Origin of the sequence: Streptomyces sp. NPDC057287, assembly GCF_042667905.1 — a bacterium.
In the GTDB taxonomy this organism is placed as follows: domain Bacteria; phylum Actinomycetota; class Actinomycetes; order Streptomycetales; family Streptomycetaceae; genus Streptomyces.
The window spans coordinates 27,384-82,344 of record NZ_JBHUYV010000014.1 but is presented as its reverse complement, the minus strand read 5'-3'; the positions used below and the strand labels follow the sequence as shown (position 1 = coordinate 82,344).

Below are 54,961 nucleotides of genomic sequence, written 5' to 3'. Positions count from 1 at the left end.
GTCAGCTCGGGACGCGCCGCGAGCGCGGCGGGGGAGTCGTCGAACCCGCCGACCGCGATGTCCTGCGGCACGCGGCGCCCCGCACGCTCCAGCGTGCTCAGCACCCCCTGCGCCATCAGGTCCGACGCGACGAAGACCGCGTCCACATCGGGCGCCCGTTCCAGCAGCAGCGAGGCCGCGGCCTCACCGCCGGCCCGGCTGTAGTCGCCCGGCACGATCAGGGACTCGTCGACGGGCAGCCCGCACTCGGTGAGCGTCTCGCGGTAGCCCGCCAGCCGGTCCACACCGCCCGGGGTGTCGAGCGGCCCGGTGACCGTGGCGATCCTGCGGCGCCCCGACTCGTGCAGGAAGCGCACCATGTCGCGGGCCCCGTTGCGGTCGTCCGCCGCCACGTAGCTGACCCGCGACCCCTGCCCGAGCGGCTTCCCGCAGGCCACCAGTGGTACGCCGGCCTCGTGCAGCTGGGCGGCGACCGGGTCGCCGGAGTGGCTGGAGACCAGCAGCACCCCGTCGACGTGCCCGGCGATGTAGCGCATGTTGCGGCGGCGCTCCGCCTCCGTGCCCGCGATCATCAGCAGCAGCGGGATGTCGTGCGCGGCGAGCGCGGTGGTGCAGCCGCGCAGCAGCACGTTGAAGTTCGGGTCCTCGAAGAAGCGCTCCTGCGGTTCGGTCAGCAGGAACGCCACCGAGTCGGAGCGTCCGGTGATCAGGGAGCGGGCGTGCCGGTTCACGGTGTAGCCGGTCCGGCGGATGGCGGACTGAACCGCTTCGGACGCGGCCGGGCTGACGTTGTGACCGCCGTTGAGCACCCGGGAGACGGTGCCCCGGGAGACGCCGGCCTCCCGGGCGACGTCGTGGATCGTCGGCGGCCGGGGGCGTCCCGTGCCGTTCTGTTCTGTGCGGCTCATGGTGCTGATCTTTCATGAAGAGGTGCCCTGTTGAGGAGCTGTCAGGACTTTACGGCGCCGGAGAGCAGGTCGAGGCTCCAGAACCGCTGGATCACCAGGAACAGGGCGATCAGCGGGATGATCGCCAGCAGGGCGCCGGTGATGACCAGCGTGTAGAGCGCCGGAGTGGTCGCACCCTGCTGCAGCAGCGTGTAGAGCCCCAGGGTGACCGGGAACTTCTCGTCGTCGCCGAGCATGATGTAGGGCAGCAGGAAGTTGTTCCAGACCGCCACGAACTGGAACAGGAAGACCGTCACCAGCCCCGGCAGCATCATCGGCAGCGCGATGGTCCGGAAGATCCGCCACTCGCCGCCACCGTCCATCCGCCCGGCCTCGATCACATCGGCCGGCACGGCGGCCGCCGCGTAGATCCGGGCGAGGTAGACGCCGTACGGGGACAGGATCAGCGGCAGCAGCACCGAGAGGTAGGAGTCGGTCATGTCCGCCTCGGCCAGCAGCAGGTACTGCGGCACGGCGAGGATCACCGGGGGCATCAGCACCCCGGCGAGCAGGATGTTGAAGACCGTCTCCTTCCCGCGGAAGCGGTAGACGGCCAGCGCGTACCCCGAGACGGCCGACACAGCGGTGGACAGCAGGGCGCCGACCCCCGCGTAGAAGGCCGAGTTGGCCATCCACTTCCAGTAGACCCCGTCGCGGTACTCCGTGAGGTCGGCGACGTTGTCGGTGAATCCGGAGCCCGGCAGGAAGGTGAAGGTGGAGAACAGCTCGCTGCCGGACTTCGTCGAGGCGACCAGGACCCAGGCCACGGGCAGCAGGCAGTACAGGGCGCCGAGCAGCAGCGCGGCGGTCGGGACGAGCGGGAAGCGCCGGCGGCCGGCGGCGGGGGGCTGGGTGCTCATCGGGAGTCTCCCTGCTTCGTACGGGAGTTGGCCGCCTTGAGGAAGCCGAAGGACAGGGCGAGGGTGGCCAGGGCGATGATGACCGCCTGGGCGGCCGCCGCGTGGATGTCGTTGTTGACGAAGGCGTCCTGGTAGACCTTCATCAGCGGACTCCAGGTGGTGGAGAGGGAGTTCGTCAGCGGCTTCAGGGTGGTGGGCTCGCTGAAGACCTGGAGCGTCGCGATGATCGAGAAGAAGAAGGTCAGGATCAGGGAGGGCGCCACCATCGGGATCTTGATCCGCAGCGCGATCTGGAACTGCGAGCAGCCGTCCAGCCGTGCGGCCTCGAAGATCTCGGCGGGTATCGCCCGCAGCGACGTGTAGATCACGATCATGTTGAAGCCGGTGCCGCCCCACACCGCGATGTTCGCCAGCGACAGGTAGAGCGGCCCCCCGTCCAGCAGGTCGGGCCGGGGAAGCCCCGTCGCGTCGAGCAGGTAGAGGAAGGGGCTGACGTCCGGCAGGTACAGGAAGCCCCACATCAGCGCGGCGATGACTCCGGGGATCGCGTACGGCAGGAAGATCGCCAGCCGGGTGAAACCACGGACCCGGAGCCGGTCGGTGTCCAGGAGCAGGGCGAAGAGCAGGGCGAGACCGAGCATCACCGGGACGACGATCGCGCCGTAGCCGAGGATGCGCAGCGCTCCCTGGAGCAGCTCCGAGTCGGAGAGCGCGTCGGTGTAGTTGGCCGGGCCGGCCCAGATCTCCTCCCGGGCGCCCTTGCCGAGGCCGAGCCCTCTGACCTCGGTCCTGCGGAAGCTGAGGTACACGGCGTAGCCGATGGGCAGGGCGAAGAAGAGCAGGAACAGGAGGGCGGCGGGGACCAGGAAGACGTACGGGGCGCTCCTTGCCCCGTACGCCTTCCCGCGGGGTGCGCGTGTCACTCGGAGACTCCGAAGCCCTGCTTCTTCAGGTCCGCGACGGTGGCGTCCTGCATGGCGGTCAGCGCGGTACCGAAGTCCGACCTGTTCTTGGCGGCCGCGGCGAAGTTGTCCTTGAAGGCGCTGTACGCGACGTTGACGTTCGGGCCCCAGGCCGCGGGGGCGGTGCCCCGGGCGATCTTGGCGGCCTCGGTGTAGAAGGCCGGCTGGTCGGAGAAGTAGTCCGGAGCCTCGGAGAGCGCGCCACCGGTCTGGGCGGCGGTCGCGGCGGGGTAGATGCCGCTCTCCTTCACCAGCGCGGCGAGCGCCGCCGGGTCCGTGTTCAGCCACTTCGCGAAGGTCGCGGCGGCCTTCTTGTTCTTGGAGTCGTTGGTGACGGCCGTGGAGGAGCCGCCCCAGCTGCCGGTGACGTTCTCACCCGCGTTCCACTGGGGGAGCGGGGCCATCGCCCACTTGCCCTTCGTGTCGGGCGCGGCGGTGGTCAGGGTCCCGGGGGCCCAGACTGCACTGACCCAGGCGACCTGCTTGCCGGTGTTGAGGGCCTTGTTCCAGGCGGGGGTGTACATCGGCTGGTTGTCGATGACGCCCTCCTTCACCAGGCCGCCCCAGAAGTCCGCGACCTTCTGCGTGGCCGGGTCGTCGATCGCGACCTTCCACTTGTCGCCGCCCGTGGTCCACCACTGCGCGCCCGCCTGCTGGGCGAGGCCGGCGAAGAGACCCGAGTCGTTGGACGAGAAGGTGGTCAGGTCCTTGTCCGGCGCCTTCTTCTTCAGCGCGCGGGCGGTCCCGGCGAACTCGTCCCAGGTGGTGGGCACCTTCAGGCCGTACTGCTCGAAGAGGTCCTGGCGGTAGTAGAACATCAGCGGGCCGGAGTCCTGCGGCAGCGCGTACAGGGCGTCCGAACCGAGCGTGGCCTGCTGCCAGATCCCGTCGGCGAAGTCGCCCTTCGCGTCTCCCGCCTCCTCGGATATGTCGGCGAGGACGTCGTTGGAGACGAGGGTGGGGAGCGCCTGGTACTCGGCCTGGACCAGGTCGGGGGCCTTGTGGGCCTTCGCCGCCGTGATGATCTTGGTGACCAGGTCGTCGCCCGACGCCTGCTTCTTGACCGTGACGGTGATGCCGGCCTCCTTGCCCGGCCCCTTGTTCCAGATATCCGCGACCTTGTCCAGGCCGGGCGCCCAGGCCCAGTAGGTGAGCGACGCGGGCCCGGAGGAGGCCGGCTCGTCCTCGCCGTCGTCCGAGCCGCACCCGGAGAGCAGGGCGGTGGCGGCGAGAGCGGCGGCGGTGGTCACCGCGACGGTGCGGTATTTCATGGTTTCTCCCCTGACGAGACCGGCGAGCGCATCGGCGAGGTGGCCGAGAGAGGCGCTGTGAGCGTTCACAGTAGAGAAACCAATCCGACACTTGTCAATGGTTGTTGCTGTGCGGTTATGTTGGCCCTGCGCCGCCGAGAGTGTGTGTGCACGTTCCCAGAAGTTGTCCCAAAGAGCCAGGAGCTGTCCATGCCGCACTCAGAATCCGCTCCGTATCCGGTCGGCCTGCACAAGCTGGCGTTCGGCGGCGACTACAACCCCGAGCAGTGGCCCGAAGAGGTCTGGCACGAGGACGTGCGCCTGATGCGGGAAGCGGGCGTGACCATGGTCAGCGTCGGGATCTTCTCCTGGGCGCTGCTGGAACCGGAGCCGGGCACCTACGACTTCGGCTGGCTCGACCGCCTCCTGGACCTGCTGCACGTCAACGGCGTCCGCGCCGACCTCGGCACCCCCACCGTCGCCCCGCCCGCCTGGTTCTACCGCGCCCACCCCGAGGCCCTGCCCCTCAGCAGGGACGGGGTCCGGTACGCCTTCGGAGCACGCGGCGCCATCTGCCACAGCTCGGCCCCCTACCGCGCGGCGGCGGCGAACATCACCGAGCAGCTCGCCCGCCGCTACGGGAGCCATCCCGCCCTCGCGATGTGGCACGTCCACAACGAGTACGGAGTCCCGGTCAGCGCCTGCTACTGCGACAACTGCGGCGCCCACTTCCGCCGCTGGCTCACCGCCCGGCACGGCTCGGTCGACGCGGTCAACGAGGCCTGGGGCACCGCCTTCTGGGGCCAGCGCTACCGCGGCCTCGACGACATCGACCCGCCCCGGACCACCCCGACCGTCGGCAACCCCGCCCAGCAGCTGGACTACGCCCGCTTCGCGGACGCCACCATGCGGGAGAACTTCACCGCCGAACGCGACATCCTGCACCGCCTCGCCCCCGGCGTCCCCGTCACCACCAACTTCATGACGGCCCTCAGCCAGTGCGAGTCCGTCGACTACTGGGCCTGGGGCCGCGAGGTCGACCTCGTCACCAACGACCACTACCTGATCACCGACGGCCGCCGCACCCACGTCAACCTCGCCATGGCCGCCGACCTCACCCGCTCGGTCGCGGGCGGCGCCCCCTGGCTGCTGCTGGAGCACTCCACCAGCGGCGTCAACTGGCAGCCCCGCAACCCCGCCAAGCGCCCCGGTGAGATGGCCCGCAACAGCCTCGCCCACGTCGCCCGGGGATCGGAGGGTGCGATGTTCTTCCAGTGGCGGCAGTCCCGGCGCGGCGCCGAGAAGTTCCACTCGGCGATGGTCCCGCACGCCGGCACCGACTCCCGGATCTGGCGCGAGGTGAGCGCGCTCGGCGCCGGCCTCGGTCTGCTGGAGGGCATCCGGTCCACCCGGACCGTTCCGGACGTGGCGATGGTCTGGGACTGGGAGTCCTGGTGGGCACAGCGCCTGGAGTGGCGCCCGAGCGAGGAGCACGACGCCCGCGAGCGCGCCGACACCTTCTACGCCTCGCTCTGGGACCGCCACCTCACCGTCGACTTCGCCCACCCCGACGCCGACCTCTCCGGCTACCCTCTGGTCGTCGTCCCCGCCCTCTACCTGGCGACCGAGGAGACCGGCCGCAACCTGCGCCGGTACGTCGAGGAGGGCGGCACCCTCGTCGTCTCGTACTTCTCCGGAATCGTCGACACCGACGACGCCGTGCACCCCGGTGCCTACCCCGGCGCCCTGAGGGACGTACTCGGCCTGACGGTCGAGGAGTTCGCCCCGCTCGGCGAGGGCGGCACCGTCCGCCTGACCACCCCCGAGGGCGCCCCCGAAGGCCCCGAGCTGACCGGTGACGTCTGGTCGGACGTGGTGGTCCCGCGCGGCGCCGAGACCGTCTGGTCGTACGCCGACGGCATTCCGGCCGGGCGGTCCGCCGTCACCCGCAACCGGCTCGGCGAGGGCACCGCCTGGTACATCTCCACCCGGCTCTCCGGCGCCGGCCTGGACGCCGTCCTGGACCGCGCCGCCGCGGACGCGGGCATCGCCCCCCGCACCGGCCTCCCGCACGACGTCGAGGTCGTACGCCGCACCGGGGAGACCGGCAGCTACCTCTTCGTCATCAACCACACCGATGGAGACGCCGGAGTGGCACTGGACAGCCCCGGCACCGAACTCCTCACCGGCGAGCCCGCCGTGGACAAGCTCGCCGTTCCGGCGGGCGCGGTCCGCGTCGTACGGCTCGACGGCTGAGGCGCACACCCACAGGGAATCCCGCACAACTGTCGAAGGGACATCGACGATGTACGGAACGACGCACACCCGCGTGAAGGCGGCCGGGGCGGTGGCCGCACTCTCCGGCCTCGTGTTCGCCGCCCTCCCCGCGCAGGCCGCCCACGCGGCCACCACCCCCGCCGACACGGGCTTCGAGTCGGGGGCCACCGGCTGGTCGACGTACTCGGCCGGGGGCCAGAACACCGCCTCCTTCACCGAGTCGGGCGGCCACGGCGGCAGCACCCGGCTCAGCCACTGGTCGGCCTCGGCGTACAAGGTCGAGACCTACCAGCACTTGAGCGGCCTCACCGACGGCACGTACACCCTCAGCGCCTGGGTGCGCTCCGGCGGCGGCCAGAACTCCGCATACATCGCCCTGCGCAACTGCGGCTCCGCCGAGCAGCGCACCGACCTGCCCCCGACTGCGGACGGCGCGTGGATCCGGCTCGTCACCTCGGTCAGGGTGACCGGCGGCGCCTGCACGATCAGCCTCAACTCCGACGCGCACGCGGGGGAGTGGGCGAACTTCGACGACATCACCTTCACTCCCGGATCCACCGGGCTGAGCGTCCGTGGCGGCGACCTCTCCACCCTCCCGAAGAACGAAGCGCACGGCGCCGCGTACAGCAACGCGAGCGGCGTGGCCGGGGACGCGATGAGCATCCTCAAGGGCTCCGGGATGAACTACGTGCGCCTGAAGGTGTGGGTGAACCCCGCCGACGGCTACAACAGCAAGACCCGCGTCCTGGCCATGGCCAAGCGGGCCAAGGCCCTCGGCATGAAGACCCTCGTCGACTTCCACTACTCCGACGCGTGGGCCGACCCCGGCAAGCAGAACAAGCCCGCGGCCTGGGCGGGCCACAGCTACACCCAGCTCCGCACGGACGTCTACAACCACACCTACGACGTGCTGAACGCGCTCAAGGCCCAGGGCACCACGGCGGACATGGTCCAGATCGGCAACGAGATCAACGGCGGGATGCTCTGGCCCGAGGGCTCCACCGGCAACTGGTCCCAGCTGGCGGGCCTGATCACCTCAGGGGCCAACGCCGCCAAGGCGGTGTCCTCCGGTACGAAGGTGGCGCTGCACCTCGCCGAGGGCGGTGACAACGCGGGCACCCGCTGGTGGTTCGACAACGCCGTGGCACAGAAGGTGCCGTTCGACGTCATCGCCCTCTCGTACTACGGCTACTGGCACGGCTCGCTGTCGGAGCTCCAGACCAACCTCGACGACGCCGCCTCCCGCTACGGGAAGCCGGTGATGGTCGCCGAGACCGCCTACGCCCACACCCTCGCGAACGACGACGGCCTGGAGAACAACGTCGCCACCGCGAGCCAGCTGGTCAGCGGCTACCCGGCCACCCCGGCCGGCCAGGCGGCGAATCTCCGGGACGTCATGAACGTCGTCGAGGCGGTCCCGAACGGCAGGGGCCTCGGCGCCGTGTACTGGGAGCCGGCCTGGACGGCCGTCACCGGCAGCGGCTGGGACCCGGCCGACCCGGCGTCGGGCAACGCGTGGGAGAACCAGGCGGTGTTCGACCACAACGGCAGACTGCTGCCGGCGGCCGCCTGGTTCTCGCACCGGTAGCCGCTACAGCGGCGCCCCGTGCCACCTCCACGAGGTGACACGGTCGCGGCCCGGCAGATCGGCGCGGCCGGTGGACCAGAGCAGCACGGTCCACCGGTCCTCGTCGTCCGGGGCGTCGGGGAAGAGCCGGGCCAGCACCCGGTCGCAGAGGTCCCGGGGCGGGGCCCAGGCGAGGGACAGCCCCGAGGCCACGTCGTAGGCGTGCACGAGGGTCTCCACGATGCCCATCGCGGCGAAGCCCTCCGGGTCGGAGAGCCCGAACACGTGGTGGGCGCGCACGTCCGAAGGGGTCGTCCGCACCATCGCGGTCAGGAGGGCGCCGCTCGCCTCCAGCGTCTGGAGCAGCCCGGACGTCCCCGCCTCCGGGTTCGCGAAGATCGAGTTTCCGGGGCCGCCCTCGCGGTCGGACCCGTACCGGTACGGCACCTCGCGGTCCTGCGGGGGCCTGCGCCCGCCCAGCTGGACGGCGTACGCGAAGAGGTCGTCGCTGAGGTGCTCGACGGTCTCCCAGCAGTCCCACGTCAGCCCTCCGGCAGGCACCCGCCAGTCCTGGGCGGGGGACTGCGCGAGGGTGTCGACCGCCAGCCGGACCGCCAGCGTGACGTCGTCGGCGGTGACGGGCAGCCGGGCGCCGGTCAGCGCGGCCCGTTCGCGCGCACCGCACTCCACGCAGAACTCGTTGCCCTCGGGGTCGGCGAGCGTCGCCCAGCCCCGCCCGTCCGGCTTGCGGCGGTCGGCGACCAGGGTGGCGCCGAGGGCCAGCAGCCGTTCGACCTCCTCGTCACGGGTGCGGTCCTCCGGCCGGACGTCCAGGTGTATCCGGTTCTTGGTGCTCTTGGACTCCGGCACCGTGACGAAGAGCAGCGCGGCCCCCGGCGCCTCCACGAGCGCCTCGGGATCACCGGGCTCGTCGTCGTCGGACAGGGGGGAGCTGAGCACCTCTGCCCAGAAGCCGGCGAGCTTGTAGGCGTCGGCGCAGTCGATGGTGATGTGCTGTACGAGCGAAGTCATGGCGACACTGTCGCCGCTGATCGGGCTTCAGGTCCAGCGGGTTGAACGGCCGGGCAGGGCTCAGCCTGCGGCGCGCACCACGGCTCGCGCCAGGGCGGTGGTGTCCGCAAGGGTGTCCAGCGGGAGCGGCTGTGTGGCGAGAGCGCCCTCGTGCAGCACGAGGAGCTGGGTGGCGAGGGTGGCGGGGCGTGCACGGCCTGCCCCGGTGGCGAGTTCCTCGAACAGGTTCCGCAGCCAGAGCTTCTGGCCCGCGGCGATGGCGTACGCGGGATGCGCGCGGTCCGGGAGCTCGGCCAGGGCGTTGGTGAACGCGCATCCGCGGGTGTTGGCCCCGCTCCAGGTCCGCAGCGCGTCGAAGGGCGCGGTGACGGCCTCGACGGGGTCGTCGCAGGCGTCGACCGCGGCGCGGACCAGCGACCGCCAGCGCCGGTCACGCTCCACGAGGTAGGCCGCCACGAGGTGGTCCTTGGAACCGAACCTGTTGTACAGGGTCCGCTTGGTAACGCCTGAGTGCTCGGCGATCAGGTCGACACCCACCGCCGTGATCCCGCGGTCGTAGAACAGCTCCTCGGCGGCCGCCACGATGCGCCGGCCTGCCGGCGTCATGGGCCGGGCTTCCTGCATGAGAGGTCCTTCACCGATCGGTGTACCGTGGAGAGTGTTCACAGATCAGTATACCTACGAGGAGGTCGAGCGATGGGTGTGCCCGAGGTGATGCGCGCGGTGCGGATCGCGGAGCACGGAGGGCCGGAGGTCCTGGAGACGGCGGAGGTGCCCGTGCCCGCCCCGAAGGCGGGAGAGGTGCTGGTCCGGGTGAGTGCGGTGGCTCTGAACAACACCGACCTGTGGACCCGGGAAGGCGCCTACGGCCGGCCCGGAGACCCGGAGGCGCTGTCGGGCTGGCGGGGCCCGCTGGACTTCCCGCGCATCCAGGGCGCCGACGTGGCCGGACGGGTCGTGGCGGCCGGCTCCGGCGCGGACGAGGGCCTCGTCGGTCGCCGGGTCGTCGTCGACCCGGCGATCTACGACGCCGAGGGGCCGGACGCGAACCCGGTGGGCCTGATGGGGAGCGAACGCGACGGCGGTTACGCCGAGTACGTGACCGCGCCCTCGGAGCGTGTGCACGACGTGACGGAGTCCCCGCTCACGGACGACCAGCTCGCGACGCTGCCGACCGCCTACGGCACGGCGCTGGGCATGATCGAGCGGGGCCGGCTGAAGGCGGGGGAGACCGTCCTGGTCTCGGGGGCGTCCGGCGGCGTCGGCATCGCGCTGATCCAGATCGCCCGGGCCCGCGGGGCCAGAGTGCTCGCCATCAGCAGCGGATCCAAGATCGACGCGGTCCGCGAGGCGGGCGCGCACGACATCCTCGACCGTGCACGCGACATCGCCGGGCAGATCCGCGACGCCGCCCCGGAGGGCATCGACGTCGCACTCGACGTCGTCGCGGGGGACCTGGTGGCCGAGGGCCTGCCGTCACTGCGCGAAGGGGGCCGGTGGGTCGTCGCAGGCGCGCTCGGCGGCTACGGCGTGACCTTCGACGTGCGCCGTCTCTACCTGCACAACGCGCAGGTGATCGGCTCCGCGATGCACACCCCCGCGCACTTCGGCCTCCTGATGGACCTGGCCCGCCGGGCGGAGATCCAGCCCGTCGTCGCCGCGGCGTTCCCGCTGGATCAGGCCGCCCGGGCGCAGGAGGAACTCGCCCGCCGGCTCCACGTGGGGAAGATCGTCCTGCGTCCCCGGGAGAGGAGCGCGTCCGGCGCGGGGAGCTGACCCGCGCGGAGAACGCGGAAAGGGGCGGGACGCGTCACGCGTCCCGCCCCTTCCTTACGCCGCTACTTCACCGGCGTGAAGTCACGCGCCCCGATGAACTCGGGCCGGCGGATCGGAGCCGCGAAGGGCTCCTGCGCCGTGTTGTCCACGCTGTTGAACACGATGAAGACGTTGCTGCGCGCGTAGGGGGTGATGTTGTCCCCCGACCCGTGCATCGCGTTGCAGTCGAACCAGGTCGCCGCACCGGCCTTGCCCGTGAAGAGCTTGATGCCGTGCCGGTCGGCCAGCTTCGTCAGTACTTCGTCCGACGGGATGCCGGCGTCCTGCATCTGCAGGGAGCGCTTGTAGTTGTCCTTCGGCGTCTCGCCCGCGCAGCCGACGAACGACTTGTGCGAGCCGGGCATGATCATCAGCCCGCCGTTGGTGTCGTAGTTCTCGGTCAGCGCGATCGAGACGGACACGGTCCGCATGTTCGGCAGACCGTCCTCGGCGTGCCAGGTCTCGAAGTCCGAGTGCCAGTAGAAGCCCGAGGCACCGAAGCCCGGCTTGACGTTGATCCTTGACTGGTGGACGTACACGTCGGATCCGAGGATCTGGCGGGCCCGGCCCACCACGCGCTCGTCGCTGACGAGCTTGGCGAAGACCTCGCTGAGCTTGTGCACCTCGAACACGGACCGCACGCTCTGCGACTGCGGCTCGATGATCGAGCGCTCGTCGGCGCGAACGCCGGGGTCCGAGATGAGGCGCTCCAGCTCCGCCTGGTAGACGGCCAGTTCGCCGGGGGTGACGATCTGGTCGACGGTGAGGAAGCCGTTCTCCTCGAAGCCCTGGAGATCCTTGGCGGTCACAGGCCCCGGCGCGCCCGGCGCGGACCAGATGACCGGGTCCTGGCGGGGAGTGGTCATCTCGGCGGCGCCGCGCGAGGGGTACAGATCGGCGCGTACATCGGTGGTCATGGGCTCAGCCCTCCTCTGTCAGCAGCGGGTATACACCGTTCTCGTCATGGTCCTCCCGTCCGGTGACAGGGGGATTGAAGACGCACACGCAGCGGAAGTCGGTCTTGGGCCGCAGCGTGTGGTGCTCGTGCCCGTTCAACAGGTACATCGTGCCGGGGGAGATCCAGTGCTTCTCGCCGGTCTCGTCGTTGGTGAGCTCGGCCTCGCCCTCGGTGCACAGAACGGCCTCGATGTGGTTCGCGTACCACATCGACGTCTCCGTGCCCGCGTACAGCACGGTCTCGTGGAGCGAGAAGCCCACCTTCTCCTTGGCGAGCACGATGCGCTTGCTCTCCCAGGTACCTGAAGCGGACTTGATGTGCCGGTCGGTGTTCTCGATGTCACTGAAAGATCGGACGATCACGGTGGGATGGTGCCTTTCTCTTCTGTCCTGCTCAGTTGTGCCTGCGCGGGGGAGTGCCCCGCTCAGGCGGTCTCGCGGACGGAACGGGCCAGCGTGCGCAGGCCCTCGTCCAGCTCTTCGGGGGTGACGGTCAGCGGCGGGAGCAGCTTCACGACCTCGGACTGCGGGCCGGAGGTCTCCAGCAGCAGCCCCAGCTCGAAGGCACGCTTGCAGACGGCGGACGCCCGCGCGGGGTCGGTGAACTCCAGGCCCCAGACCAGGCCGCGGCCGCGGAACTGCGCGGTGTCGTCCTCGCCGCAGATCGCCAGCAGCGTCTGCTCGACCTGCTCGCCGCGGGCCAGGGTCTGCTTCTCCATCTGGCCGTCCGCCCAGTAGGCGTCCAGCGTGGCGGCGGCGGTCACGAAGGCCGGGTTGTTGCCGCGGAAGGTGCCGTTGTGCTCGCCCGGCTCCCAGATGTCCAGCTCGCCCTTGAAGAGGCAGAGCGACATCGGCAGACCGTAGCCGCTGATGGACTTGGACAGCGTCACGATGTCCGGGACGATGCCGGCCTCCTCGAAGGAGAAGAAGCCGCCGGTACGGCCGCAGCCCATCTGGATGTCGTCGACGATCAGGAGCATGTCCTGGCGGTGGCACAGGTCCTGGAGCGCGCGGAGCCACTCGGCGCGGGCGACGTTGATGCCGCCCTCACCCTGCACGGTCTCCACGATCACGGCGGCGGGCTTGTTCAGCCCGGAGCCCTGGTCCTCCAGGAGCCGCTCGAACCAGAGGAAGTCGGGCACCTGGCCGTCGAAGTAGTTGTCGAACGGCATCGGGGTGCCGTGCACCAGCGGGATGCCGGCGCCGGCGCGCTTGAAGGCGTTGCCGGTCACGGCGAGCGAACCGAGCGACATGCCGTGGAAGGCGTTGGTGAACGAGACGACGGACTCGCGGCCCTTGACCTTGCGGGCGAGCTTCAGCGCCGACTCGACGGCGTTGGTGCCCGTCGGGCCGGGGAACATCACCTTGTAGGGCAGGTCGCGGGGGCGCAGGATCACGTTCTCGAAGGTCTCGAGGAACGCCCGCTTGGCCGTCGTGGCCATGTCCAGGCCGTGGGTGATGCCGTCGCGCTCGATGTAGTCGATCAGCGCGCGTTTCAGCACCGGGTTGTTGTGGCCGTAGTTGAGGGATCCGGCACCGGCGAAGAAGTCCAGGTACGAGTGGCCGTCCTCGTCCGTGAGCCGGGCACCCTGCGCACGGTCGAACACCGCGGGCCAGCTACGGCAGTAGCTGCGGACCTCCGACTCAAGGCTTTCGAAGACACTCAGGGCGGGCGGGGTGATGGTCACAGCGAATCTCCTGCTCGAGGGGGGTGGTGTGACGGGCGGCGGGTCAGGCATGCCCCGGGGAACCGCGCCCGGGCGGGGCGCGGAGGGGCGTGGGGGGCCCTAGAACGGACCGATGCGGTACAGCACCTCCGGCAGGTGCGTTCCCTCGGGGAACAGCGACCCGTCGAAGAGCACCTCGCGCTCCAGCGGCACGTCGTGCCGCTGGGCGAAGCTGGTGAACAGCCGGTCGGAGGCGGTGTTGTCCGGGGTGACGGTCGTCTCGACCGATGCCAGTCCCTGGTCGGCGGCGACGCGGGTGGTCAGCGCGTCCAGCAGCGTGGCCGCCAGTCCCTTGCCACGGTGGGCCTGGTCCACGGCCACCTGCCAGACGACGAGCGTCTCGGGGCGGTCGGGGCGGATGTACCCGGTCACGAAGGCGACCGGGTCGCCGTTCTCGTCGCGGGCGACCACGGAGGTCGCTGCGAAGTCACGGCACCACAGCAGGTAGCTGTACGAGGAGTTGAGGTCCAGGACCTCGGAGTCGCGGGCAATGCGCCAGATCGCAGCTCCGTCCTCCACTCGCGGGGCGTCGATCCTGATGAATTCGCTTCGGGCACTTGCAAAATCTGCTGGTGCGGCGGTCATGTGAATTGAATTTACCCAGCAAAAATCAAAATTGCATCGTCAGAAGGGGTTGGGTGAAGGGGGCCCCTGTGCTATCACGCGGGCGCGGGCCGACCGCTACGGGGTGCAAGTTTCAACCTTTTTGTCCCGAATTTTTCGCCCAAATGGGTGACGATGTGGAGTCGGTCACAGCCCCGTAACTCTCGTGACACCTGTTTGGATTGCCTGGGAACGCCGCCTTGGAACCGCTGCGTTTAGGAAGTGGGAGAGCGGGAAGAAGAATGCGGGGAGCTGCTCCCGGAAAAGCAGCTCCCCTTTTTTTGTCCTTGGAATTGACTCCTGGTGCGGCCGAAATTAATTCAGCTCTTCGGCCAGGTTTCCTCAACGGCTTCGCGGGCAGCATCGACATCGGCCGCCCGGCCCGCGCCGGCCAGCGCGGCGCCCAGGGCCGTCAGGGACGACAGCACCGCGTCCCGCGTCGCGTCCGCGCCGTAGTGATTGACCCGGACCATCTCCTTGGAGAGCGCCCCGCCGCCCGCGACCAGCGGCAGCGAGGGGTCGGCCGCGAGCGCCCGCCCGACGAGCGCCGCGGCGTCCACACCCGCGGGCGTGCGCAGGGTCGTGGCGACGGGTGCCGCGTCCCGGGCGTCGTGGACGTAGGGCTCCAGCCCGCCGCCGAGTGCCGTGGCACCCGCCCGGGTCGCCGCCGCCGCCGACGCGTGCCGCGCCATGACGGTGTCCGGGCCGTCCGCCTCGATCCGTTCCAGGCACGCGTCGAGCGCCAGCATCTCCAGCTGCGCGGGAGCGTGCGGCAGCGCCTTGCGGCCCCCGTCGATCCAGCGCGCCTTCCAGTCGAGCAGTGAGAGGTACGACTGGCGCGGGGCCTGCGGGTTGGCGGCCATCCGCTCCCACGCCCGCGCGCTCACCGACACCGCGGACACCCCGGCCGGGCCGCCCATGGCCTTCTGTGCCCCGATGACGCACAGGTCCACGCCCCAGGCGTCCACCAGCAGCGGCTCCGCACCCACGGAGGCGACGGCGTCCACCATGAACAGCGCGCCGTGCGCCCGGACCACTTCGCCGATCTCCGCGACCGGATTGGTGTTGCCGGTCGCCGCCTCGGCGTGCACCAGTGACACGAAGTCGATCTCCGGGTGCTCGGCGAGCGCCCGCCCGACCTGCTCAGCGGTGACCGCGGAGTGGAAGGGGACCGTGAGGTCCACCACCTCGGCGCCGCAGTCGCGCAGCCAGTTGCCGAAGGTCTGGCCGTACGGCCCGGTGACGACGTTCAGCGCGGTCGATCCGGGCCGGGCGCCGCCCCGGATGCAGCCTTCGAGGGGCAGCAGCGCCTCGCCCTGCATGATGACGACGTCCTGCTCGGTGGCGAGGAGGTCGGCCACCCGCCGCTCGATCGCTGCGAAACGCGCGGCGGTGAGCGGGGCGAGGTCGAGGAATGGGTGCGTCACGGTGGTGCTCTCTTCGGGTCGGCCGGTGCGCGTCAGCGCCTGCTCCGAGGGTACCCAGCACCCCTCCGGCCCTTGGGCGGCCCGCCTCGTACAGTGCTGTCCATGAGTGATCACGAGGTGGCGCCGGTGCTGAGGATCAAGGGGCGGGTGCTCGTCGGACCCGACGAGGTGGAGGACGGGCTCTGGGCGGTGGACGGGCGGATCACCTACGAGAGGCCCCCGGGCGCGGACGGTGCCGTGACGCTCACCGGATGGGCGCTGCCCGGACTCGTCGACGCGCACTGCCACGTCGGCCTCGGCCACCAGGGCCCCGTCGACGCGGCGACCAGCGAGAAGCAGGCCCTCGCCGACCGGGCGGCCGGCACCCTGCTCATCCGGGACGCCGGGTCGCCCTCCGACACCCGCTGGGTGGACGACCGTGAGGACCTCCCGAAGATCATCAGGGCGGGGCGGCACATCGCCAGGACCCGCCGCTACATTCGTGGCTTCGCCCATGAGATCGAGCCCGGCGACCTCGTCGCCTACGTCGCGCGGGAAGCGCGCCGCGGCGACGGCTGGGTGAAGCTGGTGGGCGACTGGATCGACCGGGACGCCGGCGACCTGACGGCCTGCTGGCCCCGCGGCGAGGTCGAGGCCGCGATCGCCGAGGCGCACCGGCTCGGGGCCCGGGTCACCGCCCACTGCTTCGCCGAGGCGGCGCTGCGGGATCTGGTGGAGGCCGGGATCGACTGCATCGAGCACGCGACGGGGCTGACCGAGGACACCGTCCCGCTCTTCGCGGAGCGCGGCGTGGCGATCGTGCCGACGCTCGTCAACATCGCCACCTTCCCGGGGCTCGCCGAAGCCGGCGAGGCCAGGTACCCCCGCTGGTCGGCCCACATGCGGCGGCTCCACGAGCGCCGCTACGAGACCGTGCGCGCGGCGTACGACGCCGGGATCCCGGTCTTCACGGGCACGGACGCCGGCGGATCGCTGGCCCACGGCCTGATCGCGGACGAGGTCGCCGAGCTGGTGAAGGCCGGCATCCCGGCGCTCGACGCGCTCTCCGCGACGGCCTGGGGCGCGCGCCGCTGGCTCGGCCGGCCGGGGCTCGAGGAGGGGGCTCCGGCGGACCTGGTGATCTACGACGAGGATCCGAGGGCGGACGTACGGGCGCTGGCGTCCCCGCGGAGGGTGGTGCTCGACGGGCGGGTGATGGGGTGATCGCCGGTTGACCCCGGAACGGGCGCCGTGTTGACCGGCGGTGACCCCGCGCCCCCGCTCTCGTTGAAGTACCTCGGCGTGTGGCCGTCGTGCCCGGTGGATGCGTCCCGGGTGCGGTGAAACGGGTGATTGCGGGGAACTCCTGTGCCGGTCGATTCGAATGTGCACGCGGAAACCCCTCTTTGGAGTGAACTGGCGGAAGGTATCCGCCAGTTCACTCTCTGTGCGTAAAGATTCACGGAGTCGAGGCCACCGGTGCCCGCGATGTCCCCCATTGGACGGCGCCGGGTGGCTCCATGTCTCTTGTGGGGGTTCCACCATCTTGAACAGCAACACCTTCCGTCTCGCCGCCCTGGCGTTCGCCGCCGCTCCCGTCGCCCTGCTCGTCGCCGTCCCCGCGCACGCAGCCACCGCGACGAGCCCGGCCACCCCGGGCGGCGGCCACGGAAAGGCCGGTGCGGTCGTCCTCCGCGCCGGGCTCGACATCTCGCTCCTGAACAAGTCGGTCCAGGTGCCGCTCAAGGCCACGCTCAACGAGGTGCACGCGCCGGAGAGCGCGGAGGAGACCGCGCTCAGCGTGGAGCTCGACGGAGCCGAGAAGGGCCGTCCCATCCATGTGCTGAAGGCCGACGTCGCCTCGGCGAAGGCGACGGTGGACGCCCGCAGGGCGGAGGGGTACACGAACCTCGTCGCCGCGCGGGTGCACGTGCCGGGGCTTCCGCTGCTCTCGCTGATCGAGATCCAGGAGGTCACCTCGAAGGCGGTGTGCGAGAAGGGGCGCAAGCCGGTCGCGGAGTCGAACGTGCTGGGGCACGTGTCGGTGCTCGGCAAGAGGATCCGGCTGACGTCGGGCGGCACGACGAAGGTCGAGGTGCCGGGCGTCGGTGACGTGACGCTCGACCTGTCGAAGACCGTGACGACCTCGCGGACGGCCGCCGCGACGGCTCTGCGACTGCGTGTGTCGCTGAATCCGCTGAAGCTGAACGTGGCCGAGGTGGAGGGCGAGGTCACGCTGGCCGAGGCCACCTGTGAGACGCCCGGTCGCGGCAGCGGTTCCGGGGGCGGTGGCTCGCACGGCGGCGGCTCGCACGGCGGCGGTTCGGACGACGGTGGTTCGGACGACGGCGGGTCCGAGAACGGCGGTTCGGGCAGTGCCGGTTCGGACAACGGGGGCACGGGTGACGGCGGCGACTCCGACGGGGGATCGACGGGCGGCGACGACGGTTCCGGTTCCGCCGGCATCTCCGGAGGCGGCGGCGAGGAGAAGCCCGTGGACGTGAAGCCGCAGACCGGCACCGACCCGGTCCAGGCCTCCGGCACGGGCGACCTCGCCGAGACCGGAGCCGGCTCGTCCACCCCGTACATCGCGGGTGGCGCCGCCGTGCTGCTGGCCGTCGGGGCCGGTGCCACGGTCGTCGCCCGCAGGCGCGCCCGAGGCTGATCGCGCCCCTCGGAGAGCGGTGCCCGCCCGGCGGAGCACCGCTCTTCCGGTGAGCGGTGCCCGTGTCGCGGAGCACCGCTCACCACGCCCGCCCGGGAACCCGTCAGCCGGCGGTTCTCCTGGGCAGGCACTGCAGGGCCAGGTCGAGGGCCTGAAGGAACCGGTTGGTCGTCACGCGGTCGCGTACGGCGATCCGCAGCCAGTCGTTGCCCAGCCCGGGAAACGTGTCGCCGCGCCGCGCCGCGAACCCGCGCGAGCGCAGAAGGTGGCGCACCTCGTCCGCCCGGTCCAGCCGCAGCAGCACGAACGGCCCGGCGGCCGGCTCCACCACCCGTATCTCGCTGAACTCCGCGAGCCCGGCAAGCAGATGCGCCCGGTCCACGCCGATCCGGTCCGCCGCGTCCGCCGCCTCGACCAGTGCACGCGGCTCCATGCACGCCTCCGCCGCCGCCAGGGCGGGGGAGGAGACCGGCCAGAGCGGCTGCGCCTCCTGCAGCAGCGCGACCGTCGCCGGATCGGCCAGCACGTAGCCGATCCGCAGACCCGCGAGTCCCCAGGTCTTCGTCAGGCTCCGCAGTACGACGAGCCCGGGGAGGTCCTGCCGGTCGCACAGCGCCTCGCGCTCGCCCGGGACGGCGTCCATGAACGCCTCGTCGACCACCAGCGTCCTGCCGGGCCGCGCCAGTTGCTCCAGCACTCCAGCGGGATGGAGGACGGACGTCGGGTTGGTCGGATTGCCGACCACGACCAGGTCCGCGTCCTCGGGCACGGCCGCCGGATCCAGCCGGAAGCCGTCCTCCGGGCGCAGGACGACCCGTCCCACCTCGTGGCCCGCCGCGCGCAGGGCCGCCTCCGGTTCCGTGAACTGCGGGTGCACGACGACCGGCCTCCGGGCGGGCAGCGCCCGCGCGATCAGTACGAACGCCTCGGCCGCACCCGCGGTGAGCAGCACCCGCTCCTCGGGCAGTCCGTGCCGCCCGGCGACCGCCGTCCGTGCGGGCCGCCCGTCCGGATAGGCGGCCAGCGAGCCCAGCGACGCGGCTATCCGCTGCCGCAGCCAGTCCGGGGGCGTGCCGGTCCGTACGTTCACGGCGAGATCGGTCAGGTCCAGGCCGCGTACTTCCTCGTCGCCGTGGTGCCGCAGATCGGGCCCGGCGCTCTCGATGTGCTTCGTGGGGGGCAGCATGGCAGCCATGGTGGACGGCTCGGCGCCATTCGTCGATGCCGAGATTTCGGCCGGTCGTGTCCGGCGGGCCACGGCGCAGGTCGCCGAAGCCGACTTCCGCTTGGGAACCAGCAGTTCACCGGCGTCCACGAGCGCTGCGGCCTCCGCCACGGACCCGGTGGCCACTGCCGTACGGGAAACCGCGGAGGGGTGGGGCACGGGGACCTCCGCCAGCACCCCCGCCGTGTACGCCCGCACCGGCACCCCCAGGCGCGCGGCGGCGCCGACGATCCCCGGCTCGTCCGCCCGGGTGTCGAGCGTCGCCAGCTCGACCACGTCGTCGGCCGCCTGCCCGGCCTCCTCCAGCGCCCGGTGGATCAGCGCGAGCACCTCCTCGGCCGGCACGCCCCGGCGGGCGCCGACGCCGACGACGAGGGCGGCCCCGGTCACGGGAGGAGATCCTTTCGGGGGCAGTGGCACGGGGGCACGGGTGAGGGGGGCCTGAGGTGCGGAGAGCGGGGTCGATCGGCTAGCAAGGGCCCATGGCGGTATTCGTCGCGCTCGGCGCGTTCCTCATGACCCTGGCGGGCGGCTGGGTCGCGCAGCGCGTCAGCGACCGCCGCCACCTCGTGCTCGGCCTCGCCGGCGGACTGATGCTGGGTGTCGTCGGTCTCGACCTGCTGCCCGAGGCGGTGGAGGCCGCGGGCGGAGTCGTCTTCGGTGTCCCCGCCGCCCTGCTGCTGTTCGTGGGGGGCTTCCTGACGGCCCATCTCGTCGAGCGTTCGCTCGCCGTACGCCAGGCGGCACACGGGGCGGGCGAGGAACGGGTGCCGCAGGTGGGGCTGACGGCGGCGGCCGCGATGGTCGGCCACAGCCTGATGGACGGCATCGCGCTCGGGGCCGCGTTCCAGATCGGCGGAGGCATGGGAGCCGCCGTGGCGCTCGCCGTCATCACCCACGACTTCGCGGACGGCTTCAACACGTACACGATCACCAGTCTCTACGGGAACGCCCGCCGCAAGGCGCTCCTGATGCTGTACGCGGACGCCCTGGCCCCGATCGTGGGCGCCGCGACCACGCTGCTGTTCACCCTTCCGGAGGAACTGCTCGGCTGTTATCTCGGCTTCTTCGGCGGGGCGCTCCTCTACCTCGCCGCCGCCGAGATCCTCCCCGAGGCGCACCACGACCACCCGGCCCGCTCCACGCTGCTGTGCACCGTCGCGGGGGTCGGCTTCATCTGGCTGGTGGTCGGCATCGCGGAGTGACGTCACCCCCCGCACCGCTCCACGAAACGACGGGCGATCTCGGGGGAGGCCGCCCAGTGCGTGTGCAGATAGCTCGCGTGCACACCCCGCTGCACGAAGCCCTCCACCCGCCGCTCCGGCTGGTGCAGCCCCCAGGCGGGTGTCGCCCCGGCCCCGGGCTCCAGGGCCGTCCGGTGGAACTCGTGGCCGCGCAGCCGGGTCCCGGCCACCGCCAGCACGCTGTCCGAGACCGCCACCGCCTGCCGGTAGCCGAGCGTCAGCCGCTCGGACATGCGGGCCGAGGCGTCCAGCACCCCGCACATCGGCCGCCCGTCCAGCTCGCGGGCCAGGTAGAGCAGCCCCGCGCACTCCGCGGCCACCGGCGCGCCGGACAGGGCGAGGCCGGTCACCGCCCGGCGCAGCGGCTCGTTCGCCGACAGCTCCGGCGCGTACACCTCGGGGAAGCCGCCGCCGATGACCAGCCCCGCCGTGCCCGCGGGCAGCTTCTCGTCGCGCAGCGGGTCGAAGACGACGACCTCCGCGCCCGCCGCAGTGAGCAGCTCGGCGTGCTCCGCGTAGGCGAAGGTGAACGCTGCGCCGCCCGCCACGGCCACCACCGGCCGCGCCGCCGGGGCGGGATACCGCTCCGGCTCCCACGCGTCGTCCGGCAGGGCGGGAGCCGAACGGGCCAGCGCCATCAGGGCGTCCAGGTCGCAGCCCTCGCGTACCCGGTCGCCCATCGCCCGTACGGCGTCGAGTGCCTCGGTCTGCCGCTCGGCGACCGGCACCAGCCCCAGATGCCGGGAGGGGGTCGCCACCTGCGGCGCCCGCCGCAGCACCCCGAGCACCGGCAGGCCGGACTCGTCGAGCGCCTCACGGAGCAGTGCCTCGTGGCGGTCGGACGCCACCTTGTTCAGGATCACCCCGCCGATCCGCACCTCCGGGTCCCAGGAGGCGAAGCCGTGCACGAGCGCCGCGACCGACCGCGACTGCGAGGACGCGTCGACGACCAGCACGACGGGCGCCCGCAGCAGCTTCGACACCTGGGCGGTCGAGGCGAGTTCGCCCTGCCCCGACGCCCCGTCGTACAGGCCCATCACCCCCTCGACGACGGCCAGGTCGCAGCCGCTCGCACCATGGGTGAACAGCGGGGCGATCAGACCGGGCCCGCACATGTACGCGTCGAGGTTGCGCCCCGGCCGGCCGGTTGCCAGCGCGTGGTACCCCGGGTCGATGTAGTCGGGTCCCACCTTGTGGGGGGAGACCGCGAGGCCGCGCTCCGAGAAGGCCGCCATCAGGCCCGTGGCGACCGTGGTCTTGCCGCTGCCCGAGGCCGGCGCGGCGATGACCAGACGAGGAACACTCACCACTCGATGCCTCTCTGGCCCTTCTGGCCCGCGTCCATCGGGTGCTTGACCTTCGACATGTCCGTCACCAGGTCGGCGGCGTCGATCAGCTTCTGCGGGGCGTTCCGCCCCGTGATCACCACGTGCTGCGTCCCCGGACGGTCGCGCATCACCTCGACGACCTCGTCGGTGTCGATCCAGCCCCAGTGCATCGGGTAGGCGAACTCGTCGAGCACGTACAGCTTGTACGTCTCGGCGGCCAGGTCGCGCTTGACCTGCTCCCAGCCCTCGCGGGCCTTCTCCTCGTTGTCGAGCTGATTGTCGCGCTGGACCCACGACCAGCCCTCGCCCATCTTGTGCCAGTCGACGGTGCCGCCCTCGCCGCTCGCCCCGAGCACCTTCAGCGCGTTCTCCTCGCCGACCTTCCACTTCGCCGACTTCACGAACTGGAACACCCCGATCGGCCAGCCCTGGTTCCAGGCCCGCAGCGCCAGCCCGAAGGCCGCCGTCGACTTGCCCTTGCCTATGCCCGTGTGGACGAACAGCAGTGGACGATTACGGCGCTGACGCGTCGTCAGCCCGTCATCCGGTACCGATACAGGCTGTCCCTGTGGCATTAAGCGGCCCTCCCGGCAGCAGTGATGTCCTTGACCAGCCCGGCGATCGAGTCGGCGCGCAGCTCGTCGAGCGTGACCGCGCTGCCTCCCAGATCCCGGGCGAGCTGTGCGGCGAGACCGAGGCGTACGATCCCCGACTCGCAGTCCACGACGACGGACGCGGTGCCCTCCGAGGCGTGCAGCCTCCCGGCCCGCGCCGCCAGCGCCACCGGGTCGAGGCCCCCGGTGGCCCTGCCGTCCGTCACGACGACGAGCAGGGCCCGGCGCGAGGGATCCCGCAGCCGTTCCACCCGCAGCACGTCGTGCGCCTTCAGGAGCCCGGCGGCCAGCGGGGTGCGCCCACCGGTCGGCAGCGTCTCCAGCCGTGCGGCAGCCGCGTCCACCGACGAGGTCGGCGGCAGCACGACCTCGGCGTCCCTGCCCCGGAAGGTGACCAGACCGACCTTGTCCCGGCGCTGGTAGGCGTCCAGCAGCAGCGACATCACCGCGCCCTTCACGGCGCTCATCCGCTTCCGGGCCGCCATCGACCCGGAAGCGTCCACGACGAACAGCACGAGATTCCCCTCGCGCCCCTCCCGCGTCGCCTGGCGCAGGTCGTCCCGCCGTACGACGAGGCCCCGCCCCGACCGGCCGCGCGCCCTCTGATGCGGCGCCGCAGCCTGCACGGTGGCCGCCAGGTGCAGCTTCGTCAGCGCCCCCTCGGGCCGCCGCGACCCGGTGGTCCGCCCGTGCTCTGTGCGCGCCCGGGACCGCCGGCCCGCCGCGCCCTCGCCCAGTCCCGGCACACTGAGCATCTTCGTACGGAACGGCTCGCCCGCCCGCACCGGCTGCTGTTCCCCGGCACCGCCGCCGGGCGTCGGCGCGTCGCCGCTCCCGGGCTCCTCCCGGCCCGGCGCGTCGTCAGCGCTGCCGTCGTGACCACCCGCGTCCGTACCGCCGTCGTCGGGGCCGCCGCCCTGCGGAGGCACCCCGCCGCCGGGCCCGTCGGGGTCGGGATCGTCGTCGCCCCCGCCCTGCTCGTCCGCGGCGTCCTTGAGGGTGTCGTCCAGCTTGTCCTCGTCAAGCCCCGGTGCGTCGAACGGGTTGCGCCGGCGCCGGTGGGGGAGTGCCAGGAGCGCGGCCTGCCGCACGTCGTCCGCGACGACCTCCTCGCGTCCCGCCCACGCGGCCAGCGCCGTCGCCGTACGGGCCATGACGATGTCGGCACGCATCCCGTCGACCTCGAACGCCGCGCACGTCGCCGCGATCTGCCGCAGCACACCGTCGCCCAGCACCACCCGGGGGAGCAGGGCGCGCGCGGCGACGATCTGCTCACGCAGCGCCGCCTCCTCGTCCGCCCACCGCGCGGCGAAACCGGCCGGGTCGTCGTCGTACGCGAGCCTGCGCCGTACGACCTCGACGCGCAGGTCGGTGTCCCGGGACGCGGCCACCTCGACGGTCAGCCCGAAGCGGTCCAGCAGCTGGGGGCGCAATTCGCCTTCCTCGGGATTCATGGTCCCGACAAGGAGGAAGCGGGCCGCGTGACGGACCGAGACGCCTTCGCGCTCGACGTACGAGGCGCCCATGGCCGCCGCGTCGAGCAGCAGGTCCACCAGGTGGTCGTGGAGCAGATTGACCTCGTCGACGTACAGGATCCCGCGATGCGCGTCGGCGAGGAGCCCCGGCTCGAAGGCCTTCACGCCCTCGGAGAGCGCCCGTTCGATGTCGAGCGCGCCCACGAGACGGTCCTCCGACGCGCCGACCGGGAGTTCCACGGTCCGTGCCGGACGCGACACGCCCGCCGCCACCTCGTGGGGGCCGTCGGGACACGCCGGATCGGGCGCCCCGGGGTCGCAGGAGAAGCGGCACCCCGCGACGACCGGCACCTCCGGCATGAGCGCGGCGAGCGCCCGCACGGCGGTGGACTTGGCGGTGCCCTTCTCACCCCGGACCAGCACGCCGCCGACGGCGGGACTGACGGCGTTGAGCAGGAGCCCGAGCCGTAGATCGTCCTGCCCGACGATGGCGGTGAAGGGATACGGCGTACTCACGGAGCCTCCTCAGTAGCGATCACATGTGCGGGGGCCGGCCGGGCCGCGGCCGGTTCGCGGGGCGGGGCCGGATCAGGCCCGCCCGGCGCCAGGGAGTGTCCTTCGAGGCCCTCGGGCGCGCGCGGCGCGGGCGCGGGCGGCGCGCCCGGCGGGATGAACGGCAGCCCCACCGGCGCCCCGTTCTCGATCAGCCGCCACAGGGCGTCCGTGTCCGCGTGCTCCTCGATCAGGTCCCCCAGCCGGTCCAGCTGCTCCTCCCGCAGCGCCCCGAAGCTCGTGTCCGGCGCCGCGGTGAACCGCCGCCCCGCCGCCCGCGCGACCTCGGTCAGGAACGCCCGCCGGAACGCGTCGCTCTCCAGCGACCCGTGCCAGTGCGTCCCCCAGACCGCGCCCACCCGGCACCCGTCCAGGAAGGGTTCCCCGCCGCGGACCTCGGCGACCCCGTGATGGATCTCGTACCCCTTCACGGGCTCCCCGAGCGCCGTCCCGACGGGCCGTTCCAGGACCTTCTCCCGGCCGAAGCGGACGCGTACGGGCAGCAGTCCGAGCCCGTCGACCAGGCCGGCCCGGGACTCGACGTCGTCCTCGATCCGCTCGCCCAGCACCTGGAAACCGCCGCAGATGCCCAGCACCGGCCGCCCCTCGGCGGCCCGCCTGAGCAGCGCGTCGGCGAGCCCCCGCTCCCGCAGCCACGCGAGCGCCTTCACCGTGCCGCGTGTCCCGGGCACGATCACGAGGTCCGCGTCGACGAGCTCCTCGGCCCGGTCCACGAACCGCACCACCACACCGGGCTCGGCCGCCAGCGCGTCCACGTCGGTGAAGTTGGACATCAGCGGCACGGCGCAGACCGCCACCCGCAGCACGTCCTCGCCGTGCGGGGGCGCCACCACCGACTCCCGCACGGTCCCGCGCATCGAGACGCGCAGCCCGTCCTCCTCGTCGATGCCCAGCCCGTGGGCGTACGGCAGCACCCCGTACGTCTGCCGCCCGGTGAGCCCGAGCAGCATGTCGAGCCCCGGCTCCAGCAGCGACACGTCACCGCGGAACTTGTTGACGAGGTACCCCGCGACCAGCGACTGGTCCTCGGGACTCAGCAGCGCCGTCGTACCGAAGAATGAGGCGAACACACCGCCGCGGTCGATGTCCCCGACGACCAGCACCGGGAAGCGGGCGGCCCGCGCGATGCCCATGTTCACGATGTCCGTGCGCCGCAGATTGATCTCGGCCGGACTGCCCGCCCCCTCGCAGATGACCGCGTCGTAGGTGGACCGCAGCTGCTCCAGACAGTCCGTGACGGTGCCCAACAGCGCTTCCTGCCGCCCCCCGTGGTAGCCGCGCGCACTCATCTCGCCGACCGGCTTCCCCATCAGGACGACCTGGCTGGAGCGGTCACCGCCGGGCTTGAGCAGCACCGGGTTCATCAGCGCCGACGGCTCCACCCGGGCGGCCTGGGCCTGCATCGCCTGGGCACGGCCGATCTCCGCCCCCTCACGGGTGACGAACGAGTTCAGCGACATGTTCTGCGCCTTGAACGGCGCGACCTTCACCCCCCGGCGCACCAGCCACCGGCAGATCCCGGCCGTGACGACGCTCTTGCCCGCGTCCGAGGTGGTTCCGGCGACCAGCAGCCCGCCGCTCATGTGGCTCTCCGTCCCATGGCCAGGCGCCCCGCCGCACACACGGCGAGGGCCAGCACACTCACCCGGCGCGACAGCCGCACCGCGCGTTCGATGTCCGTGACCCGCACCTCGCGGCCGGCCTCCCCGTTGAGCACCGGCCGGTGCTCGACGCGCCCGCCGTACGCGAGGGTCCCGCCGAGCCGTACACCGAGAGCTCCCGCGAACGAGGCCTCCACGGGGCCCGCGTTGGGGCTCGGGTGCAGTCCCGCGTCCGTCCGCCAGGCCCGGACGGCATCGCGCGGACGCCCCCCGGCGGCCACGGCGAGCGCGGCCGTGAGCCGGGCCCCGGGCCAGCCGGCGACGTCGTCGAGCCGGGCCGACGCCCAGCCGTAGCGCCGGTGACGGGGCGACTTGTGCCCCACCATGGCGTCGAGCGTGTTGACGGCCCGGAAGCCGACCAACCCCGGTACGCCGCCGATCGCGCCCCACACCAGGGCCCCCACCACGGCGTCGGAGGTGTTCTCGGCGACGGACTCCACCACCGCGCGGGCGATCTGCGGGCCGTCCAGCGCCTGCGGATCGCGGCCGCACAGATGGGGCAGCCGCTCGCGGGCGAGCTCGATGTCCCCGGCGGCCAGTGCCCCGCCGATGGCGCGGGCCTCCCGGCCCAGCGACGTCCCCCCGACGACGGACCAGGTGGCGGCCGCGGTCAGCGCCACGGCGGCCGCGGGACGGTTCCGTACGGCACGGGCGGCCAGCGCGGCGACGCCCGTGGCGCCACCGGCGCAGACGAGGGTGTGCAGGGCGCCCCAGCCGCGGTGGTCGCGCCACAGCCGGCTCTCGGCGCCCGTCGCGGCGCGCCCGAAGGCGGCGACGGGGTGGCCCCGCCGGGGATCACCGAGCAGCAGGTCGCCGATCAGGCCTGCGGCGGCGCCGTACGCGAAGACGCGGTCGGCTCGCACCGCTCAGCCGGCCGTCGCGCCTCGAAGGGCCTTCGGAGCAGGTGGTGCAGCGACCGACGCAGGGCAGCCAGACATGGCGTATGTCCTCACTCAGGGTCCGCGCCCTGGTTCGACGTGACCGGCGACGAGAGTCTCCTGGCTTCCGGATCCGCAGTTCCTCCGGCCTTCCAGTCCGCGGTGGCGGACCGTGACTTCCGTATGGAGGCTGCTCCCCGGTGACAGTGGCGGGACCGCGCCGGATTCGCACCGGCTTCCTCTCCTGTCGCCGTAATGGCTCCGGCAGTCCACCACGCCCTGTGAAGGCCCGTCAACCTGCCGTTGACCTGCGAGGCTTCAGTGTGCTGAGACGCACACCGGGCCGGGCACACCCGTGGTGTGTCCGGCCCGGTTCGTGTCCGCGCGGGGGTCAGGCGACGATCAGGTAGATCCCGTACGCGACCGCCGCCGCGCACAGCGCGAAGCAGGCGTACGCGCCGCCGCGCGCCAGGACGCCGGAGCCGCCACCCTGCGTCGCCGTCGACGACGCCTGCCTGGCGAGGCCGGTGATGCCGAGAGTGAAGAGGCCGACCAGCGCGACGGTGATCACGAGGCTGACGCCGAAGACGGAAGCGAGAGCTGCCCAGTCGATGTTCATTCGGTTCTGTCCTTACACCGTGGCCGGCCGGGCCGGGTCGGCCTGGGTGTCCGGGGCGGGGATGGTGGTCTTGAAGTCCGGAACGGTCAGGCCGACGGGCGGCGGGCTGACGGCCGCGATGGCGGTCGTGACGACGCCCGCGGGTTCGTCGGTGCCCTCGTTCACGTTGGTGTGGTCGACCGGCTTGCGGCGCGACAGCATCCAGATGGCGCCGGAGCCCGCCACGAGCAGGACGGCGACCACCGCGACGCCCCAGGGGCCCTGCTTGGTGAGGAACTCGGCTCCCGCGCCGACCAGGCCGGCGGCGGGCAGCGTCAGACCCCAGGCGATGAACATCCGGGTGGCGGTGGACCAGCGGACCACACCCCCCTTGCGTCCGAGGCCCGCGCCCATGACGGCACCCGAGCAGGACTGGGTGGTCGAGAGGGAGAAGCCGAGGTGCGAGGAGGCCAGGATGACCGTGGCCGCGCTCGTCTGGGCCGCGAAGCCCTGCGGCGGCCGGAGGTCGGTGAGCCCGCTGCCCATGGTGCGGATGATGCGCCAGCCGCCGAGGTAGGTGCCCAGCGCGATGGCGATGCCGGCGGAGGCGATGACCCAGACCGGCGGGTTGGAGCCGGGGGAGAGGACGCCGCCGGTGACCAGGGCGAGGGTGATGATGCCCATGGTCTTCTGCGCGTCGTTGGTGCCGTGGGCGAGCGAGACGAGACCGGCCGAGGCGATCTGGCCGGCGCGGTACCCCTTGGCGGTCGACTTCAGCTGGGCCTCGTCGGTGATCTTCCGGTTGAGGCGGTACGTCAGCTTCGTGGCCAGCAGCGCGGCGAGACCCGCGACGAGGGGAGCGGCGATCGCGGGCAGCAGGACCTTCGTGACGACGGTGCCGCCGTTGATCGAGGACCAGCCGGCCGACATGACCGCGGCGCCGATGAGGCCGCCGAAGAGCGCGTGGGAGGAACTGGAGGGCAGGCCGACCAGCCAGGTCAGCAGATTCCACAGGATCGCGCCGACGAGCGCGGCGAAGATGACCTCGGTTCTGAGGCCGTTCTCGTTGATGATCCCGCCGGAGATCGTCTTGGCGACCTCCACCGACAGGAACGCGCCGACGAGGTTGAGAACGGCGGACATGGCCACCGCTGTCTTGGGCTTGAGGGCGCCGGTCGAGATGGTGGTGGCCATCGCGTTGGCGGTGTCGTGGAAACCGTTCGTGAAATCGAACACGAGAGCTGTCACGATCACGATCGCGAGCAGCAGCGTGATGTGTTCCATTTACCCAGGCAATCGTTCGACGTCATTGGCACGTGGAACGTAAGCAACCAGGGTGAACGGAAGATGAACTGGGCAGGGCGGCATGGTGACCCCAATCGCGTACACCGATTCCGCTTGTGTAAGCCGGGGACATCCGGATGCTCCTGTTCCGGTGCGGGGAGCGGACCGGAACGGTATCTGCCGTCCACCTTCGGCCCGATGTGTCCCCCGGAAGAGACATCGGTCACCCGGCCCTAGGATCCCCGCATGGGTGACGAGCGGCAGGACGCGATCGGGCAGGCATGGGACGGTGTCGTCGCGACGGCGCGGCGGACGGCGGCGGACGGCCTGGTCGTCGGCACCTCGGGCAACGTCTCGGCCCGCGTCGGTGACCTCGTCCTGGTCACCCCGAGCGGGGTGCCCTACGACCGCCTGGGCCCCGGCGACGCCGTCGGTGTCGACCTGGAGGGACGCCAGGTCGTCGGCGACCTCGTCCCGACCAGCGAACTGGCGCTCCACCTGGCCGTCTACCGCGAGAGCGACGCCGCGGCCGTCGTCCACACCCATGCCGTGCACGCCACGGCCGTCTCCACGCTCGTCCCCGAGGTGCCGCTGATCCACTACGCCGCCGCCATGATGGGAGGCCCGGTCCGCACCGCCGCCTACGCGCGCTACGGGACGCGGGAGCTCGCCGACAACATGCTGGCCGCACTGCGCGGCCGCACCGGCTGCCTGCTGCGCAACCACGGCACCGTCACCCACGGCAGCACCCTCGACGAGGCCTACGACCGCACCGCCCAGCTCGAATGGATGTGCAGGCTCTGGCTCACCGCGAGCTCCGTGCCCGGCCACAGCCCGTCCCTGCTCTCCCCGGCCCAGCTGCGCGACGTGCAGGACGCCCTGGAGGGGTACGGCCAGCCGGGCTGAACCCGGGGCGCCGCACCGTACGGCCCCTGCCCACTGGCAGCGGGCGCCCCGGCCCGGGACACTGGAGCCGTGCGCCCGGCAACAGCGGCGGCAGTGGCCGCAACCTCGATCCTCGGCGTCGGCGCGGCAGCGGTCGCCGCCGGCCGATACGCCAGCGACGCCGCCCTCGGGGCGCCCTCGCCACGGCCCTTCCCCGCCGACCGCCGTCTCACCGTGCACGCCACCGCGGCCGGGCAGGTCACCCTGACCCGCTCGTTCTCCGCGCTGCGCCCCGGTACGTACGGACTGGCCGGCCGGGGCGTCCACGCGGTCGTCGGCCCGGTGACCGAGCAGCCGCCCGGCCGTTCCGCGGTGTCCGCGGACACCGTCGTCCGCCGGCTGGAACGCGTCACCCTCGGCAGCCTGAAGCCCGGCGCCAGGGTCCGCCTCACCCCGGAGCTGCACCGCGGCGACCCCCTCGCCGCCCTCGGCCTCACCTACAAGGAGGTCGAGGTCCCCGGTGAGCTCGGAGCCCTGCCCGCCTGGTTCGTGCCCGGGGCCCGCGACACCTGGGTGATCACCGTGCACGGTCTCGGCACCACCAGGGACCACCCCCTGAACGTGATGGGGTTCCTCCACGACCAGCAGTTCCCCGTGCTCGATCTTGCCTACCGGGGCGACCCGGGCGCCCCGCGCTCCCCGGACGGGCTCTCCCACCTCGGCGAGTCCGAATGGCGCGACCTCGACGCGGCCATCCGCTACGCCGTGCGCTACGGGGCCGAGCACGTGATCCTCCACGGCTGGTCGTCCGGCGCCTCGATGGCCCTGCACGCGGCCGTCAACTCCGCCCTCCGTGATCGCATCCGCGGCCTCGTCCTCGACTCCCCGGTCCTGGACTGGCGGACCACACTGCGGGCGCTCGCCTCGGCACGCGGCGTCCCCTCCGCACTGCTCCCGCTCGCCGTACGCGCGGCCCAGGGCCAGACCGGGCTGCACGGCGCCCCGCTCCTGAACACCTCGGTGCCGACGGCCCTGCACGCCCCGACCCTCATCGTCCACGGCCCCGACGACACCCTGGCGCCCTGGCAGCCGTCCCTGGAACTCGCCGCGCGGCGGCCCGACCTGGTGACCCTGCACCCCGTGCCGCAGGCTCCGCATGCGGCGATGTGGAATGCCGACCCGGCGGGCTACGAAGAGGTGCTCCGGCGTTTCCTCACGCCCCTGATGTGAGCTGATGGGGCGGAACCGCCCGGTTGGTGACCCGGCCCGGCAGCCCTCCGAACCCCGGTGACGCGGCTTCCGTTTGGGCTTTCGGCCCGTCAGAGGCAAGACTGCTCCTCGTGACGTCCCGTACCCCGCGCGACTCCAGGCTGCGACTTGTCCGCCCGCGACCCCAGGCGACCGCCCGTAAGGCCGTGACGACCCGGCGCACCAGGCCGGCCCCCCGCCCACCCGAGGGCACACCGCCCCCGGCCGAACTGGCACGCCAGGCCAGGGCCGTGCTCGCCGACGCCGTACGGATCGCGCACTGGGCCGCGGACGGTACGAGTCCGGGCTCCGCCCCGCTCGCTGCCCAGGCCCTGGAGCGGGCCTCCGCGGCGATGGAACTGTCCCCGGCCCAGGTACTGGCCGGCTGGGACCGGGCCAGGCTGGCCGGGCTCATCGAGATGCACGGCGACACCGCCCGCCCCGGCTGGCGGCTGCGCGCCTGGGACCGCGACGACTCCGCCGTGCTCCGCGGCTGGGTGGCGCTCTTCGACGCCTGGTCGCTCGTCCACGCCTCACCCGACGGCATCGAGGCCACCGCCGTGGCGGAGGCCGTCGAGGCCGTGCCCCAGGTGCTGTCCCTCCTCCAGCTCTCGGCGGGCGCGGTCACCGTGCCCGCACTCCTCGACCTGCTCGGACAGCGCGTCGCGGAACTCCACGAGGAGCGCTGCGAGGTGCCCTACGGGCCGCAGGAGCAGCCCGCCCCCGTCGCCGGTGACCCCGCCGACCTGAACGCGCTGCTGCTGGACTGGGCCCTGGAGGGCCTCGCCTCCGTCGGCGCCCTCACGCTCGGCGCCGGCCACGCCACCCTCACCCCGCTGGGCAACTGGGCGGTCTGGGTCAAGCTGGAGCAGATCTGCGTCGCCGCGCAGAGCCCGGCAGGCAACATCGAACAGTCCGCCGCCGACATGCTGCTCGGCTGCGCCCGGCTCACTCCCGGTCCGGCCCGTGCCGAATACCGCGCCTGGCTCGCGGCCAGGCCCGTCGGCAGTGCGGTGGCCGAGCTGCTGGCCGTGGCCCGCGGTGAGGACGCCCTGCTGCGCGGCCTCGCCTTCGAGGCCCTGCGCGTCGTCGGCGCCCCCGCGGAGCCCGTCGTCCGCTCCGTCGTCACCGAGGCGCCGCTGCGCCCCTACGCGCTGCTCTGGCTCGCCGAGTACGAGGGCACCGACCCGGACGACGCCCAGGACGTCCTCAGCCGCGAGGAGGCCACCTGGCTCTGGGTCGACACCGCCGCAGCCGTGGCCGACCACGGCGAGACCGGTCTGCTGGTCCGCCACCTCGACTCCGCCGTCCAGGGCACGGTCCCCGCGCTCCTGGACGAGGTGCGGGCCGTCGGCCACCCGCGGACCGTCCAGGTGCTGGTGGCGCTGGCCGCCGCCCACCCGGACCCGGCCCTCGCCAAAGCCGTGCGCCGTGCCGCCTTCCAGGTGCACACCGGCGGGGTGTGACCGGGCGGACCCACGCAGCCCCGGGGCACTCAGCCCGAGGACCCCGGGGCGTACGTCCCGAAACTCCAGACGTTGCCCTCCGCGTCCCGGGCCGTGTAGTCCCGCGAGCCGTAGTCCTGGTCGGTGGGCGGCATGAGGATCTCCACGCCGTGCTCCACGGCCCGCGCGTGGTGCTCGTCCACCTCGTCCACGACGACGTACACCCCGGCGGGTCCGGCGCCGGCCATGGCTTCGGCGAAGACGCCTCCGCGCCCCTTGGAACCGAGCATCACCCTGCCGTTGCCGCAGGAGAGCTCGGCATGGAGCACGGTGCCGTCCTCCCCCTCGTACACCACTTCCGCGGTGAACCCCAGGGCCTGGGTGAGCACGCCTACAGCTGCCTTCGCGTCGTCGTACAGAAGCGTCGGAAAAATCGTGGGAACACCGTCCGCGGCTGCCATCACGCTCACCTTCTCCCGCTCACACGCATGGTTTCGATGTGATCTCGGTCTCAGTCTCGCACCGGCCACTGACAAACCTCAGCCGAAGGTGTCGCACCGGCTCGGGTCCCCGGTGCGGAACCCCGCGGTGAGCCACTGCCGGCGCTGCGCCGGGGAGCCGTGCGTCCGGGACTCCGGGTTCACGCTCCCCTGGAACTTCTCCTGGACCCGTCCTGTGCCCTGCCGAGGATGCCCAGCTGGTTCCGCACGTGGTGGCGTACTCGTGAGCCACCACGTACGCCTCCGAGAACGGGCCGCCGCCGGAGCCGTACGCCGTCCGCGGCTCGGCTCCGGGGCGCCGCAGAGGAAGGCCCAGCCGCTCCGGGCCCCCGCCGAGGAAAGCCTCAGGATCGGACGGGTCGGTGCGGTATGCCCGCTTGTGCGACAGGGGGCGGTGGAGCGGTGACGGAGCGGGAGCATGCGGAAAAGCAGGTGGACACCGCCAGTAGACTGAGTCCCATGGCAATTCTCCTTGTGCATTAGACGGCGTCGAGTCGTGAGCCCGCTGTCCCTCCGCCGTCCATAACCGCCCTGGAGTATTTCCCGTGATCACCGCCTCCGGCATCGAGCTGCGCGCCGGCGCCCGCATCCTCATCGAGAACGCGTCCTTCCGTATCGCCAAGGGCGACCGCATCGGCCTGGTCGGCCGCAACGGAGCGGGCAAGACCACCCTCACCAAGTGCCTGGCGGGCGAGGGGACCCCCGCCGGCGGCACCATCACGAACAGCGGCGAGGTGGGCTACCTCCCGCAGGACCCGCGCACCGGCGACCTCGACGTCCTGGCCCGCGACCGCATCCTCTCGGCCCGCGGACTCGACGAGATCCTGCGGAAGATGCGGGAGAACGAGGAGCGGATGGCGAGCGGCAAGGGCGCCACCCGCGAGAAGGCGATGAAGCGGTACGAGCGCCTGGAGACGGAGTTCCTCACCAAGGGCGGATACGCCGCCGAGGCCGAGGCCGCCACCATCGCGGCCGCGCTCAGCCTGCCCGACCGGGTGCTCGGCCAGCCCCTGCACACCCTCTCCGGTGGTCAGCGCCGCCGTGTGGAGCTCGCCCGCATCCTGTTCTCGGACGCCGACACCCTGCTCCTCGACGAGCCCACCAACCACCTCGACGCGGACTCGATCGTCTGGCTGCGCGACTACCTCAAGACCTACCGCGGCGGCTTCATCGTGATCTCCCACGATGTCGAGCTCGTGGAGACCGTGGTCAACAAGGTGTTCTACCTCGACGCCAACCGTGCGCAGATCGACATCTACAACATGGGCTGGAAGCTCTACCAGCAGCAGCGCGAGGCCGACGAGAAGCGCCGCAAGCGCGAGCGCCAGAACGCCGAGAAGAAGGCCGCGACCCTCAACGCGCAGGCCGACAAGATGCGCGCCAAGGCGACCAAGACCGTCGCCGCCCAGAACATGGCCAAGCGCGCCGACCGGCTGCTCTCGGGCCTCGAGGCCGTACGGGTCTCCGACAAGGTCGCCAAGCTGCGCTTCCCCGACCCCTCTCCGTGCGGCAAGACCCCGCTGATGGCCGAGGGCCTGTCCAAGTCCTACGGCTCGCTCGAGATCTTCACCGACGTGGACCTGGCCATCGACAAGGGCTCCCGCGTCGTGATCCTCGGCCTCAACGGCGCCGGCAAGACGACCCTGCTGCGCCTGCTCGGCGGAGCCGAGAAGCCCGACACCGGCGAGGTCATCGAAGGGCACGGTCTCAAGCTCGGCTACTACGCCCAGGAGCACGAGACCCTCGACCCGGAGCGCAGCGTCCTGGAGAACATGCGTTCCGCGGCGCCCGACCTCGACCTCGTCGCGGTCCGCAAGACCCTCGGATCGTTCCTCTTCTCCGGTGACGACGTCGACAAGCCCGCCGGAGTGCTCTCCGGCGGTGAGAAGACCCGGCTCGCCCTGGCGACGCTCGTCGTCTCCTCCGCCAACGTGCTGCTGCTCGACGAACCGACGAACAACCTCGACCCGGCCAGCCGCGAGGAGATCCTCGGGGCCCTGCGGACCTACAAGGGCGCGGTCGTCCTCGTCACCCACGACGAGGGCGCGGTGGAGGCGCTCCAGCCGGAGCGGATCATCCTGCTGCCCGACGGGGTCGAGGACCTCTGGGGTGCGGACTACCGGGACCTGGTCTCCCTGGCCTGACCCCGCGGGGGCTCCGGATCCGGTGCGGAGGCCGGTGATCCAACGCGTCTGGATCATTCGGCTCATCGGTGATCCATCATCTGGGTGAGCGGGTCTCGTACCCCGGCGCGGCGCCCGGCGGATAGCTGCCGGGCGCACTCATTTCCGGCCACGCCGCCCCGTACGGCCCTGACCTGGCAGTTTTTCCCGCAGTCCGTGCCGCAGGGCTTCCCGGCCCCTTGGAATGCGGGATTCCGCTTGTGTCGGACCGCTTCCTGACGTGGAAACCGGTCGTACACACCTTGCCGAATGGGTGGCCAGGAAGCCCGGGAGGGGTGATCATGAGAGTCCAGAGCGCACTTCCTTGAGGAGGCACGGGTGGCCGAGACTCTGAAGAAGGGCAGCCGGGTTACCGGCGCCGCGCGTGACAAGCTCGCGGCAGACCTGAAGAAGAAGTACGACTCCGGTGCGAGCATCCGGGCGCTGGCCGAGGAAACCGGCCGCTCCTACGGATTCGTCCACCGGATGCTCAGTGAGTCCGGAGTCACGCTGCGGGGACGCGGCGGGGCGACTCGAGGCAAGAAGGCCGCTTCGGCCTGACGGCGGGCAGCGGTCAGGAGCCGGTCCCGCCGGCTCCGGGGCTCACCGGAACACCGGGTGGCCACCCGGCCGACCATCAGGTCGTCCGGGTGGTTACTGTTCAGTTACTTGCCAGTAAGTGCTGACTGCACCCGATCCGGAGGCGCTCCATGACCTCGCTCGACTCTGTGTTCGACAAGGACGGCGTACGGCTCACCGTCGATGACGCGGTTGCCACGGTGACGCTCACCAATCCGGCCAAGCGCAACGCTCAGTCTCCCGCTCTGTGGCGGGCGTTGGCAGAGGCCGGACGGGCGCTCCCCGGCAGTGTGCGGGTCGTCGTGCTCCGTGGCGAGGGCAAGTCCTTCTCCGCGGGCCTCGACCGGCAGGCATTCGCACCCGAGGGATTCGACGGCGAGCCGTCCTTCATCGACATGGCGCGCGGTTCCGAGGCCGACCTCGACGCGACCATCGCCGAGTACCAGGAGGCGTTCACCTGGTGGCGCCGCAACGACATCGTGTCGATCGCGGCCGTCCAGGGGCACGCGATCGGTGCCGGCTTCCAGCTCGCCCTCGCCTGCGATCTGCGGATCGTCGCCGAGGACGTGCAGTTCGCCATGCGCGAGACGAGCCTCGGTCTCGTCCCCGACCTCACGGGCACTCACCCCCTGGTGAACCTTGTGGGGTATGCCCGCGCGCTCGAGATCTGCGCCACCGGCCGCTTCGTGCACGCGGAGGAGGCGGAGCGCACCGGTCTCGCCAACCTCGTGGTCCCCGTGGACCAGCTCGACGCGGCGGGCCACGACCTGGCCGCCGCCCTGCTCGCCGCCCCGCGCGACGCGGTCGTCGAGACGAAGGCGCTGCTGAGCGGTGCCCACTCGCGTACGTACGAGGAGCAGCGCACCGCCGAGCGGGCCGCCCAGGGCCGCCGGCTGCGCGACCTCGCCGGCCTCGCCGACTGAGCCCCCCGTCACCCACGGTCCCCTCGCCGGACGGTGAGGGGACCGTGTCAGTCCCGGCCCACCACGGCGGTGACCAGCACGGCGACCGTCGGACGGCCCTCCACGGCACCCGCGACCGCCCCGCGCACCGCGCGCGCCACGTCCAGCGCACGGTGGTCCCGGTCCGTCGCGAGTTCCACCCGGACGTGGCCCTGCGCGTGCTGCACCGCGCTGCCCAGGACACGGGTCAGCGACACGACGCCGGGGACCCCGGCCGCGGCCGCCCCCGCGGTGCCGTCGGGCTCCGCCGCAGGCACGTCGACGGACGGCTCCGGGGCCGTCCGGGGCTCCTCCTCCAGCAGCTCCGTCACCCGCAGGTCCACCTCGTCGACCACCAGGCCGAGCCGCTGTGCCGCCGCCGTCAGCAGCGCCGCGCGCAGCGCGTCCGCGGTGGCGTGCAGGGGCTGCCGCGGAGTCGCGGCGAAGCCGGCCTCGATCCGCAGCGGGCCGGGCGGCAGTGCGCTCGGTGGGCCGGGCACCGCCGGCTCGGGGGCGTGCTCCTCGACGGCCGGGGCGATCCTGAGCGCCCCCAGGACGGCCCCGGAACCGGCCGCGGCGTCCCGCAGCACCGCGGCCGCCGCTCGTTCCGCGATCCAGGAACCGTCGGCGGGGCCGCCCAGAGGGAGCAGCCGCCCCAGGCCGAGCCGTTGGCGTACCGCAGCGGTCCATCCGTGGGCCCGGTGAGGGCTGTCAGCCGTTGTCATTGCTCCACCCTGCCCCATCCACGGCGCGAGACCGGGCAAGCGCACTTAATGTGGGCCACGGAAGTCCAACCCCGCCCCGAAGGGAACAGCGGCGATGACCGAGAGCCCACAGCGCAACCGGCCCGACAGCCCCGGCAGTGCATCCGGTGAAGACGGCAGGCAGAGCCAGTTCAGCAAGCGCGGCGGGGGAGCCCCGGCGACCCGGGGACGCACCACCATCGCCGACGGTGTGGTCGAGAAGATCGCTGGAATGGCGGCACGGGACGTCGTCGGTGTCCACGCGATGGGCAGTGGCATCTCCCGGACGTTCGGCGCGGTACGCGACCGCGTTCCCGGCGGCAGCAAGTCCGTGTCGCGCGGGGTCAAGGCGGAGGTCGGCGAATCGCAGGCGGCCCTCGATCTGGAGATCGTCGTCGACTACGGCGTGGCGATCAGCGAGGTGGCCCGCGACGTGCGGGAGAACGTCATCGCGGCGGTCGAGCGGATGACCGGCCTGGAAGTCGTCGAGGTCAACATCGCCGTGAGCGACGTCAAACTGCCCGACGAGGACGACGACGAGGACGAGTCCGAGTCACGCGTCCAGTAGGCCCCCCGCCCGGCAGTTGAGGAGCACACGATGAGCATGGCTGTGGTCGGCATGGTGGCCGGCATGGCGCTCGGGTTCGCCGGATACTTCGGCGGCTTCGGGGCCTTCCTTCTGGTGGCGGCGCTGGGCGCGGTCGGCTTCGTCGCCGGTCGCTTCCTCGACGGCGACCTGGAACCCGGCGACTTCTTCCGGAGTCGCGAGCGCGGCGACCGGCGACGGTGACGGGGGTGACAGGCCGGGTCGACGCCGCCGAGCGCGGGCAGACCCGGATCGCCGACCGGGTCGTCGCGAAGATCGCCGCCCAGGCGGCGAAGGAGGCCGTCGACGAGCGGCCCGAGGGCGCCGACGCACCGCGCGCCACCGTCACCGTGCACCGCGACACGGCGCGCGTGCGGGTCAGCCTCGACCTGGCCTACCCCTGCGACATCGGACGGCAGTGCGGGGCGGTGCGTCGTCGAGTGGCCGAGCGGGTAAGAGCACTGGCGGGGATGGAGGTGCCCGAAGTGGCGGTGCAGGTCGAACGGCTGCACCGGCCGGAAGCGGGCACCGCACCGGAGGGGAGCATCCGATGAGCGAGCCCCAGGAGCCGGACAACAACACGCAGCGGCTGCCCACGGTCGAGCAGGCGCCGGCCGGCGGCGTGCTTGAGATGGACCAGTCCGCGTCGGGCTCGTCCTACGAGCCCGCCCCCGTGTCGGCACAGCCGGGCGGCAGGGCCGGCCGCTTCTGGTCCGGGCGCAGGATCCCGGCGGCCCTGGTCGCCCTGATCGTCCTGGGCGGCTCAGGACTCCTGCTGTACGACGTCGCGGCGGTGCGGGCGGACCACCCGGCCATGCAGTGGCGGCGCTCGGTCGCCGACGACCTGGCGAGCCGTCACCTCGACGACGTGTGGGTCCTGGCGGGATCCGCCCTGGCGGCCGCACTCGGCCTCTGGCTGCTCCTGCTGGCCCTGACCCCCGGACTGCGCGCCCTGCTCCCCATGAAGCGCCGGCACGCCGGTGTACGGGCGGGACTCGACCGGACCGCCGCCGCCCTCGTCCTGCGCGACCGTGCCGTCGAGGTGGCCGGAGTGCAGTCCGTCCGGGTGAAGATGAGCCGCCGCAAGGCGAAGGTGCGGGCCGTCTCGCACTTCCGTGAACTCGACGACGTCCGGGCCGACCTGGACACCGCCCTCGGGTCCGCCGTCGGCGAACTGGACCTGGCGAAGCCGCCGGGCCTCTCCGTACACGTGCGCCGGCCGGCGAAGAAGGGGTGACCCCGTGATCAGAACCGTCAACAGGGTCCTGCTCGGCCTGGCAGGGCTGATCCTCGTCGTCGTCGGAGGTGCCGTCCTCGCGACCGGGCTCGGTCTGTCCGTGCCCTCGTGGTGGCCTTTCGACGGCAGGGACGACGTGCTGCTCAGCAAGGCCGACCGGACCAGGTGGAGGGACGAGGGCTGGTGGTGGCCCACCGTCATCGCGGTCCTCGCCGTCCTCGTGGTCCTCGCGCTCTGGTGGCTCCTCGCCCAGCTGCGCCGCGGCCGCCTCTCCGAGGTGCTGGTCGACAGCGGCGACGGCGAGGGCGCGCTGCTGCGAGGCAGGGCTCTGGAGGGTGTGCTGGGCGCCGAGGCGCGCGCTCTCGACGGGGTCTCCGAGGCGAAGGCCGCGCTGACCGGCCGTCGCACGGCCCCGAGGGCCAGGGTCCGGCTGCTGATGGAGCCGCACGTGTCCCCGGGGCTGGCGCTGCGCGGCCTCTCCGAGGGAGCGCTGACCCACGCGAGGACCTCGGCAGGGCTGGACGAGCTGCCTGCCGAGGTCCGTCTGAAGGCGGTCAAGCACCGCGTGGAGCGAGTGGTCTGACGGTCCGCCTCCTTGACGGTCCGCCTCCTGGCGTGGCCGTCTTCCGGGGCGGCCGTCTTCCGGCGTGGCCGTCAGAAGCCGTGCCGGGCGCCGCCGTCGACCGGGACCATGATGCCGGTCAGGTAGGAGGCGGCGGGGGAGAGCAGGAAGGCCGCGGTCTTCCCGAACTCCTCCGGGGTGCCGTAGCGGCGCAGCGGGATGCGGGCCTCGTTGGCCGTACGGGAGGCCTCCGCGTCGCCGGACAGGGCGTCGAGCTCGCGCACCCGGTCCGTGTCGATGCGGGACGGCAGCACACCGACGACCCGGATGCCGCGCGGGCCCAGCTCGTCGGCGAGGGACTTCGCGAAGCCGGCGAGGCCGGGGCGCAGTCCGTTGGAGATCGTCAGGCCGGCGATCGGCTCGTGCACCGAACCGGACAGGACGAAGCCGATGGCACCGCCCTCGCCGAGCGCCTCGGCCGCCGTACGGGCCAGACGCACGGCGCCCAGGAACACCGACTCGAACGCCGACTGCCACTGGTCGTCCGTGTTGTCGGCCAGGAAGCCCGGGGCGGGCCCGCCGACGCTGATGAGAATGCCGTCCAGCCTGCCGAAGCGTTCCTTCGCCGCGTCCACCAGGTGGCGGGCGGCCAGCGGGTCCGCGTTGTCCGCGGCGAGCCCGACCGCGTCCGGGCCCAGCTCGGCGGCGGCCTCGGCGGCGCTCTTCTCGTCACGGCCGGAGATGATCACCTTCGCCCCGTCGGCGGCGAGTGCGTGCGCGGTGGCGTTGCCCAGCCCGCGGGTGGCGCCGGTGACGATGTAGACACGGTCCTTCAGTCCAAGATCCATGGCCCTATCCTGCCAAGTCCTCACCGGCGAGGTCGACCGCGCTGTTCACCAGGCCGACGTGGCTGAACGCCTGCGGGTAGTTCCCGAGCTGGCGCCCGGCGGCCGAGTCGTACTCCTCGGCCAGCAGCCCCACGTCGTTGCGCAGGTCCAGCAGCCGTTCGAAGAGGGTCTCGGCCTCGTCCCTGCGGCCGGTCCGCAGCAAGGCGTCGACCAGCCAGAACGAGCAGGCGAGGAACGCCCCCTCGTCACCCGGCAGACCGTCCACCGATCCGCCCGCCGTGCTGTAGCGGCGGATCAGCCCGTCGTGGGCGAGCTCGCGCCGCACCGCGTCGACCGTCCCGGTCACCCGGGGGTCGTCGGGCGGCAGGAAGCCGGTACGCACGATGAGCAGCGTCGCGGCGTCCAGCTCCTGGGAGCCGTAGTACTGGGTGAAGGTGTTGCGCACGGGGTCGTAGCCCTTGTCGCAGACCTCGGCGTGCACGGCGTCCCGCATCGCCCGCCACCGGTCGGCGTCGCCCGGCAGGCCGGGGTTCTCCTCCAGGGTGCGTACGGCGCGGTCGGCCGCTACCCAGGCCATCACCTTGGAGTGCACGAAGTGGCGGCGCGGGCCGCGGACCTCCCACAGGCCCTCGTCGGGCTCGCTCCAGGTGGACTCCAGGAAGCCGAGCAGACTGAGCTGCAGATTCCAGGCGTGCGGCTTGTCGTCGAGGCCGGCGTCGCGGGCCAGCCTGAGCGAGTCGATCACCTCGCCGTACACGTCGAGCTGCAGCTGACGCACCGCGGCGTTGCCCGTACGGACCGGAACCGAGTTCTCGTAGCCGCTCAGCCACGTCAGCTCCGTCTCGGGGAGTCTGCGCTCCCCGGCGAGCCCGTACATGATCTGGAGGTCGGCGGGATCACCCGCCACGGCGCGTAGCAGCCAGTCCCGCCAGGCCGCGGCCTCCTCCACGTAGCCGGCCGAGACCATGGCGGCCAGGGTGAGGGTGGAGTCCCGGAGCCAGCAGAAGCGGTAGTCCCAGTTCCGTACGCCACCGATCTCCTCCGGCAGCGACGTCGTGAGCGCCGCCACGATCCCGCCGGTGGGGGCGTAGGTGAGCGCCTTCAAGGTGATCAGGGAGCGGAGCACCGCCTCCCGGTGCCTGCCGTGGTAGGTGCACTTCGCCGACCACTTCGCCCAGTCGGAGAGCGTGTGTTTCAGCGACTTGTGGGGGTCGACCAGCTTCGGGCGGGGGGAGTGCGAGGGGTGCCAGGTGAGGACGAACGCCACGCTCTCGCCCTCGGAGACCGTGAAGGAGGAGCACGTGCTCATCTGCTGGCCCCACGTCTTGACCTCCGGCTCGCTGCGCAGCCAGACGGAGTCGGGGCCCGCGACGGCCACCCGGTGACCGTGCGAGCGGCGCATCCACGGGACCACGGAGCCGAAGTCGAACCGCAGCCGCAGGACGGAGCTCATGTCGACGCTGCCGCTGACCCCCTCGACGATCCGCATGACGTCGGGTGCCTTGTCGCGCTGCGGCATGAAGTCGATGACCTTGACGGTCCCGGTCCTGGTCTCCCAGAACGTCTCCAGGACCAGGGAGTCCTCCACGTACGCGCGCCGGGTGCAGGTGTCGGTGCTGTCCGTGCCTTGGGGGGCGATGCGCCAGTGGCCGTTGTCCTCGTCGCCGAGCAGGGCCGCGAAGCAGGCACCCGAGTCGAAGCGGGGCAGGCAGAGCCAGTCGACAGAACCGTTCCTGCCCACCAGGGCGGCCGTCTGGAGATCGCCGATGAGGGCGTAGTCCTCGATACGTGGGGTCACGCTCTGGCGTCTTCCCGAACCTGCGCCCCGCTAAGCAGCGAAACCGGTGTGAACAGCACCGGACCGGTGCTCTCAGACGGTTGCGGGCTCCGGCTGCGCCGCCGTCGCGGCGTCCTCGGCGGCCTGTTCGCGATCGCGCTTCTCGCGGCGCACGAGGATGACCCAGCCCACGGGGACTCCGGCGGCGAAGAGCCACCACTGGACGGCGTAGGCCATGTGGGGGCCGATGGAGCTGTCGTCGGGGGCGGCGATCGTCTCCGGGCTGCCGCCGGCGGGTTCGGGGGCGGTGAGTTCGACGTACCCGCCCAGCACCGGACGGCCGAGCAGGTGGGCCTGCTGCGCGCTGTTGATCAGCATCACCTGGCGGTCCGGCAGGCCTTGCAGATCCTTGATGCCGCTGGCGCTCGTCGTCTCGTCCGCCTTGAGCCGGCCCTTGACGGTGACCTCGCCGCGCGGAGGTGCGGGGACCTTCGGGAAGGCCTGCTGGTCGTCGGCGGCCGGGACCCAGCCCCGGTTGACCAGGACGGTGCCGCCGCCCTTGAGGTCCAGCGGGGTCAGGACCAGGACACCGATGCGCTCGTCCTGGGAGGTGCGGCGCCGTACGACCACCTCGTGCGTGGTGTCGAACGTCCCGGTGGCCGTCACGGCGCGCCAGTAGTCGGAGCGGGGCACCGTGTGCCCGGGGGAGGTGAGGCGGGCCACCGGGGCCGGGTCGGCCTCGAGGTTCCGGGTGATCAGCGCGTTCTGCTCGACCCGGTGTTCATGCCGGTGCAGCTGCCAGAAACCCAGCTCGACCATCGTGGGAATCATGGCGAGGACGAGGAGGGCGAGAATCACCCACTGCCGGGTCAACAGGAAGCGGTACACCCCATGACCGTACAACCGGGGTCATGGGGTGCGGCACGGAGGGTCCCCCGTGCGGACGGGACGACCCGTCACACTTTGTCCACGATGCCCGCCCTCCCCTCGGCGCGGGCGCAGTGGCCGCCGCAGTACCAGTGGCCGTCGACCTCGACGCCCTGCCCGATGACCTGGACCCGGCAGTGCTCACAGATGGGCGCCATGCGGTGGATGGCGCAGGAGAAGCAGTCGAAGACATGCACCGCGCCCTGCGCGTGCACCTCGAAGGACATCCCGTAGTCGTTTCCGCAAACCTCACAACGTGCCATGCGCCACAGGGTGGGACGCCGGGCGGCGGCGGGCGAGCCGGTGCGGGGCGAGTCGCCGCCGGTTCACTCCGATGACGGTGACGGCTTCGGGACGGTGGCCGTCCTGGCCGGTGCCACATCCCTCAGCAGATGGGTGAAGGCGCTCTCCTCCAGGACCGGGGTGCCGAACGACTTGGCCTTCACCGTCTTGGACGTCGCCGAGTCCGGGTCGTTGGTGACGAGCAGGCTCGTCAGCCGCGACACGCTCGTCGCCACGTGCAGCCCCGCCTCGACGGCGCGGTCCTCCAGGAGCTCCCGGTCGACGGAGGTGTCCCCGGAGAACGCCACGCGCATGCCCTGCATGAGCGGTTTGTCCGACTCGTAGCGCCCGGGGTTCGGATACGGGCACGCGGGGCGCTTGCGTGAGGGACGCCAGCTGCCCTGCCCCTGCGAGGGGCGGTACCCGGCGCGCGGGACGACAGGGGAGTCGTACCACTCCGTCAGCGGGCGGCACTCCAGCAGCGGCAGCCGCACGCCGTCCCGGGCCGCCGCGTGGAGACTCGGACGGAACGCCTCGGCCAGCACCCGGGCGTCGTCCAGCGCGTGGTGCGCACGCTGCTGGACCACGCCGAAGTGCGCGGCCAGCGACTCCAGCTTGTGGTTGGGCAGGGGGAGCCGCAGCTCCTTGGAGAGCGCGATGGTGCACAGCCGCTGCTCGACGGGCGCGGTGACCGCCGCGCGCGCGTACTCCCGGGCGATCATCGACCAGTCGAACGCCGCGTTGTGGGCGACCAGCACCCGTCCGGCCAGCCGCTCGGACAGCTGCGCGGCGACCTCCGGGAAGAGCGGGGCGCCCTCCAGGACCTCGCTGGTCAGCCCGTGGATCCAGACGGGGCCGGGATCCCTCTCCGGGTTCACCAGCGTGTACCAGTGGTCCTCGACGTCGCCTCTCGCGTCCAGGCGGTAGACGGCAGCGGACACTATCCGGTCGTCGCGGGCGAGTCCGGTGGTCTCCACGTCGACGACCGCGTACCCCTGGGGATACGCGGCCGGCCACGGCGCTGCGGTCTGACGGTCGTCGAGCATGGTCACAGAGAATACGGGCCGGGACCGACAGCGGCCTATCCGGGACCTTCGGGCGTGAACCCGGACACGCCGCCGCGCAGTTGGCCGCGGCGGCGCGAACGAGGGCCGGGGACGCGGGTCGGGGTGTGTCCGGAGCCGACCCGGTGAGACGCTCCCGGGGTGACGGACACACAGGAGCAGACACACGACGAACCCCACGGGGGCGGGCTCGGCACCCGGCTCAACTGGCTCCGGGCCGCGGTGCTCGGCGCCAACGACGGGGTGGTCTCCACCGCCGGCATCGTCGTCGGGGTCGCCGGGGCCACAGGAGACCGCTCCACGCTGCTGACGGCCGGCCTGGCGGGTCTGCTCGCGGGGTCCATGTCGATGGCGGCCGGCGAATACGTGTCCGTGTCGACCCAGCGCGACTCGGAGAGGGCCGCTCTGGAGACGGAGAAGCGGGAACTCCGGGAGACCCCGGAGGCCGAGCTCGCCGAGCTGACCGGACTGCTGGAGGAGAAGGGACTGAGCAACGAGCTCGCCCGGGAGGCAGCCGTCCAGCTCACCCGGCGCGACGCGCTGCGCGCCCACGCGGAGGTCGAACTGGGCATCGACCCGGACGAGCTGACCAACCCGTGGCACGCGGCGGGGGCGAGCTTCCTGGCCTTCACGGTGGGGGCGCTGCTGCCGCTCCTGGCGATCGTGCTGCCGCCGACCTCGGTCCGGCTCCCCGTCACCGTGCTGTCCGTGCTCGCGGCGCTGGCCCTCACCGGATGGTGGAGCGCCCGGCTGGGCGACGCGCCGGCGGTGCGCGCGGTGCTGCGGAACATGGCCGGGGGAGCGGTGGCCATGGCGGTGACGTACGGGGCGGGGGTGCTGCTGGGGGCGGCGGGGGTGTGAAAGCGGGGCGTGGCCGCTCCCGCCGGGGCGTGGTGGCGCGGCAGCATCGGGACAACTTCCCTACCTGAAGCCGCCGTTCCTCCCCCTCGATGGCGCGCGTGCCGGAAATCCTGTGTCGGGGCAGTTGGCGGAACCCGCCAAACGGTGATGACGCCACGTCTCGCATACTTGTCGGTAACAACATCTATGCCCGGCACCCGGGGCGGCTCTACGGTGCTCGCATGGAGCCGAACCTGCCCGATGTCGTGCTGTGGTCGATCCCGGCCTTCGTCCTGCTCACCGTCCTCGAGATGGTGTCGTACCGCCTGCACCCGGACGACGAGGCTGCCGGGTACGACGCCAGGGACGCCGCCACCAGCGTCACCATGGGGCTGGGCAGCCTGGTCTTCGACCTGCTGTGGAAGATACCCGTCGTGGCGATCTACGCCGCCCTGTACGAACTGACCCCCCTGCGCGTCCCGGTCCTGTGGTGGACCGTCCTGCTGATGCTGCTCGCCCAGGACTTCTTCTACTACTGGTCCCACCGGGGCCACCACGTCATCCGGATCCTCTGGGCCTGCCACGTGGTCCACCACTCCAGCAGGAAGTTCAACCTCACCACGGCGCTGCGCCAGCCCTGGACGTCACTCACCTCCTGGCCGTTCTACCTCCCGCTCATCGCTCTCGGCGTCCACCCGGCCGCGCTCGCCTTCTGCTCCTCGGCGAACCTCGTCTACCAGTTCGGCGTGCACACGGAACGGATCGACAAGCTGCCCCGGCCCTTCGAGTACGTGCTCAACACCCCCTCCCACCACCGGGTCCACCACGCCTCGCAGGGCGGATACCTCGACCGGAACTTCGGCGGGATCCTCATCGTCTGGGACCGGCTCTTCGGCTCCTTCGCCGCGGAGACGGAGCGCCCCGTATTCGGGCTCACCAAGAACATCGCGACCCACAACCCGTTCCGCGTCGCCACCCACGAGTACGCCGCCATCGCCCGCGACGTGCGGTCCGCCACCACCTGGAGCGAGCGCGCCGGCCGGGTCTTCCGCGGTCCGGGCTGGCAGCCGTCGCGCTCCGCGGGGACCGCAGTGCCCGTCGCCGCTCCCGCCCCCGTGCAGCCGCACGCCGTCACCGAGCGCACCGGATGACGCCCCGCGCCGGTGTGCCCCGGCTCGCGCGCCCGACGCTCGTCGCCTTCCTGTCCGTATCGGCCGTCCATCTGGCGGGGCTCCTCGCCGGAGTCGACGCCGTGCACGTGGCGACCAAGCCGCTGCTCATGCTCCTGCTCGCCGCCCACGTTGTCGCCCGGGGCGGCCCCCGGCTGCTCGTCGGGGCACTGCTGTGCGGCTGGGCGGGAGACGTGCTGCTGATGCCCGACGCGGAGCCCGCCTTCCTCGTCGGGATGGGCTTCTTCGCCGCGGGCCACGTCTGCTACCTGCTGCTCTTCGGCCGTGCCCCCGTGCGACCGGTCACCGGCCTGGTGTACGCCGTCGTGCTCGTGGTCTTCGTCGTGCTGCTGTGGCCGGGGCTGCCGGGCGGTCTGCGCGTCCCCCTGACCGGGTACAGCCTGCTGCTCACGGCCATGGCGTGGCGGGCAGGGGTCCTCGGCCGGTACGCGGCCCTGGGCGGCGCCCTCTTCCTGTTCTCCGACGCGCTCATCGCCACCGGAATCGCGGACTGGCCCCAGCTGCCCGCCCACAACTTCTGGATCATGCTGACCTACATCGCGGCCCAGTACCTGCTCACCCGGGGGGCGCTCGGCATGCCCGGCGATTCCACCGGCGCCGCCCCCGGGGCGTACCGTGAGGGGAGTATCAGAATCTGAGACGATCGAGGACTCCCACGCATGCGCGCCACAGTCATCCACGCCCCCCACGACATCCGCGTCGAGGAGGTGCCCGACGCCTCGGTCCAGCAGCCCACGGACGCGGTCGTGCGGGTCCTGCGGGCCTGCATCTGCGGCAGTGACCTGTGGGCCTACCGGGGCGAGTCCGCCCGGCAGCCCGGTCAGCGCATCGGCCACGAGTTCCTCGGTGTCGTGGAGGAGACGGGCCCGGGGGTCAACGGCTTCGCCGCGGGCGACCTCGTCGTCGCCCCCTTCGTCTGGTCCGACGGCACCTGCGCCTACTGCGCCGAAGGGCTCACCACCTCCTGCCCCCAGGGCGGATTCTGGGGATCGGTCGGTTCCGACGGCGGTCAGGGCGAAGCCGCGCGCGTGCCGTTCGCCGACGGCACACTGGTCAGGCTGCCGTCGGCCGCCGCGTCCGACGACCGGCTGCTCACCGCGCTCCTGGCGCTCTCCGACGTCCTGGGCACCGGCCACCACGCCGCGCTCGGCGCGGGCGTGAGGCCCGGCAGCACCGTCGCGGTCGTCGGGGACGGCGCGGTCGGCCTCTGCGGCGTCATGGCGGCCAAGCGGCTCGGCGCCGAAAGGATCATCGCGCTGGGCCGCCACCGGGCCCGTACCGACATCGCCCGTGCCTTCGGCGCCACCGACGTCGTGGCCGAGCGCGGCGAGGCGGCGCTCGCGGCCGTACGGGAGCTGACGCGCGGCGAAGGCACCCACGGTGTGATCGAGGCGGTCGGCACCGAGGAGTCGATGCGCACGGCCATCGGCATCGTCCGCGACGGCGGCTCCGTCGGATACGTCGGGGTCCCGCACGGCAGCGGCACCGGTCTCGACCTCGGCGTGATGTTCGACCGGAACATCGCCCTGCGGGGCGGCGTCGCCCCCGTGCGCACGTACATCCCGGAGCTGCTCCCCGACGTGCTGGACGGCACGATCGACCCGTCTCCCGTCTTCGACCTCACGGTCGGGCTGGACGGGGTGCCGGGCGGCTACAAGGCGATGGACGAGCGCACGGCGCTCAAGGTCCTCGTCAAGCCGTAGGGACACGCGGGAGGGGCCGGGGACAGGTGTCCCCGGCCCCTCCCTCATGCCTTACCTGCGGACCGCGTCCAGCGCGTCCACGACACCGGCTCCGTAGAAGCCGTTGTACCGCGCGCCGCCCTCGCAGACCGCGTCGACGGTGCCGTCCTTGTCGATGTCGTACGGCGCGCCGCACGCGGTGGCGTCGGCCTGGTGCGTCAGCAGGGCCTTCACCAGGCCCGCCGAGGCGTACGGGTGGGTCGACTTGATCAGGGCCGCGACACCCGCGACGTGCGGGGACGCCATCGACGTGCCGGCCTTGTAGCCGAATCCACCGCCGGGCAGCGTGGACAGGATCAGACCGTTGTCGGCCGGTGCGTCGGGTGTCTGGTACCGGGTCGAGTCACCGCCGGGGGCGGCCACGTCGATGACGCCGAGGCCGTAGTTCGAGTAGGAGGACTTGAGGTTCTTCGCTCCGGTCGCGGAGACCGTCACGACACCCGGCAGCATGGTCGGGATGTCGGGGCAGGCGCTCGGGTCGACCGTGCGCGTGACCGTCGTCGTGTCGTTGGGGCTCGTCGAGTCCTCGATGGCGTCGAGCGCGAGGTCGTGGTCGGAGTTGCCGGCCGCGGCGACGTTCACGACGCCCTTGCCCTCCGCGTAGCGGGTGGCACGGGTGACCGCCTCGACCAGGGCGCCCTGGTCCGGGTCGTTCTTGCAGTTGAACAGCCACGGGTCGGTGTAGTAGCTGCTGTTCGTCACATCGACGCCGTGCTCGGCGGCCCAGACGAAGCCACAGACGACGGCCTCGGTGTAGAAGAAGCCGGCCGGCGTGGACACCTTGATGCCGGAGACCTTCACGCCGGGCGCGACGCCGGTGACGCCGGTGCCGTTCTTCGCCGCGGCTATGGTGCCCGCGACGTGCGTGCCGTGGTCGCTCTCGCCGGCCGCGGGCCGCCAGGCGCCGGCGGTGGTGTCGGGGGCGCCGGACACGCAGTTGACCGAGGCCTTGCGGTCGAAGTTCGGGGCCAGGTCGGGGTGCGTGTCGTCCACACCCGTGTCGATGACGGCGACCGTGACCTTGCTGCTGCCGAGCGACTTCTTGTGCGCCTTGTCCGCCTTGATGGCCGGCAGGTCCCACTGCAGGGGCTCCAGCGGGTCCTGGCCCGCCACCGCGTCCGCCGAGGCCGCCCGCGCCTGTGCGGCGGTGAGGGGCTGCTCGACCCCGATGTCCTTCGTCGCCGCGGGAGCGATGGGGCTGGTGCGTGTGGCGCCCGCCGACTGGACGCCCCTGGCCTTGCGGATCGTCGCGCCGAAGTCCGGGTTCTGCGAGTGGACGACGATGACGCCTATCCTGTCGTACGACGTCACGACGGTTCCGCCGGCTGCGGATATCGCCTTCCGCACCTGCTTGACGGTGCCGTGATTCGCCCGCGTGTTCACGACGTACGACAGCTCGGGGCCGTCCGCGGTGACCGCCGCCGTCGGCCCGTCCGCGGGTGCCGCGGACGCGGCACCCGTCGGGAGGAAGCCGAGCGAGGCCGTGAGCGCGAGTCCGACGGGCAGCGTGAGTACGCGAGTCCGTCTGGATGCCAGATGAGCCATGGGTTCTCCACATCATCCGTGCCGGTGGACCGGACACAGGTGTGTCCGGTCCGGTACATGACCAGTGAAGTTATCGCTGATCTTCCCGGAGCATCAATGAATACGGGCAAGTGAGTTCGAGGTGTGACCTCCGGGAGTCGCGTCCGCGGGAGCCGTCAGGAGAAGACCGAACCTGCGGTGAACCGCTTCGCCGCGCTCTCCGTGCCGTTGCACAGGGAGTCGTGCGCCAGCCCCGCCACCCGATGACGCAGAGGACTCCCCGTGAAATCCACCGTTCCCACCACCGCACCCGCGTCGCGAGGAGAATCCGTGACCACCGAAGCACCGCCGCCCCAGAGCCCTGCGGACGGCAGCCCCGTCCAGCCCACGACCGAGGCGTTCCTCGAGGCGCAGAACAGTGCGGAGTTCGCCGAACTGCGCCGCTCCCACCGGTCCTTCGCCTTTCCGCTGACCGTCGGCTTCATCGCCTGGTACCTGCTGTACGTGCTGCTCTCCAGCTATGCCGACGGCTTCATGAGCAAGATCCTCTTTGCGAACTTCAACGTTGCCTTCGTGTTCGGCCTCGCCCAGTTCGCCACCACGTTCCTCATCGCCTGGTTCTACTCGCGTCACGCCGCGAAGAAGCTCGACCCGCAGGCGGCGGCCATCAAGTCCCGTCTGGAGGGCGACGCATGAGCGCCGCGTACGCATCGCACGCCGTGACCCGCATCGCCGCGGAGGCGTCGTCGACGAGCGAGCACCGACCGCTGATCATCACCCTGTTCGCGGTCTTCGTCGCGGCGACCCTGGGCATCACCGTCTGGGCCGGCCGGCAGACGAGGAGCGCCTCGGACTTCTACGCGGGCGGGCGGCAGTTCACCGCCTTCCAGAACGGCCTCGCCGTCTCCGGCGACTACATGTCGGCCGCGTCCTTCCTCGGCATCGCCGGTGCCATCGCGCTCTTCGGCTACGACGGCTTCCTCTACTCCATCGGCTTCCTCGTCGCCTGGCTCGTCGCCCTGCTGCTCGTCGCCGAGCCGCTGCGCAACTCAGGCCGCTACACCATGGGCGACGTCCTCGCCTACCGGATGCGGCAGAGGCCGGTACGCACCGCCGCAGGTGTCTCCACCATCGTCGTGTCGATCTTCTACCTGCTGGCCCAGATGGCGGGCGCGGGCGTCCTCGTCTCGCTGCTGCTCGGCATCACCAGCGACGCGGGCAAGATCCTCATCGTGGCCCTGGTCGGCGTGCTGATGATCGTCTACGTCACCATCGGCGGCATGAAGGGCACCACCTGGGTGCAGATGGTCAAGGCCGTGCTGCTCATCGCGGGCGCCCTGCTGATGACCTTGATGGTGCTGTGGAAGTTCGACTTCAACGTGTCCGACCTGCTCGGCACCGCCGCGGAGAAGAGCGGCCACGGCGCCGCGTTCCTGGAGCCCGGTCTCAAGTACGGCGCCACCGACGTGTCGAAGCTGGACTTCATCTCGCTCGGCATCGCGCTCGTCCTCGGGACCGCGGGACTGCCGCACATCCTGATCCGCTTCTACACCGTGCCCACCGCCAAGGCCGCCCGTAAGTCGGTCAACTGGGCCATCGGCATCATCGGCGCCTTCTACCTGATGACGATCGCCCTCGGCTTCGGCGCCGCGGCCCTCATCGGGCCCGAGGAGATCAAGGCGAAGAACCCGGCGGGCAACGCCGCCGCGCCTCAGCTCGCCGAGTACCTGGGCGGGCTCGGCACCACCGGCGGCGCCGTCATGCTCGCCGTCATCTCCGCCGTCGCCTTCGCCACGATCCTCGCCGTGGTCGCCGGTCTCACCCTCGCCTCCTCGTCCTCCTTCGCGCACGACATCTACGCCAACGTCATCCGCAGGGGCCAGGCCACCGAGAAGGAGGAGATGCGCGCGGCCCGCTGGGCCACCGTCGCGATCGGCGTCGTCTCGATCGGCCTCGGCGCGATGGCCCGCGACCTCAACGTCGCCGGACTCGTGGCGCTGGCCTTCGCCGTCGCGGCGTCGGCCAACCTGCCGACCATCCTCTACAGCCTGTTCTGGAAGCGCTTCACCACACAGGGCGCCCTCTGGTCCATCTACGGAGGCCTCGCCTCGTCCGTGCTCCTGGTGCTGTTCTCCCCGGTCGTCTCCGGGAAGGCCACCTCGATGTTCCCGGACGTGGACTTCGCCTGGTTCCCGCTGGAGAACCCCGGTCTCATCTCCATCCCGCTGGGCTTCCTGCTCGGCTGGGTCGGTTCCGTCCTCTCCAAGGAGGAGCCGGACCGCGGCAAGTACGCCGAGCTCGAGGTCAAGTCCCTCACCGGCACCGGCGCCCACTGACACGGCCGCCGCACGGGCCCCGTCGTAGAGACCTACGACGGGGCCCCGTCGTACCTCGTGCCAACCGAGCCCCCTCGTTGTCACAGGTCTCGCGTAGTCTCGGAGATGACAGACCGCAACCGCGGACATCACCGGGGGAGGGGGCCCACAGTGCTCATCGACACCTACGGCCGGGTCGCCACCGACCTGCGAGTGTCACTGACGGACAAGTGCAATCTCCGCTGCACCTACTGCATGCCGGAGGAGGGCCTGCAGTGGCTCTCCAAGACCGACCTGCTCAGTGACGACGAGATCGTCCGGCTCGTCCGCATCGCCGTCACCGGTCTCGGTGTCACGGAGGTCCGCTTCACGGGTGGTGAGCCGCTGCTCCGCCCCGGTCTCGTCTCCATCGTCGAGCAGTGCGCGGCCCTGGAGCCCCGCCCCAGGATGTCGCTCACGACCAACGGCATCGGCCTCAAGCGCACCGCCGCCGCCCTGAAGGCGGCAGGCCTCGACCGGGTCAACGTCTCCCTGGACACCCTGCGGCCCGACGTCTTCAAGACGCTCACCCGCCGCGACCGGCACAAGGACGTCCTGGAAGGACTCCAGGCCGCCCGCGAGGCCGGACTCACCCCGGTCAAGGTCAACTCCGTCCTCATGCCCGGTCTCAACGACGACGAGGCCCCCGAGCTGCTCGCCTGGGCCGTGGAGAACGCCTACGAGCTCCGCTTCATCGAGCAGATGCCGCTCGACGCCCAGCACGGCTGGAAGCGCGACGGCATGATCACGGCAGGTGACATCCTGGCCTCGCTGCGCACCCGCTTCGCCCTCACCGCCGAAGGGGACGAGGAGCGCGGATCAGCTCCCGCCGAGCGGTGGACCGTGGACGGCGGACCGCACCGGGTCGGCGTCATCGCCTCCGTGACCAGGCCCTTCTGCCGGGCGTGCGACCGGACCCGGCTCACCGCGGACGGGCAGGTCCGCACCTGCCTCTTCGCCCGTGAGGAGACGGACCTGCGCGGAGCTCTCCGCTCCGACGCGCCCGACGAGGAGATCGCCAGGATCTGGAAGCTGGCGATGTGGGGCAAGAAGGCCGGCTCCGGTCTCGACGACCCCGCCTTCCTTCAGCCCGACCGGCCGATGTCAGCGATCGGCGGCTGAGGACTCCCACTCCGCCAGCGTCACGACGTCCTTGAGGAAGCCGCGCACGCCGAGGAACGAGGAGAGGTGCTCCCGGTGCTCGTCGCAGGCCAGCCAGGTCTTCCGGCGTTCCGGGGTGTGCAGCTTCGGGTTGTTCCAGGCGAGGACCCACACGGCATCGGCGCGGCAGCCCTTGGCGGAACAGGCCGGCGCACCGGCGGCACTCTCGGCGGAGGTATCGGGGAAGTTCACGGCTTCAACCCTAAGGGCACTCGGCCCGGGCCTCTTCGACGCATCCCCGCCGGAGAAAGGGCGACGCCGGGCAGCCACGGGGGGAGCTGCCCGGCGTCGGTCCGTCGCTCCGACGGGGGATGCGGAGCGCGTACGAAGTATGGCACGTGGGCCGGGGTCCGGTGCACCGGAACAGCGTCATTGATTTGAGCCCCCCTTGAGCTTCCGGAGCCCCCGCCGCTCAGTCCGCGGTGCGCGGATCCCCGGTGCGGCCGCCCGGTCCGGGGTCCGTCGCAGGCTCCGGCGGGGGACCCGCGGAACCGGCCGCGGGGGCCGCGTCGAGCGCAGGCCGCATCGGCGCGGGCACGAACGTCGTCGGGAGCGAAGAGGCGTTCTCACGGCCGGCGTTGGCGATGACCACCGCGACATAGGGGAGCAGGATCCCCAGCGCGAGCGCCACCGCGGCCACATGCCTCTCGACGTTCCACAGGGTCGCGGCCAGCACCACGGAGACGGTGCGCACGGACATCGAGATGATGTAGCGCCGTTGCCTGCCACGGACGTCGTCGGCCAGTCCCTGCCGGGCACCCGTGATCCGGAAGACCTCCGTGCCGCTCTGCTTCCGCATCGTGATTCCACCACCAGATCTCCGTGCCGGACTTCCCGGACCGCCGCTCCCACGGTACGCCCGGCACCCGCCGCGTTCGAGACCGGGGCGCGTCCCGGTCCGTACGGGTCCGGGCGCCGTCCCACGTACGGCCCTGTCCGGCATGCGGCGTACGTCCCCCGGGCCGAGACTGGCCGAACGTGCGCACACCGCGCCGCACGAGGAGGCGTTATGAGCTGGTTGTGGGCAATCATCGTGGGTCTGGTGCTGGGTGTGATCGCCCGGGCGATCCTCCCCGGCAAGCAGAACATCCCGCTCTGGCTGACGGCGGTGTTCGGCATCCTCGGCAGCATCCTGGGCAACGCCGTCGCGGGCTGGATCGGCGTCAGGGACACCGACGGCATCGACTGGACCCGCCATGTGCTGCAGCTGATCGGCGCCGTGGCCGTCGTCGGGGTCGGCGACATGCTCTGGCAGTCCATCAGGGGCAACAAGAACAAGCAGCAGAGAACCTGACCCGGGTGACACAGCGGTGGGGGGGGGGGCCCGGGGGGGGGGGGCGCCGCGCCCCCCGGGGGGGGGGGGGGCGGCGGCGCGGGGGGGCCCGGCCGGCGCGGGGGGGTTTGGGCGGGGGCGGG

Annotated in this window: 55 protein-coding genes and 1 riboswitch (1 of these 56 running past the window's edge); of the genes, 25 read left to right on the top strand and 30 right to left on the bottom strand. The window is 72.0% G+C overall.

Going from position 1 to position 54,961, the window contains the following annotated elements:
* The 4 genes in view from ACFUNE_RS25590 to ACFUNE_RS25575 are tightly spaced (at most 41 nt apart) and all read right to left on the bottom strand, a layout consistent with a single transcriptional unit that may run on beyond the window.
* Nucleotides 1-908: the 5' portion of a LacI family DNA-binding transcriptional regulator gene (locus tag ACFUNE_RS25590; protein ID WP_383572527.1), read on the bottom strand. The gene continues 127 nt to the left of window position 1, outside the view; only the first 908 of its 1,035 coding nucleotides appear in the window; the start codon lies at nt 906-908; its stop codon lies beyond the left edge, outside the window.
* 41 nt (nt 909-949) lie between these two features.
* Nucleotides 950-1,807, bottom strand: a complete 858-nt coding sequence (locus ACFUNE_RS25585; protein ID WP_383572524.1) for a carbohydrate ABC transporter permease — start codon at nt 1,805-1,807, stop codon at nt 950-952.
* A complete protein-coding gene (locus ACFUNE_RS25580; protein WP_383572521.1) occupies nt 1,804-2,730 on the bottom strand; it encodes a carbohydrate ABC transporter permease in 927 nt (308 codons plus the stop codon). Before ACFUNE_RS25580 ends, ACFUNE_RS25585 begins: the two co-directional genes overlap by 4 nt.
* Nucleotides 2,727-4,040, bottom strand: a complete 1,314-nt coding sequence (locus ACFUNE_RS25575) for an ABC transporter substrate-binding protein (RefSeq protein WP_383572518.1) — start codon at nt 4,038-4,040, stop codon at nt 2,727-2,729. The genes ACFUNE_RS25580 and ACFUNE_RS25575 overlap by 4 nt, the downstream gene beginning before the upstream one ends.
* A 189-nt stretch (nt 4,041-4,229) precedes the next feature.
* Here ACFUNE_RS25575 and ACFUNE_RS25570 point away from each other — a divergent pair, with 189 nt between their 5' ends.
* Together ACFUNE_RS25570 and ACFUNE_RS25565 are read left to right on the top strand one after the other, a co-directional pair.
* On the top strand, nt 4,230-6,275 hold the full coding sequence (locus tag ACFUNE_RS25570) for a beta-galactosidase (RefSeq protein WP_383572515.1): 2,046 nt from the start codon (nt 4,230-4,232) through the stop codon (nt 6,273-6,275).
* A 49-nt stretch (nt 6,276-6,324) separates the two neighbouring features.
* Nucleotides 6,325-7,884 carry an arabinogalactan endo-beta-1,4-galactanase gene (locus tag ACFUNE_RS25565; RefSeq protein ID WP_383572512.1) on the top strand — a complete coding sequence of 520 codons (1,560 nt, stop codon included), beginning with the start codon at nt 6,325-6,327 and terminating at the stop codon, nt 7,882-7,884.
* Between the two features lie 3 nt (nt 7,885-7,887).
* Here ACFUNE_RS25565 and ACFUNE_RS25560 read toward each other — a convergent pair whose 3' ends face one another.
* The gene (locus tag ACFUNE_RS25560) at nt 7,888-8,895 is read right to left on the bottom strand and encodes a VOC family protein (RefSeq protein ID WP_383572509.1); all 1,008 of its coding nucleotides are present in this window, start codon (nt 8,893-8,895) and stop codon (nt 7,888-7,890) included.
* A 60-nt stretch (nt 8,896-8,955) separates the two neighbouring features.
* The gene (locus ACFUNE_RS25555; RefSeq protein WP_383572506.1) at nt 8,956-9,501 is read right to left on the bottom strand and encodes a TetR/AcrR family transcriptional regulator; all 546 of its coding nucleotides are present in this window, start codon (nt 9,499-9,501) and stop codon (nt 8,956-8,958) included.
* Nucleotides 9,502-9,591: 90 nt separating this feature from the next.
* Between ACFUNE_RS25555 and ACFUNE_RS25550 the strand changes: the two genes are divergently transcribed.
* A complete protein-coding gene (locus ACFUNE_RS25550; protein ID WP_383572503.1) occupies nt 9,592-10,671 on the top strand; it encodes a zinc-binding dehydrogenase in 1,080 nt (359 codons plus the stop codon).
* Nucleotides 10,672-10,733: 62 nt separating this feature from the next.
* Here ACFUNE_RS25550 and thpD read toward each other — a convergent pair whose 3' ends face one another.
* From thpD to ACFUNE_RS25525, 5 genes are all read right to left on the bottom strand, one after another.
* Nucleotides 10,734-11,627, bottom strand: coding sequence for an ectoine hydroxylase (thpD, locus tag ACFUNE_RS25545; RefSeq protein WP_383572500.1), 894 nt, complete (start codon nt 11,625-11,627; stop codon nt 10,734-10,736).
* 4 nt (nt 11,628-11,631) lie between these two features.
* Nucleotides 11,632-12,030, bottom strand: coding sequence for an ectoine synthase (locus tag ACFUNE_RS25540; RefSeq protein ID WP_099176037.1), 399 nt, complete (start codon nt 12,028-12,030; stop codon nt 11,632-11,634).
* 62 nt (nt 12,031-12,092) lie between these two features.
* A complete protein-coding gene (gene ectB, locus ACFUNE_RS25535; protein ID WP_383572497.1) occupies nt 12,093-13,355 on the bottom strand; it encodes a diaminobutyrate--2-oxoglutarate transaminase in 1,263 nt (420 codons plus the stop codon).
* A 99-nt stretch (nt 13,356-13,454) separates the two neighbouring features.
* Nucleotides 13,455-13,979, bottom strand: coding sequence for a diaminobutyrate acetyltransferase (ectA, locus tag ACFUNE_RS25530; RefSeq protein WP_383572495.1), 525 nt, complete (start codon nt 13,977-13,979; stop codon nt 13,455-13,457).
* A gap of 338 nt (nt 13,980-14,317) precedes the next feature.
* Nucleotides 14,318-15,424, bottom strand: coding sequence for a pyridoxal-phosphate-dependent aminotransferase family protein (locus tag ACFUNE_RS25525; protein ID WP_383572492.1), 1,107 nt, complete (start codon nt 15,422-15,424; stop codon nt 14,318-14,320).
* Between the two features lie 102 nt (nt 15,425-15,526).
* Between ACFUNE_RS25525 and ACFUNE_RS25520 the strand changes: the two genes are divergently transcribed.
* Together ACFUNE_RS25520 and ACFUNE_RS25515 are read left to right on the top strand one after the other, a co-directional pair.
* On the top strand, nt 15,527-16,627 hold the full coding sequence (locus ACFUNE_RS25520) for an amidohydrolase family protein (protein ID WP_383572489.1): 1,101 nt from the start codon (nt 15,527-15,529) through the stop codon (nt 16,625-16,627).
* 322 nt (nt 16,628-16,949) lie between these two features.
* The gene (locus ACFUNE_RS25515) at nt 16,950-18,068 is read left to right on the top strand and encodes an SCO1860 family LAETG-anchored protein (protein WP_383572487.1); all 1,119 of its coding nucleotides are present in this window, start codon (nt 16,950-16,952) and stop codon (nt 18,066-18,068) included.
* Between the two features lie 103 nt (nt 18,069-18,171).
* Here ACFUNE_RS25515 and cobC read toward each other — a convergent pair whose 3' ends face one another.
* On the bottom strand, nt 18,172-19,683 hold the full coding sequence (gene cobC, locus ACFUNE_RS25510) for an Rv2231c family pyridoxal phosphate-dependent protein CobC (RefSeq protein WP_383572484.1): 1,512 nt from the start codon (nt 19,681-19,683) through the stop codon (nt 18,172-18,174).
* 92 nt (nt 19,684-19,775) lie between these two features.
* On the opposite strand from cobC, the gene ACFUNE_RS25505 reads away from it, so the two are divergent.
* Complete coding sequence (locus ACFUNE_RS25505) at nt 19,776-20,498, top strand: ZIP family metal transporter (protein ID WP_383572481.1); 723 nt, start codon at nt 19,776-19,778, stop codon at nt 20,496-20,498.
* Nucleotides 20,499-20,500: 2 nt separating this feature from the next.
* On the opposite strand, the gene ACFUNE_RS25500 is transcribed toward ACFUNE_RS25505, so the two are convergent.
* From ACFUNE_RS25500 to ACFUNE_RS25470, 7 genes are all read right to left on the bottom strand, one after another.
* Complete coding sequence (locus ACFUNE_RS25500; protein WP_383572478.1) at nt 20,501-21,847, bottom strand: cobyrinate a,c-diamide synthase; 1,347 nt, start codon at nt 21,845-21,847, stop codon at nt 20,501-20,503.
* Nucleotides 21,841-22,440 carry a cob(I)yrinic acid a,c-diamide adenosyltransferase gene (gene cobO / locus ACFUNE_RS25495; protein WP_383572475.1) on the bottom strand — a complete coding sequence of 200 codons (600 nt, stop codon included), beginning with the start codon at nt 22,438-22,440 and terminating at the stop codon, nt 21,841-21,843. The genes ACFUNE_RS25500 and cobO overlap by 7 nt, the downstream gene beginning before the upstream one ends.
* The gene (locus ACFUNE_RS25490; RefSeq protein ID WP_383572472.1) at nt 22,440-24,470 is read right to left on the bottom strand and encodes a putative cobaltochelatase; all 2,031 of its coding nucleotides are present in this window, start codon (nt 24,468-24,470) and stop codon (nt 22,440-22,442) included. Before ACFUNE_RS25490 ends, cobO begins: the two co-directional genes overlap by 1 nt.
* Nucleotides 24,467-26,110 (bottom strand): cobyric acid synthase, encoded by a 1,644-nt coding sequence (locus tag ACFUNE_RS25485; protein WP_383572469.1) that lies wholly within the window; start codon nt 26,108-26,110, stop codon nt 24,467-24,469. Before ACFUNE_RS25485 ends, ACFUNE_RS25490 begins: the two co-directional genes overlap by 4 nt.
* Nucleotides 26,107-27,051: a cobalamin biosynthesis protein gene (locus ACFUNE_RS25480; RefSeq protein ID WP_383572465.1), complete on the bottom strand. Its 945-nt coding sequence runs from the start codon at nt 27,049-27,051 to the stop codon at nt 26,107-26,109. The genes ACFUNE_RS25485 and ACFUNE_RS25480 overlap by 4 nt, the downstream gene beginning before the upstream one ends.
* 128 nt (nt 27,052-27,179) lie before the next feature.
* Nucleotides 27,180-27,309, bottom strand: a riboswitch (cobalamin riboswitch).
* A gap of 148 nt (nt 27,310-27,457) precedes the next feature.
* Complete coding sequence (locus ACFUNE_RS25475; protein WP_383572462.1) at nt 27,458-27,685, bottom strand: hypothetical protein; 228 nt, start codon at nt 27,683-27,685, stop codon at nt 27,458-27,460.
* Between the two features lie 12 nt (nt 27,686-27,697).
* Nucleotides 27,698-28,948: an anion permease gene (locus tag ACFUNE_RS25470; RefSeq protein WP_383572459.1), complete on the bottom strand. Its 1,251-nt coding sequence runs from the start codon at nt 28,946-28,948 to the stop codon at nt 27,698-27,700.
* Between the two features lie 246 nt (nt 28,949-29,194).
* Between ACFUNE_RS25470 and ACFUNE_RS25465 the strand changes: the two genes are divergently transcribed.
* The 3 genes from ACFUNE_RS25465 to ACFUNE_RS25455 all read left to right on the top strand — a co-directional run bounded on the left by ACFUNE_RS25465 (nt 29,195) and on the right by ACFUNE_RS25455 (nt 32,547).
* On the top strand, nt 29,195-29,854 hold the full coding sequence (locus ACFUNE_RS25465; RefSeq protein WP_383572456.1) for a class II aldolase/adducin family protein: 660 nt from the start codon (nt 29,195-29,197) through the stop codon (nt 29,852-29,854).
* 69 nt (nt 29,855-29,923) lie between these two features.
* Nucleotides 29,924-31,063 (top strand): alpha/beta hydrolase, encoded by a 1,140-nt coding sequence (locus tag ACFUNE_RS25460; RefSeq protein WP_383572453.1) that lies wholly within the window; start codon nt 29,924-29,926, stop codon nt 31,061-31,063.
* A gap of 185 nt (nt 31,064-31,248) precedes the next feature.
* Nucleotides 31,249-32,547 carry a hypothetical protein gene (locus ACFUNE_RS25455; RefSeq protein ID WP_383572938.1) on the top strand — a complete coding sequence of 433 codons (1,299 nt, stop codon included), beginning with the start codon at nt 31,249-31,251 and terminating at the stop codon, nt 32,545-32,547.
* Nucleotides 32,548-32,576: 29 nt separating this feature from the next.
* On the opposite strand, the gene ACFUNE_RS25450 is transcribed toward ACFUNE_RS25455, so the two are convergent.
* Both ACFUNE_RS25450 and ACFUNE_RS25445 read right to left on the bottom strand, forming a co-directional pair.
* Nucleotides 32,577-32,987 carry a VOC family protein gene (locus ACFUNE_RS25450; RefSeq protein WP_383572450.1) on the bottom strand — a complete coding sequence of 137 codons (411 nt, stop codon included), beginning with the start codon at nt 32,985-32,987 and terminating at the stop codon, nt 32,577-32,579.
* Nucleotides 32,988-33,065: 78 nt separating this feature from the next.
* The gene (locus ACFUNE_RS25445; RefSeq protein WP_383572447.1) at nt 33,066-33,446 is read right to left on the bottom strand and encodes a neutral zinc metallopeptidase; all 381 of its coding nucleotides are present in this window, start codon (nt 33,444-33,446) and stop codon (nt 33,066-33,068) included.
* A gap of 125 nt (nt 33,447-33,571) precedes the next feature.
* On the opposite strand from ACFUNE_RS25445, the gene ACFUNE_RS25440 reads away from it, so the two are divergent.
* From ACFUNE_RS25440 to ACFUNE_RS25430, 3 genes are all read left to right on the top strand, one after another.
* Nucleotides 33,572-35,170: an ABC-F family ATP-binding cassette domain-containing protein gene (locus tag ACFUNE_RS25440; protein ID WP_383572444.1), complete on the top strand. Its 1,599-nt coding sequence runs from the start codon at nt 33,572-33,574 to the stop codon at nt 35,168-35,170.
* A gap of 357 nt (nt 35,171-35,527) precedes the next feature.
* A complete protein-coding gene (locus tag ACFUNE_RS25435; protein ID WP_006123601.1) occupies nt 35,528-35,749 on the top strand; it encodes a helix-turn-helix domain-containing protein in 222 nt (73 codons plus the stop codon).
* Nucleotides 35,750-35,898: 149 nt separating this feature from the next.
* Nucleotides 35,899-36,690, top strand: a complete 792-nt coding sequence (locus ACFUNE_RS25430; protein WP_383572441.1) for an enoyl-CoA hydratase/isomerase family protein — start codon at nt 35,899-35,901, stop codon at nt 36,688-36,690.
* Between the two features lie 47 nt (nt 36,691-36,737).
* Here ACFUNE_RS25430 and ACFUNE_RS25425 read toward each other — a convergent pair whose 3' ends face one another.
* Nucleotides 36,738-37,433, bottom strand: coding sequence for a hypothetical protein (locus ACFUNE_RS25425; RefSeq protein ID WP_383572438.1), 696 nt, complete (start codon nt 37,431-37,433; stop codon nt 36,738-36,740).
* A gap of 94 nt (nt 37,434-37,527) precedes the next feature.
* On the opposite strand from ACFUNE_RS25425, the gene ACFUNE_RS25420 reads away from it, so the two are divergent.
* The 5 genes from ACFUNE_RS25420 to amaP are packed head-to-tail and all read left to right on the top strand — an operon-like array spanning nt 37,528 to nt 39,857.
* Nucleotides 37,528-38,019 carry an Asp23/Gls24 family envelope stress response protein gene (locus ACFUNE_RS25420; RefSeq protein WP_383572435.1) on the top strand — a complete coding sequence of 164 codons (492 nt, stop codon included), beginning with the start codon at nt 37,528-37,530 and terminating at the stop codon, nt 38,017-38,019.
* A 30-nt stretch (nt 38,020-38,049) separates the two neighbouring features.
* Nucleotides 38,050-38,241: a hypothetical protein gene (locus ACFUNE_RS25415; protein WP_103513710.1), complete on the top strand. Its 192-nt coding sequence runs from the start codon at nt 38,050-38,052 to the stop codon at nt 38,239-38,241.
* Nucleotides 38,238-38,591 carry a hypothetical protein gene (locus ACFUNE_RS25410; protein ID WP_383572432.1) on the top strand — a complete coding sequence of 118 codons (354 nt, stop codon included), beginning with the start codon at nt 38,238-38,240 and terminating at the stop codon, nt 38,589-38,591. The genes ACFUNE_RS25415 and ACFUNE_RS25410 overlap by 4 nt, the downstream gene beginning before the upstream one ends.
* The gene (locus tag ACFUNE_RS25405) at nt 38,588-39,274 is read left to right on the top strand and encodes a DUF6286 domain-containing protein (protein ID WP_383572429.1); all 687 of its coding nucleotides are present in this window, start codon (nt 38,588-38,590) and stop codon (nt 39,272-39,274) included. Before ACFUNE_RS25410 ends, ACFUNE_RS25405 begins: the two co-directional genes overlap by 4 nt.
* A 4-nt stretch (nt 39,275-39,278) precedes the next feature.
* The gene (amaP, locus tag ACFUNE_RS25400) at nt 39,279-39,857 is read left to right on the top strand and encodes an alkaline shock response membrane anchor protein AmaP (protein ID WP_383572426.1); all 579 of its coding nucleotides are present in this window, start codon (nt 39,279-39,281) and stop codon (nt 39,855-39,857) included.
* Nucleotides 39,858-39,928: 71 nt separating this feature from the next.
* On the opposite strand, the gene ACFUNE_RS25395 is transcribed toward amaP, so the two are convergent.
* The 5 genes from ACFUNE_RS25395 to ACFUNE_RS25375 all read right to left on the bottom strand — a co-directional run bounded on the left by ACFUNE_RS25395 (nt 39,929) and on the right by ACFUNE_RS25375 (nt 44,722).
* A complete protein-coding gene (locus tag ACFUNE_RS25395) occupies nt 39,929-40,684 on the bottom strand; it encodes an SDR family oxidoreductase (RefSeq protein WP_383572423.1) in 756 nt (251 codons plus the stop codon).
* Nucleotides 40,685-40,688: 4 nt separating this feature from the next.
* Nucleotides 40,689-42,482, bottom strand: a complete 1,794-nt coding sequence (locus ACFUNE_RS25390; protein ID WP_383572420.1) for a glycoside hydrolase family 15 protein — start codon at nt 42,480-42,482, stop codon at nt 40,689-40,691.
* A 72-nt stretch (nt 42,483-42,554) separates the two neighbouring features.
* Entirely contained in the window at nt 42,555-43,349 is a 795-nt protein-coding gene (locus ACFUNE_RS25385; RefSeq protein ID WP_383572417.1) for an SURF1 family protein, read from the bottom strand.
* A gap of 68 nt (nt 43,350-43,417) precedes the next feature.
* Nucleotides 43,418-43,651 (bottom strand): hypothetical protein, encoded by a 234-nt coding sequence (locus tag ACFUNE_RS25380; RefSeq protein WP_073747930.1) that lies wholly within the window; start codon nt 43,649-43,651, stop codon nt 43,418-43,420.
* A 63-nt stretch (nt 43,652-43,714) separates the two neighbouring features.
* A complete protein-coding gene (locus tag ACFUNE_RS25375; protein ID WP_383572414.1) occupies nt 43,715-44,722 on the bottom strand; it encodes a DEDDh family exonuclease in 1,008 nt (335 codons plus the stop codon).
* 153 nt (nt 44,723-44,875) lie between these two features.
* On the opposite strand from ACFUNE_RS25375, the gene ACFUNE_RS25370 reads away from it, so the two are divergent.
* The 4 genes from ACFUNE_RS25370 (at nt 44,876) to ACFUNE_RS25355 (ending at nt 48,467) form a co-directional block, all read left to right on the top strand.
* A complete protein-coding gene (locus ACFUNE_RS25370; RefSeq protein ID WP_383572411.1) occupies nt 44,876-45,595 on the top strand; it encodes a VIT family protein in 720 nt (239 codons plus the stop codon).
* A gap of 221 nt (nt 45,596-45,816) precedes the next feature.
* Complete coding sequence (locus ACFUNE_RS25365) at nt 45,817-46,725, top strand: sterol desaturase family protein (protein WP_383572408.1); 909 nt, start codon at nt 45,817-45,819, stop codon at nt 46,723-46,725.
* Nucleotides 46,722-47,402: a lysoplasmalogenase gene (locus ACFUNE_RS25360; RefSeq protein WP_383572405.1), complete on the top strand. Its 681-nt coding sequence runs from the start codon at nt 46,722-46,724 to the stop codon at nt 47,400-47,402. The genes ACFUNE_RS25365 and ACFUNE_RS25360 overlap by 4 nt, the downstream gene beginning before the upstream one ends.
* 21 nt (nt 47,403-47,423) lie before the next feature.
* The gene (locus ACFUNE_RS25355; protein ID WP_383572402.1) at nt 47,424-48,467 is read left to right on the top strand and encodes a zinc-dependent alcohol dehydrogenase family protein; all 1,044 of its coding nucleotides are present in this window, start codon (nt 47,424-47,426) and stop codon (nt 48,465-48,467) included.
* 51 nt (nt 48,468-48,518) lie between these two features.
* Here ACFUNE_RS25355 and ACFUNE_RS25350 read toward each other — a convergent pair whose 3' ends face one another.
* Nucleotides 48,519-50,051: a S8 family serine peptidase gene (locus ACFUNE_RS25350; RefSeq protein ID WP_383572399.1), complete on the bottom strand. Its 1,533-nt coding sequence runs from the start codon at nt 50,049-50,051 to the stop codon at nt 48,519-48,521.
* A gap of 309 nt (nt 50,052-50,360) precedes the next feature.
* On the opposite strand from ACFUNE_RS25350, the gene ACFUNE_RS25345 reads away from it, so the two are divergent.
* The 3 genes from ACFUNE_RS25345 to moaA all read left to right on the top strand — a co-directional run bounded on the left by ACFUNE_RS25345 (nt 50,361) and on the right by moaA (nt 53,506).
* Nucleotides 50,361-50,726: a DUF485 domain-containing protein gene (locus ACFUNE_RS25345; protein ID WP_383572396.1), complete on the top strand. Its 366-nt coding sequence runs from the start codon at nt 50,361-50,363 to the stop codon at nt 50,724-50,726.
* A complete protein-coding gene (locus tag ACFUNE_RS25340) occupies nt 50,723-52,366 on the top strand; it encodes a cation acetate symporter (RefSeq protein WP_383572393.1) in 1,644 nt (547 codons plus the stop codon). The genes ACFUNE_RS25345 and ACFUNE_RS25340 overlap by 4 nt, the downstream gene beginning before the upstream one ends.
* 150 nt (nt 52,367-52,516) lie before the next feature.
* A complete protein-coding gene (moaA, locus tag ACFUNE_RS25335) occupies nt 52,517-53,506 on the top strand; it encodes a GTP 3',8-cyclase MoaA (protein ID WP_383572390.1) in 990 nt (329 codons plus the stop codon).
* On the opposite strand, the gene ACFUNE_RS25330 is transcribed toward moaA, so the two are convergent.
* Entirely contained in the window at nt 53,489-53,737 is a 249-nt protein-coding gene (locus ACFUNE_RS25330; protein ID WP_383572387.1) for a hypothetical protein, read from the bottom strand. The genes moaA and ACFUNE_RS25330 overlap by 18 nt on opposite strands.
* A 220-nt stretch (nt 53,738-53,957) precedes the next feature.
* Nucleotides 53,958-54,344 (bottom strand): DUF3099 domain-containing protein, encoded by a 387-nt coding sequence (locus tag ACFUNE_RS25325; RefSeq protein ID WP_383572384.1) that lies wholly within the window; start codon nt 54,342-54,344, stop codon nt 53,958-53,960.
* A gap of 210 nt (nt 54,345-54,554) precedes the next feature.
* On the opposite strand from ACFUNE_RS25325, the gene ACFUNE_RS25320 reads away from it, so the two are divergent.
* A complete protein-coding gene (locus tag ACFUNE_RS25320; protein ID WP_383572381.1) occupies nt 54,555-54,839 on the top strand; it encodes a GlsB/YeaQ/YmgE family stress response membrane protein in 285 nt (94 codons plus the stop codon).
* The last annotated feature ends 122 nt before the right edge of the window (nt 54,840-54,961 follow it).

Excerpts from the sequence above, each read along its gene's own strand:
- ACFUNE_RS25585 (WP_383572524.1), bottom strand. The coding sequence starts at position 1,807 with ATGAGCACCCAGCCCCCCGCCGCCGGCCGCCGGCGCTTCCCGCTCGTC.
- ACFUNE_RS25575 (WP_383572518.1), bottom strand. The coding sequence starts at position 4,040 with ATGAAATACCGCACCGTCGCGGTGACCACCGCCGCCGCTCTCGCCGCC.
- ACFUNE_RS25570 (WP_383572515.1), top strand. The coding sequence starts at position 4,230 with ATGCCGCACTCAGAATCCGCTCCGTATCCGGTCGGCCTGCACAAGCTG.
- ACFUNE_RS25565 (WP_383572512.1), top strand. The coding sequence starts at position 6,325 with ATGTACGGAACGACGCACACCCGCGTGAAGGCGGCCGGGGCGGTGGCC.
- ACFUNE_RS25560 (WP_383572509.1), bottom strand. The coding sequence starts at position 8,895 with ATGACTTCGCTCGTACAGCACATCACCATCGACTGCGCCGACGCCTAC.
- ACFUNE_RS25555 (WP_383572506.1), bottom strand. The coding sequence starts at position 9,501 with ATGACGCCGGCAGGCCGGCGCATCGTGGCGGCCGCCGAGGAGCTGTTC.
- ACFUNE_RS25550 (WP_383572503.1), top strand. The coding sequence starts at position 9,592 with ATGGGTGTGCCCGAGGTGATGCGCGCGGTGCGGATCGCGGAGCACGGA.
- thpD (WP_383572500.1), bottom strand. The coding sequence starts at position 11,627 with ATGACCACCGATGTACGCGCCGATCTGTACCCCTCGCGCGGCGCCGCC.
- ectA (WP_383572495.1), bottom strand. The coding sequence starts at position 13,979 with ATGACCGCCGCACCAGCAGATTTTGCAAGTGCCCGAAGCGAATTCATC.
- ACFUNE_RS25520 (WP_383572489.1), top strand. The coding sequence starts at position 15,527 with ATGAGTGATCACGAGGTGGCGCCGGTGCTGAGGATCAAGGGGCGGGTG.
- ACFUNE_RS25505 (WP_383572481.1), top strand. The coding sequence starts at position 19,776 with ATGGCGGTATTCGTCGCGCTCGGCGCGTTCCTCATGACCCTGGCGGGC.
- cobO (WP_383572475.1), bottom strand. The coding sequence starts at position 22,440 with ATGCCACAGGGACAGCCTGTATCGGTACCGGATGACGGGCTGACGACG.
- ACFUNE_RS25485 (WP_383572469.1), bottom strand. The coding sequence starts at position 26,110 with ATGAGCGGCGGGCTGCTGGTCGCCGGAACCACCTCGGACGCGGGCAAG.
- ACFUNE_RS25475 (WP_383572462.1), bottom strand. The coding sequence starts at position 27,685 with ATGAACATCGACTGGGCAGCTCTCGCTTCCGTCTTCGGCGTCAGCCTC.
- ACFUNE_RS25470 (WP_383572459.1), bottom strand. The coding sequence starts at position 28,948 with ATGGAACACATCACGCTGCTGCTCGCGATCGTGATCGTGACAGCTCTC.
- ACFUNE_RS25465 (WP_383572456.1), top strand. The coding sequence starts at position 29,195 with ATGGGTGACGAGCGGCAGGACGCGATCGGGCAGGCATGGGACGGTGTC.
- ACFUNE_RS25450 (WP_383572450.1), bottom strand. The coding sequence starts at position 32,987 with ATGGCAGCCGCGGACGGTGTTCCCACGATTTTTCCGACGCTTCTGTAC.
- ACFUNE_RS25445 (WP_383572447.1), bottom strand. The coding sequence starts at position 33,446 with ATGCTCCCGCTCCGTCACCGCTCCACCGCCCCCTGTCGCACAAGCGGG.
- ACFUNE_RS25430 (WP_383572441.1), top strand. The coding sequence starts at position 35,899 with ATGACCTCGCTCGACTCTGTGTTCGACAAGGACGGCGTACGGCTCACC.
- ACFUNE_RS25425 (WP_383572438.1), bottom strand. The coding sequence starts at position 37,433 with ATGACAACGGCTGACAGCCCTCACCGGGCCCACGGATGGACCGCTGCG.
- ACFUNE_RS25420 (WP_383572435.1), top strand. The coding sequence starts at position 37,528 with ATGACCGAGAGCCCACAGCGCAACCGGCCCGACAGCCCCGGCAGTGCA.
- ACFUNE_RS25415 (WP_103513710.1), top strand. The coding sequence starts at position 38,050 with ATGAGCATGGCTGTGGTCGGCATGGTGGCCGGCATGGCGCTCGGGTTC.
- ACFUNE_RS25405 (WP_383572429.1), top strand. The coding sequence starts at position 38,588 with ATGAGCGAGCCCCAGGAGCCGGACAACAACACGCAGCGGCTGCCCACG.
- ACFUNE_RS25395 (WP_383572423.1), bottom strand. The coding sequence starts at position 40,684 with ATGGATCTTGGACTGAAGGACCGTGTCTACATCGTCACCGGCGCCACC.
- ACFUNE_RS25380 (WP_073747930.1), bottom strand. The coding sequence starts at position 43,651 with ATGGCACGTTGTGAGGTTTGCGGAAACGACTACGGGATGTCCTTCGAG.
- ACFUNE_RS25365 (WP_383572408.1), top strand. The coding sequence starts at position 45,817 with ATGGAGCCGAACCTGCCCGATGTCGTGCTGTGGTCGATCCCGGCCTTC.
- ACFUNE_RS25360 (WP_383572405.1), top strand. The coding sequence starts at position 46,722 with ATGACGCCCCGCGCCGGTGTGCCCCGGCTCGCGCGCCCGACGCTCGTC.
- ACFUNE_RS25355 (WP_383572402.1), top strand. The coding sequence starts at position 47,424 with ATGCGCGCCACAGTCATCCACGCCCCCCACGACATCCGCGTCGAGGAG.
- ACFUNE_RS25350 (WP_383572399.1), bottom strand. The coding sequence starts at position 50,051 with ATGGCTCATCTGGCATCCAGACGGACTCGCGTACTCACGCTGCCCGTC.
- ACFUNE_RS25340 (WP_383572393.1), top strand. The coding sequence starts at position 50,723 with ATGAGCGCCGCGTACGCATCGCACGCCGTGACCCGCATCGCCGCGGAG.
- ACFUNE_RS25325 (WP_383572384.1), bottom strand. The coding sequence starts at position 54,344 with ATGCGGAAGCAGAGCGGCACGGAGGTCTTCCGGATCACGGGTGCCCGG.
- ACFUNE_RS25320 (WP_383572381.1), top strand. The coding sequence starts at position 54,555 with ATGAGCTGGTTGTGGGCAATCATCGTGGGTCTGGTGCTGGGTGTGATC.